The sequence below is a fragment of the Pseudoxanthobacter sp. M-2 genome (genome assembly GCF_046156265.1).
Taxonomy (GTDB): domain Bacteria; phylum Pseudomonadota; class Alphaproteobacteria; order Rhizobiales; family Segnochrobactraceae; genus CAMDHY01.
In genome coordinates this window covers 1-50,962 of sequence record NZ_JAWDIR010000009.1, presented here as the reverse complement: position 1 = coordinate 50,962, position 50,962 = coordinate 1, and the positions used below count along the sequence as shown (strand labels likewise).

Annotated in this window: 45 protein-coding genes; 16 read left to right on the top strand and 29 right to left on the bottom strand. The window is 70.8% G+C overall.

Going from position 1 to position 50,962, the window contains the following annotated elements; genetic code table 11:
* Positions 1–225 precede the first annotated feature (225 nt).
* Positions 226–1,488: a calcium-binding protein gene (locus RUR49_RS04890; protein ID WP_409145211.1), complete on the top strand. Its 1,263-nt coding sequence runs from the start codon at positions 226–228 to the stop codon at positions 1,486–1,488.
* 97 nt (positions 1,489–1,585) lie between these two features.
* Positions 1,586–2,569 (top strand): calcium-binding protein, encoded by a 984-nt coding sequence (locus RUR49_RS04885; protein ID WP_409145210.1) that lies wholly within the window; start codon positions 1,586–1,588, stop codon positions 2,567–2,569.
* 102 nt (positions 2,570–2,671) lie between these two features.
* On the opposite strand, the gene RUR49_RS04880 is transcribed toward RUR49_RS04885, so the two are convergent.
* Positions 2,672–3,022, bottom strand: a complete 351-nt coding sequence (locus tag RUR49_RS04880; RefSeq protein ID WP_409145209.1) for a DUF1330 domain-containing protein — start codon at positions 3,020–3,022, stop codon at positions 2,672–2,674.
* Between the two features lie 217 nt (positions 3,023–3,239).
* Here RUR49_RS04880 and RUR49_RS04875 point away from each other — a divergent pair, with 217 nt between their 5' ends.
* From RUR49_RS04875 to eda, 7 genes are all read left to right on the top strand, one after another.
* Positions 3,240–3,872 (top strand): TetR/AcrR family transcriptional regulator, encoded by a 633-nt coding sequence (locus tag RUR49_RS04875; RefSeq protein WP_409145208.1) that lies wholly within the window; start codon positions 3,240–3,242, stop codon positions 3,870–3,872.
* On the top strand, positions 3,869–4,399 hold the full coding sequence (locus RUR49_RS04870; RefSeq protein WP_409145207.1) for a GNAT family N-acetyltransferase: 531 nt from the start codon (positions 3,869–3,871) through the stop codon (positions 4,397–4,399). Before RUR49_RS04875 ends, RUR49_RS04870 begins: the two co-directional genes overlap by 4 nt.
* A gap of 140 nt (positions 4,400–4,539) precedes the next feature.
* Positions 4,540–5,229, top strand: coding sequence for a sulfotransferase family 2 domain-containing protein (locus tag RUR49_RS04865; RefSeq protein WP_409145206.1), 690 nt, complete (start codon positions 4,540–4,542; stop codon positions 5,227–5,229).
* A gap of 251 nt (positions 5,230–5,480) precedes the next feature.
* On the top strand, positions 5,481–6,959 hold the full coding sequence (gene zwf / locus RUR49_RS04860) for a glucose-6-phosphate dehydrogenase (protein WP_409145205.1): 1,479 nt from the start codon (positions 5,481–5,483) through the stop codon (positions 6,957–6,959).
* Positions 6,956–7,663, top strand: coding sequence for a 6-phosphogluconolactonase (gene pgl, locus RUR49_RS04855; protein ID WP_409145203.1), 708 nt, complete (start codon positions 6,956–6,958; stop codon positions 7,661–7,663). Before zwf ends, pgl begins: the two co-directional genes overlap by 4 nt.
* 135 nt (positions 7,664–7,798) lie before the next feature.
* Complete coding sequence (edd, locus tag RUR49_RS04850) at positions 7,799–9,673, top strand: phosphogluconate dehydratase (protein ID WP_409145201.1); 1,875 nt, start codon at positions 7,799–7,801, stop codon at positions 9,671–9,673.
* Positions 9,673–10,317 carry a bifunctional 4-hydroxy-2-oxoglutarate aldolase/2-dehydro-3-deoxy-phosphogluconate aldolase gene (gene eda, locus RUR49_RS04845; protein ID WP_409145199.1) on the top strand — a complete coding sequence of 215 codons (645 nt, stop codon included), beginning with the start codon at positions 9,673–9,675 and terminating at the stop codon, positions 10,315–10,317. The genes edd and eda overlap by 1 nt, the downstream gene beginning before the upstream one ends.
* Positions 10,318–10,752: 435 nt before the next feature.
* Here the strand turns inward: eda and RUR49_RS04840 are convergent, their stop codons facing one another.
* Both RUR49_RS04840 and RUR49_RS04835 read right to left on the bottom strand, forming a co-directional pair.
* Positions 10,753–12,438, bottom strand: coding sequence for a DUF1007 family protein (locus RUR49_RS04840; protein ID WP_409145198.1), 1,686 nt, complete (start codon positions 12,436–12,438; stop codon positions 10,753–10,755).
* A 158-nt stretch (positions 12,439–12,596) separates the two neighbouring features.
* Entirely contained in the window at positions 12,597–13,505 is a 909-nt protein-coding gene (locus RUR49_RS04835; protein ID WP_409145196.1) for a LysR substrate-binding domain-containing protein, read from the bottom strand.
* Between the two features lie 155 nt (positions 13,506–13,660).
* Between RUR49_RS04835 and RUR49_RS04830 the strand changes: the two genes are divergently transcribed.
* A complete protein-coding gene (locus RUR49_RS04830; RefSeq protein WP_409145194.1) occupies positions 13,661–14,062 on the top strand; it encodes a DoxX family protein in 402 nt (133 codons plus the stop codon).
* A 54-nt stretch (positions 14,063–14,116) separates the two neighbouring features.
* Here the strand turns inward: RUR49_RS04830 and RUR49_RS04825 are convergent, their stop codons facing one another.
* The 13 genes from RUR49_RS04825 to RUR49_RS04765 all read right to left on the bottom strand — a co-directional run bounded on the left by RUR49_RS04825 (position 14,117) and on the right by RUR49_RS04765 (position 28,330).
* Positions 14,117–14,695, bottom strand: a complete 579-nt coding sequence (locus RUR49_RS04825; RefSeq protein ID WP_409145192.1) for an MgtC/SapB family protein — start codon at positions 14,693–14,695, stop codon at positions 14,117–14,119.
* 72 nt (positions 14,696–14,767) lie between these two features.
* A complete protein-coding gene (locus tag RUR49_RS04820; protein ID WP_409145191.1) occupies positions 14,768–15,280 on the bottom strand; it encodes an NADH-quinone oxidoreductase subunit B family protein in 513 nt (170 codons plus the stop codon).
* A 7-nt stretch (positions 15,281–15,287) separates the two neighbouring features.
* Positions 15,288–16,826: a hydrogenase expression protein HypE gene (locus tag RUR49_RS04815; protein ID WP_409145189.1), complete on the bottom strand. Its 1,539-nt coding sequence runs from the start codon at positions 16,824–16,826 to the stop codon at positions 15,288–15,290.
* Positions 16,823–18,271, bottom strand: a complete 1,449-nt coding sequence (locus tag RUR49_RS04810) for a hydrogenase 4 subunit F (RefSeq protein ID WP_409145188.1) — start codon at positions 18,269–18,271, stop codon at positions 16,823–16,825. The genes RUR49_RS04815 and RUR49_RS04810 overlap by 4 nt, the downstream gene beginning before the upstream one ends.
* Complete coding sequence (locus tag RUR49_RS04805; RefSeq protein ID WP_409145186.1) at positions 18,268–18,930, bottom strand: hydrogenase-4 component E; 663 nt, start codon at positions 18,928–18,930, stop codon at positions 18,268–18,270. Before RUR49_RS04805 ends, RUR49_RS04810 begins: the two co-directional genes overlap by 4 nt.
* A complete protein-coding gene (locus tag RUR49_RS04800; RefSeq protein WP_409145212.1) occupies positions 18,930–19,886 on the bottom strand; it encodes a respiratory chain complex I subunit 1 family protein in 957 nt (318 codons plus the stop codon). The genes RUR49_RS04805 and RUR49_RS04800 overlap by 1 nt, the downstream gene beginning before the upstream one ends.
* Complete coding sequence (hyfB, locus tag RUR49_RS04795) at positions 19,886–21,922, bottom strand: hydrogenase 4 subunit B (protein ID WP_409145184.1); 2,037 nt, start codon at positions 21,920–21,922, stop codon at positions 19,886–19,888. The genes RUR49_RS04800 and hyfB overlap by 1 nt, the downstream gene beginning before the upstream one ends.
* Before the next feature lie 4 nt (positions 21,923–21,926).
* The gene (locus RUR49_RS04790; RefSeq protein WP_409145182.1) at positions 21,927–22,223 is read right to left on the bottom strand and encodes a helix-turn-helix domain-containing protein; all 297 of its coding nucleotides are present in this window, start codon (positions 22,221–22,223) and stop codon (positions 21,927–21,929) included.
* A gap of 490 nt (positions 22,224–22,713) precedes the next feature.
* Complete coding sequence (locus tag RUR49_RS04785) at positions 22,714–23,760, bottom strand: lytic polysaccharide monooxygenase (RefSeq protein ID WP_409145181.1); 1,047 nt, start codon at positions 23,758–23,760, stop codon at positions 22,714–22,716.
* 138 nt (positions 23,761–23,898) lie between these two features.
* Complete coding sequence (locus RUR49_RS04780; protein WP_409145179.1) at positions 23,899–24,561, bottom strand: TetR/AcrR family transcriptional regulator; 663 nt, start codon at positions 24,559–24,561, stop codon at positions 23,899–23,901.
* Positions 24,562–24,661: 100 nt separating this feature from the next.
* Positions 24,662–25,549: an NAD(P)-dependent oxidoreductase gene (locus tag RUR49_RS04775; RefSeq protein ID WP_409145178.1), complete on the bottom strand. Its 888-nt coding sequence runs from the start codon at positions 25,547–25,549 to the stop codon at positions 24,662–24,664.
* 59 nt (positions 25,550–25,608) lie between these two features.
* Entirely contained in the window at positions 25,609–26,358 is a 750-nt protein-coding gene (locus RUR49_RS04770) for an enoyl-CoA hydratase/isomerase family protein (RefSeq protein WP_409145176.1), read from the bottom strand.
* Positions 26,359–26,623: 265 nt separating this feature from the next.
* Positions 26,624–28,330, bottom strand: a complete 1,707-nt coding sequence (locus tag RUR49_RS04765; RefSeq protein WP_409145175.1) for an acetolactate synthase catalytic subunit — start codon at positions 28,328–28,330, stop codon at positions 26,624–26,626.
* 279 nt (positions 28,331–28,609) lie between these two features.
* On the opposite strand from RUR49_RS04765, the gene RUR49_RS04760 reads away from it, so the two are divergent.
* The 3 genes from RUR49_RS04760 (at position 28,610) to RUR49_RS04750 (ending at position 33,369) form a co-directional block, all read left to right on the top strand.
* Entirely contained in the window at positions 28,610–29,734 is a 1,125-nt protein-coding gene (locus tag RUR49_RS04760) for an exonuclease SbcCD subunit D (RefSeq protein ID WP_409145173.1), read from the top strand.
* Positions 29,731–32,442 (top strand): AAA family ATPase, encoded by a 2,712-nt coding sequence (locus RUR49_RS04755; protein WP_409145172.1) that lies wholly within the window; start codon positions 29,731–29,733, stop codon positions 32,440–32,442. Before RUR49_RS04760 ends, RUR49_RS04755 begins: the two co-directional genes overlap by 4 nt.
* Positions 32,443–32,541: 99 nt before the next feature.
* Positions 32,542–33,369 (top strand): hypothetical protein, encoded by an 828-nt coding sequence (locus RUR49_RS04750; protein WP_409145170.1) that lies wholly within the window; start codon positions 32,542–32,544, stop codon positions 33,367–33,369.
* A gap of 345 nt (positions 33,370–33,714) precedes the next feature.
* On the opposite strand, the gene RUR49_RS04745 is transcribed toward RUR49_RS04750, so the two are convergent.
* Positions 33,715–34,128 carry a cupin domain-containing protein gene (locus RUR49_RS04745; RefSeq protein WP_409145169.1) on the bottom strand — a complete coding sequence of 138 codons (414 nt, stop codon included), beginning with the start codon at positions 34,126–34,128 and terminating at the stop codon, positions 33,715–33,717.
* Positions 34,129–34,321: 193 nt separating this feature from the next.
* On the opposite strand from RUR49_RS04745, the gene ggt reads away from it, so the two are divergent.
* Positions 34,322–36,091 carry a gamma-glutamyltransferase gene (gene ggt / locus RUR49_RS04740; RefSeq protein ID WP_409145167.1) on the top strand — a complete coding sequence of 590 codons (1,770 nt, stop codon included), beginning with the start codon at positions 34,322–34,324 and terminating at the stop codon, positions 36,089–36,091.
* A gap of 268 nt (positions 36,092–36,359) precedes the next feature.
* Here the strand turns inward: ggt and RUR49_RS04735 are convergent, their stop codons facing one another.
* The 11 genes from RUR49_RS04735 to RUR49_RS04685 all read right to left on the bottom strand — a co-directional run bounded on the left by RUR49_RS04735 (position 36,360) and on the right by RUR49_RS04685 (position 47,877).
* Positions 36,360–37,721, bottom strand: coding sequence for a Xaa-Pro aminopeptidase (locus RUR49_RS04735; RefSeq protein ID WP_409145165.1), 1,362 nt, complete (start codon positions 37,719–37,721; stop codon positions 36,360–36,362).
* A 28-nt stretch (positions 37,722–37,749) separates the two neighbouring features.
* Positions 37,750–38,811: an aldo/keto reductase gene (locus RUR49_RS04730; RefSeq protein WP_409145163.1), complete on the bottom strand. Its 1,062-nt coding sequence runs from the start codon at positions 38,809–38,811 to the stop codon at positions 37,750–37,752.
* Between the two features lies 1 nt (position 38,812).
* Positions 38,813–39,580 carry a glutamine amidotransferase gene (locus tag RUR49_RS04725; RefSeq protein WP_409145161.1) on the bottom strand — a complete coding sequence of 256 codons (768 nt, stop codon included), beginning with the start codon at positions 39,578–39,580 and terminating at the stop codon, positions 38,813–38,815.
* Between the two features lie 68 nt (positions 39,581–39,648).
* Complete coding sequence (locus RUR49_RS04720; RefSeq protein ID WP_409145160.1) at positions 39,649–40,722, bottom strand: ABC transporter ATP-binding protein; 1,074 nt, start codon at positions 40,720–40,722, stop codon at positions 39,649–39,651.
* A 43-nt stretch (positions 40,723–40,765) separates the two neighbouring features.
* On the bottom strand, positions 40,766–41,779 hold the full coding sequence (locus RUR49_RS04715) for a dimethylarginine dimethylaminohydrolase family protein (RefSeq protein ID WP_409145159.1): 1,014 nt from the start codon (positions 41,777–41,779) through the stop codon (positions 40,766–40,768).
* Between the two features lie 74 nt (positions 41,780–41,853).
* The gene (locus tag RUR49_RS04710) at positions 41,854–42,696 is read right to left on the bottom strand and encodes an ABC transporter permease (RefSeq protein WP_409145157.1); all 843 of its coding nucleotides are present in this window, start codon (positions 42,694–42,696) and stop codon (positions 41,854–41,856) included.
* Positions 42,693–43,532 carry an ABC transporter permease gene (locus tag RUR49_RS04705; RefSeq protein WP_409145155.1) on the bottom strand — a complete coding sequence of 280 codons (840 nt, stop codon included), beginning with the start codon at positions 43,530–43,532 and terminating at the stop codon, positions 42,693–42,695. The genes RUR49_RS04710 and RUR49_RS04705 overlap by 4 nt, the downstream gene beginning before the upstream one ends.
* Before the next feature lie 67 nt (positions 43,533–43,599).
* Entirely contained in the window at positions 43,600–44,706 is a 1,107-nt protein-coding gene (locus tag RUR49_RS04700; RefSeq protein WP_409145154.1) for an ABC transporter substrate-binding protein, read from the bottom strand.
* A gap of 67 nt (positions 44,707–44,773) precedes the next feature.
* Complete coding sequence (locus RUR49_RS04695; RefSeq protein WP_409145152.1) at positions 44,774–45,784, bottom strand: LacI family DNA-binding transcriptional regulator; 1,011 nt, start codon at positions 45,782–45,784, stop codon at positions 44,774–44,776.
* 312 nt (positions 45,785–46,096) lie between these two features.
* Entirely contained in the window at positions 46,097–46,810 is a 714-nt protein-coding gene (locus RUR49_RS04690) for a GntR family transcriptional regulator (protein WP_409145150.1), read from the bottom strand.
* A gap of 314 nt (positions 46,811–47,124) precedes the next feature.
* Positions 47,125–47,877, bottom strand: a complete 753-nt coding sequence (locus RUR49_RS04685) for a class II aldolase/adducin family protein (protein ID WP_409145148.1) — start codon at positions 47,875–47,877, stop codon at positions 47,125–47,127.
* A gap of 157 nt (positions 47,878–48,034) precedes the next feature.
* Here RUR49_RS04685 and RUR49_RS04680 point away from each other — a divergent pair, with 157 nt between their 5' ends.
* Positions 48,035–48,304, top strand: coding sequence for a type II toxin-antitoxin system Phd/YefM family antitoxin (locus RUR49_RS04680; RefSeq protein ID WP_409145147.1), 270 nt, complete (start codon positions 48,035–48,037; stop codon positions 48,302–48,304).
* A 51-nt stretch (positions 48,305–48,355) separates the two neighbouring features.
* Here RUR49_RS04680 and RUR49_RS04675 read toward each other — a convergent pair whose 3' ends face one another.
* Positions 48,356–48,775 (bottom strand): hypothetical protein, encoded by a 420-nt coding sequence (locus RUR49_RS04675; protein WP_409145145.1) that lies wholly within the window; start codon positions 48,773–48,775, stop codon positions 48,356–48,358.
* 627 nt (positions 48,776–49,402) lie between these two features.
* Between RUR49_RS04675 and RUR49_RS04670 the strand changes: the two genes are divergently transcribed.
* Positions 49,403–50,962: class I tRNA ligase family protein (locus RUR49_RS04670; protein WP_409145143.1), on the top strand; the 1,560-nt coding region annotated here is incomplete at its 3' end.

Genomic DNA, 50,962 nt, shown 5'->3' with positions numbered 1-50,962 from the left:
GAGCTTCTCCATATCCGTTCAGAAGGCGGGCTCCCTAGCGCCATACTGATCTTAGTTTTTAACAATTCTATTTCCAATATCGAATTCCTATAATGTAATTGTAAAATACTTCTAAGTATAATCTTTGCGATGACCTTTGACGTTGCGAGCGGTTCGCACTATCAGCGTGGACGGAACGAGCGCCACCATCCGGTTGGCGTCGTCACTGTAGCGAGGACCGCACCAATGGCGATCAAGATCAAGGCTGGCGCTGCACTCTCCGGCGGCTTGGACTACAACACCTTCATTGCAGACTACCTCCCCGACACGAGCCCCAGCTACGAATTCTATGGTGGCACCCCGGACAGCGTCTTTGGCCAGACCTACTACATGAATGGGTCGCAGATGGCCTACGAGTACGAGGGTTCGGCTGCGCGCGTCCTCATGCAGGGCGCCGATCTCGCCTACGACTGGATCCACTACGGCACGACCTATCCGCATGCGCTGTCGGGCGACGTCAACGAACTGGTCTTCGGCAACTGGGTGGATGGGCAGTCGGAAGGCGAGCAGGGCACCGGCGAAGCGGGCGCCATCACCGGCCTCGACGAGATGCTGGTGATCAAGGGCCTCGGCATCTCCGTCGAGGCGGGCCATGGCGCCACGGACAATGGCGTCATGGAGCTCTACGACCTGATCAACGCCGGCGATGTCGAGGGCCTCTATGCGCTCCTCGCCCAGCAGGCACAGGTCTTCGTCGGCACCGACAGTGACGACAGCTACACGGGCACGGCCTTCGACGACAAGATCGTCGCCACGCTCGGCGCCGATACCTATGACGGCGGCGAAGGCAGTGACATGATCACCTTCTCGAACTTCGAGACGGGCGTCGTGGTCGACCTCGGCAACGGCACCGGCCCGAACGGCACCGTGCTTTCGAACATCGAGAACGTCGTCGGCTCGTCCTTCAACGACATCATTCTCGGCAGTGCCGAAGCCAATTCCATCAAGGGCGGGCACGGCGACGACCGGATTTACGGCCTCGACGGCGACGACATGATCTCCGGCGGCAGCGGCAACGACATCATCCACGCCGGCTCGGGCAACGATCGCGTCATCGGCGGCGGCGGCAACGACGACATCACCGGCCGCCTCGGCGCCGACGTGATGAGCGGCGGTGGCGGAGCCGACACCTTCCGCTACTACAACCCCACTGACGGCGTCTTCGACTCGGGCCTCGCTCAGGCCGACCGCGACCTCATCACCGACTTCAAGTCCGGCAAGGACATCCTCGACTTCTCGGCGATGGATGCAGACCCGTCCAGCGAGGCCGACGACGCCTTCATCTTCCTCGGCACCGACAAGTTCACCGGCGAGGCCGGCGAGCTCCGCTACCAGCTCAACAACAAGGTGACGGTGGTGGCCGGCGACGTCGACGGCGACGGCAAGGCCGACTTCAAGATCGACCTCTCCGGCAAGATCGACCTGACCGAGCTCGACTTCGTGCTCTGACGCAACGCACCGACCGCCGGCGGCGTCAGTCGCCGGCGACCGGTCGGCCGTGACTGCGGCCGGCCTCCTCGCTCACTCGCATGCGGAGACCCTCGCCATGGCGATCACCTTCAAGGCGGGCAAGAACGCGCCCTCTTCCGGCATCGATTTCAACAAGTACATCGAATCGTTCCTGCCCGACACGTCTGGCCAGCCGACCTTCTATGGCGACAACAGCCAGTTCGATGGCGACCAGATCGTCAACGGTTACGCCACCAGCGACAATGCCGCGAAGAACAAGCTGGTCTCCCTGTGGGGCGAGGACTTCGCCTATGTGCTCGCCACCCACGAGCTCACCGGCACCATCGACAAGATCGACTTCGGCACCTACGGCAAGGGCAAGGTCGACAGCAACGGCAACTTCACCGGCTACAACACCGAACTGACGATCTCCGGATTCTCGATCGACGCGGACGACGATCCGAGTTCCGGCGACGTCATCTACGCCCTGATGGGCTGGGCCACCGGCGAGGCCGACGGCTCGCTTCTGCTCGAGGCGCTGAAGGGCGAGGCGCAGAAGATCGTCGGTTCGCAGGGCAACGATCGCTGGACCGGCACGAAGTTCGACGACCGGGCCGACGGCAAGAACGGCAACGACAACTTCTCCGGCGGCAAGGGCAACGACATCCTGAAGGGCGGCGGCGGCAACGATACCCTGAAGGGTGGCGCCGGCGACGACACCATCGAGGGCGGCGCCGGGCGCGACAAGCTCACCGGAGGCACCGGCAAGGACGACTTCGTCTTCAAGAACGCCTCCGACCTCGGCTCGAAGTCCGGCAAGACCGACGTCATCACCGACTTCTCGGTGAAGGACGACACCATCGACTTCTCCGGCATCGACGCCAACCTGACCAAGAAGGGCGATCAGTCCTTCAAGTTCGACGGCAAGGGCGACCTCTCCGGCAAGGCCGGCTCGCTGGTCTACCAGTACGTCGACGGCAATACCGTCGTGCTGGGCGACCTCGACGGCGACGGCAAGGCCGACATCGCCCTTGACCTCGACGGCAAACTGAAGCTCACCGCGGGTGACTTCGAGCTCTGAGGGTTCGCGGGCCGGGCCCGCCGCCCCTTCGACCCAGGAACGGGCGGCGCCGGGCGCCGCCCGTTCGCGTTTGCAGTACCGGCACGCGCCCCCATCGCCCCATCAGCCGGCAGGACTTCGCGCCGCCCGCTCCCGCGCGAGCACGTCCGTCGCCCGATGTCCGTCCTCGACGCCGTCGATGAGAATGACGTCGCACGCGGCGTTCCGCGTCCTCAGCCCCACGATCTCGCGATAGGCCGGCGAGGCGTACCACCCCTCCGCCGCCGCCCGGCTCGGGAAGCCGATGACGACGAGATCGCCCTCCCACGCCCCCTCCAGCACCGTCACCGGTCCGCCGTGGACGATGAACTCGCCGCCGAACGGCGCGAGCGTCGCGTCGATGTGTTCGAGGTAGGCGACGATGTCGGCGCCGAGCGTGACGTCGCGCAGGCGGCCGATCGCAAAGCTCTGCATGGGGGTGCTCCCTTTTCCGGTGCGGCCGGACCCTCCGGCCGTTGCTCCCCACCCTCGCCGTCCCGCCACCCCGGATCGATGACCTCCGAGGTCATGCGGCAACGCCACGCTGCGGCCGGCCCTCGGACGACGAGCGCCGAGTCGGTTTTCGGAATGCGCACCCGCGCGACTTCCGATACAGGATGTACCGTAACATCATCGTCCGGGCCCACAGCCGATGCAGACCGCCACCGTCCCCGCCCTCGAACCCGTCCTGCCCGCCCGCGAGTCGGTCCGCCGTCCCGGCCGGCCACGCTCGCGCGCCGCCGATCGGGCGATCCTCGACGCAGCCCTCTCGCTGGTGCGCGAGACCGGCTACCGCGCCGTCACCATCGAGGCCGTCGCTGCCCGCGCCGGCGTCGGCCGCCCGACCCTCTATCGTCGCTATGCCGACCGCACCGCGCTGTTCATCGCCGTTTACGACCGCTTCGCCGCCGACGAGCGCTTCGACCCGCCGACGGGCGATCCGGAGGCCGACATCGCGGCGCTGCTGACACGGCTGTTCGAGCTCTTCGAGCGCACCGGCCTCGTCGCCGTGCTCGCTGGCCTCGTCGTCGACGCGCAGGCCTCGCCGGAGGAGCGCACGCGCCTGCTCGCCCGCCTTGTCGAGCCGCGCCGGCGTATCGTCGGCGCGATCGTCGCCGCCGCCCGCCGCCGCGGCCGCGTGCGCCGCGACGTCTCGGCCGACGCCGTCGCCGACCACGTCGCTGCGATCGTCTGGTTCCGCATCCTCGCCGGCGGCGGCACGCTGGACGCCGCCTTCGCCGCCGAGACCGCCGCCCTCGTCGTGCGCGGGCTGGCACCGCGATGATCCCCGCGACGGAGACTGTATCCGCCCCCGCTGCGGACGCCTGCGTCGTCGCCGGCTGGACGCCCGGCGCCGTCGGCCGCATCGTCCTGCTGCACGCCCGCCACTACGCCGAAAGCCACCGTTTCGGCCTTGCCTTCGAGGCCCGCGTCGCCACCGAACTCTCGGCCTTCCTCACCGGCTTCGCCCAGGGCCGCGATCACTTCGCCACCGTCGTTCTCGACGGCGAGGTGCAAGGCGGCATCGCTGTCGATGGCGCGGGCGACCCGGCCCGCCTGCGCTGGTTCATCCTGTCGGATGCCGTGCGCGGCCGCGGCCTCGGTCACCGCCTCCTCGACGAGGCGATCGCGGCCGCCCGCACCGCCGGCCACACCCGCCTCGCCCTGTCGACGCTGGCGGGGCTCGACGCTGCCGACCACCTCTACTGCGAGGCCGGTTTTCGTCTCGCGGAGGAGCACGCCGGCGCCCACTGGGGTACGCCGGCGGTGGAGCGCACCCTCGTCCTCGACCTTCACGCCCCGCCGCGCTGACCGGCCGGGGGGCGTCGGCGGCGCGCTTTCCGTTTGGACGGCGGCGGTGAAGCGACTAGAACCGCTCCCGCATCCACACGACCGATCCCGCCAGGGTCGACCCCGCCGCACTGCCCCCCGGCGCGCGATAGAAGGGCACGATGATCGTTTCGTTCGAGCGCCGGTTCATCTTCCTTCGGACCATGAAGACCGGTTCCACCAGCGTCGAGCTCGCGCTCGCAGAACTCTGCGGCCCGGAGGACATCCTTACCAACGTCTCGAGGTTCGAGGAGCACCGCCAGGGCCGCGGCCAGCAGAACAATATCTTGCCGCTGGAAACCGTGCCGTTCTGGTCGCGCCTCGCCTGGGCCTTCGGCATGGACGCCAAGAAGGCCGGCATCCAGTTGCCCAACCACGCCTATGCGAAGACGGTGCGCCGCCTTTGCACGCCCGAGCAGTGGGCGAGCTTCACCAAGATCACCATCGAGCGCAATCCGTGGGACCGCGAGGTCTCGCACTACCTCTACCGCAAGCGCAACGGCAAGGAATCCGGCAGCTTCGCCGAGTTCGTCCGCCGTGGCTGGCGCCGCCGCACCATCCCGAACTTCGACATCTACGCGATCGGCGGCAAGATCGTCGCCGACGAGGTGATGCGCTTCGAGACCCTCTCGGCCGACTTCAACGCCGTCATGGCGCGTCTCGGCATCGAGGACCCACCGACGCTCGCCCACCTCAACGTCTCGCGGCCGGGCGAGAAGCCGGACTACCGGGCCTACTACGACGATGCCACCAGGGCCGCCGTGGCACGTCTCTATGCCCGCGAGATCGAGGCCTTCGGCTACACCTTCTGAGACTGCTTCCACAGAAACGCAGGGCCGTCAGTGCAGCCCCGCCCGGCGAAGCTGTCGCCAGGCTGCCACGACCGGCGACGACGTGCACGTTCGGCGGGCGCGGCGCCTTGCCATTCACCCGGTGAGACTGCTACTCGGCCGCGCGTCCGCGGCGGGGAAGCCGCGGCCGCATTGTCGCCATTGCTGCACTGCAGCATGGACCGCGTCCGTCGCTGGCCTCCCCCGGCGCCGGCACGAAAAGGATCGCCCCCGTGATCGCTCGCACCATTTCAGTCGAGCCGTTCGACCTCGTCGTCTTCGGAGCGACCGGCGACCTCGCCCGCCGCAAGCTCATCCCCGCGCTCTACCACCGCTATCTGGCGGGCCAGATGCCCGAGGAGGCCCGCATCATCGGCGCCTCCCGCCGCCCCGTCGGCGACGCGGCTTTTCGCGAGGAGGCACGCGCGGCACTTGCCGAGTACGTGCCGGCCCACGAACTGCACGACGACGTCGCCGCGAGCTTCATCGAGCGCCTGTCCTACGTTTCGGTCGATGCCACTTCCGACGCCGGCTGGCCGGCGCTCGCCGAGAAGCTCGCCCCCAACGCCGACCGCGTGCGCGTCTTCTATCTCGCCACCGCCCCCGAGCTGTTCGGCGAGATCTCCCGCCGCATCGCCGAGGCCGGGCTGATCACGCCGCTCGTCCGCGTCGTGCTGGAGAAGCCGATCGGCAAGAGCCTCGACACCGCGCGCGCCCTCAACGACGAGGTCGGCGCCTACTTCCCGGAAGAGGCGATCTATCGCATCGACCACTATCTCGGGAAGGAGACGGTGCAGAACCTGATGGCGCTGCGCTTCGCCAACGCCCTGTTCGAGCCGCTCTGGAACGCCGCCCACATCGATCACGTGCAGATCACCGTCGGTGAGACGATCGGGGTCGGCGGCCGCGCCGGCTACTACGACACCGCCGGCGCCCTGCGCGACATGGTGCAAAACCACATCCTGCAGCTCGTCTGCCTCACCGCCATGGAGCCGCCGGCCTCCCTCGACGCCGACGCGGTGCGCGACGAGAAGCTCAAGGTCCTGAAGGCCCTGAAGCCGATCGATCCGTCGTCCGTCGGCACCGTCACCGTGCGCGGCCAGTACCGCGCCGGCGCCAGCGACGGCGGCGCCGTGCCGGGCTATCACGACGAGCTCGGCCGCACCGACAGCACCACCGAGACCTTCGTCGCCATCAAGGCCGAGATCGGCAACTGGCGCTGGGCGGGCACACCGTTCTACCTGCGCACCGGCAAGCGCCTGCCGTCGCGGGTCTCGGAGATCGTCGTCGCCTTCCGGCCGATCCCCTATTCGCTGTTCGGCAACTCCGCCGGCCCGATCTCGGCCAACCACCTCGTCATCCGCCTGCAGCCCGACGAGGGCGTGAAGCTCTGGCTGATGATCAAGGACCCCGGCCCGGGCGGCATGCGGCTCAGCCACGTTCCCCTCGACATGAGCTTCGCCGAGGCCTTCAACGTCCGCCACCACGAGGCCTACGAGCGTCTGCTGATGGACGTCGTGCGCGGCAACCAGACGCTGTTCATGCGCCGTGACGAGGTCGAGGCGGCCTGGGGCTGGATCGACCCGATCCTCGAAGCGTGGAAAGCGTCGAGCGACGCACCGAAGCCATACACCTCCGGTACATGGGGGCCGTCCGCGTCGATCGCGCTGATCGAGCGCGACGGCCGCACCTGGCACGAGGACGAACGATGAGCGATCCGGTTCTGCGCTGGCACGAGGCGGCCGACCGCGAGGCACTGGCGGCGAGCTTCGCCGCCTTCGTCGCCGGCAAGCTGTCCGCCCGCATCGCCATCTCCGGCCGCGCCAGCCTCGCCGTCTCCGGCGGAAAAACGCCGTCGCGCTTCTTCGAGAAGCTGTCCCAGGCCGCGATCCCGTGGGGCCAGGTGCTCGTCACGCTGATCGACGAGCGCTGGGTCGACGAAACCTCCGATCGCTCGAACGGCGCGCTGGTGCGCAAGCACCTGCTGCAGGGTCCGGCGGCCGCCGCCACCTTCGTGCCGCTCTACACCGGCGATGCGACGCCCGAGGAGGGCTTTCCCGCTCTCGAACAGGCCCTCGATGCGTTGTCCTGGCCGCTCACCGTCGCCATCCTCGGCATGGGCGACGACGGCCACACCGCCTCCTACTTCCCGCACGGCGACGGCCTCGCTGCGGCGCTGTCGCCACCGCGCGACCGCCGCGTCGCCGAAGTCAGCGCCAAGGCCGCCGTCGAGCCGCGCATCACCCTGACGCTGCCGGTGGTGCGCGCCGCCGACACGCTGGCGCTGCACATCGAGGGCGCGGAGAAGCGCACGACGCTCGATGCGGCGCTGGCCGACGGCCCTGTCGAGGACATGCCGGTGCGGGCGGTGCTGCGCAGCGCCAGCCGCGGCATCGACGTCTTCTGGTGTCCGTGAGCGAAACGCTCCGGACACGACCGCCGCGCCGATATCGGCGCGAGCGCCCTGCGGCACGCCGCGTGCATTAGATGTCGGCGACCGTGCTCCGCACGTCGGCGACGCGCGCGCCCCGCACAGCTTAGGAGGCCCGTCATGACCGGCACCCCGAACTCCGGCCACCGGCCAGCCGGCTCGCTGCACGCCCGCCTCGGCGAGGTGACGCACCGCATCGTCCGCCGCAGCCGCGCTGGCCGCGAGCGCTACCTCGACCGCATCGCCGCCGCCGCCGAGCGCGCGCCCACCCGCAAGCGCCTCGGCTGCGCCAACGTCGCCCACGGCTTCGCCGCCTGCGGCCCCGGCGACAAGGCGGAGCTGCGCTCGGGCGACGCGCCGAACCTCGCCATCGTCACCGCCTACAACGACATGCTGTCGGCCCACCAGCCGTTCGAGCGCTTCCCGGACGTCATCCGCGCCGCCGCCCGCGAGGCCGGCGGCACCGCCCAGGTCGCCGGCGGCGTGCCGGCGATGTGCGACGGCGTCACCCAGGGCGAGGCGGGCATGGAGCTGTCGCTGTTCTCGCGCGAGGTGATCGCGCTGTCGACGGCGATCGCGCTCTCCCACCAGATGTTCGACGCCGCCGTCTATCTCGGCGTCTGCGACAAGATCGTGCCCGGCCTCGTCATCGGCGCCCTCTCCTTCGGCCACCTGCCGGCGGTGTTCGTGCCGGCCGGTCCGATGACCTCGGGCCTGCCGAACGACGAGAAGTCGCGCATCCGCCAGCTCTATGCCGAGGGCAAGGTCGGCCGCGACGCGCTGCTCGAGGCGGAGGCGCAGTCCTATCACGGGCCGGGCACCTGCACCTTCTACGGCACCGCCAACTCCAATCAGATGCTGATGGAGATCATGGGCCTGCACCTGCCGGGTGCGTCCTTCGTCAACCCCAACACCCCGCTGCGCGACGCGCTGACGAAGGTGGCGGTGAAGCGCGCGCTCGCCCTCACCGCCCTCGGCAACGCCTACACGCCGGTCGGTCGCGTGCTCGACGAGAAGGCCTTCGTCAACGGCATCGTCGGCCTGCACGCCACGGGCGGCTCGACGAACCTGACGATCCACCTCATCGCCATGGCGGCGGCCGCCGGCATCCGCCTCACCTGGGACGACTTCGCCGACCTCGCCGAGGTGACGCCGCTGATCGCCCGCATCTACCCGAACGGCAAGGCGGACGTGAACCACTTCCACGCCGCCGGCGGCATGGGCTTCCTGATCCGAGAGCTCCTCGGCGCCGGCCTGCTGCACGCCGACGTCACGACGATCTGGGGCACCGGCCTCGACGGCTACACCGTCGAGGCGCGGCTCGATGCCGGTGGCGAGGCCGACTGGACAGACGCCCCGGCCGTCTCCGCCGACCCGGCCGTGCTGCGGCCAGCGGCAGAGCCGTTCCAGGCGACCGGCGGCCTGCGCGTCCTCGACGGCACCCTCGGCCGCGCCGTCATCAAGACGTCGGCCGTCGCCGACGAGCGCCACGTCGTGCAGGCACCGGCGCGGGTCTTCCACAGCCAGGAAGAGCTGCAGGCGGCCTTCAAGGCCGGCACGCTCGGCGGTGACATGGTGGCGGTGGTGCGCTTCCAGGGTCCGCGGGCGAACGGCATGCCGGAACTGCACAAGCTGATGCCGCCGCTCGGCGTGCTGCAGGACCGCGGCTTCAAGGTGGCGCTCGTCACCGACGGGCGGCTGTCGGGCGCCTCCGGCAAGGTGCCGGCGGCGATCCACGTCACCCCGGAGGCGGTCGACGGCGGCCCGATCGCCAAGATCCGCGACGGCGACATCGTCCGCGTCGACGCCGTGCGCGGCAAGCTCGAGGTGATCATCGACGAGGACGAGTGGGCCGCCCGCCCGCTCGCCACCGCCGATCTCTCCGCCATGCACGAGGGCGTCGGCCGCGAGCTCTTCGCCCCCTTCCGCGCCGCCGTCGGCCTCGCCGATGCCGGCGCCAGCATCTTCGCCGTGCACGAGACGGAGGACGCATGATGAGCCCTGAGGTCCAGCCCGGCCTTGCCCCCATCCTGGCGCTCGCGCCGGTCGTGCCGGTGGTGATCGTCGAGAACGCCGCCGACGCGGTGCCGCTCGCCCGCGCCCTCGTCGCCGGCGGCCTGAAGGCGATCGAGATCACGCTGCGCACCCCCGCCGCGATGGAGGCGATCCGCCGCGTCGCCGGCGAGGTCGAGGGGGCGGTGGCCGGCGCCGGCACGGTGCTTGACGCCGCGCAGTTCGAGGCGGTGATGAAGGCCGGCGCGAAGTTCGCCGTCTCGCCGGGCGCCACCGACCGCCTGCTCGATGCCGCCACGGGCTCGCCGATGCCGCTGCTGCCGGGCATCGCCACGGCGTCCGAGGCGATGGCGCTGATCGAGCGTGGCTACCGCTACGCCAAGTTCTTCCCGGCTGAGCCCGCCGGCGGCGCGACCTATCTCGCGGCGCTCGCCTCGCCGCTGCCGCAGCTCACCTTCTGCCCGACCGGCGGCATCACGCCAGAAAGCGCGCCGCGCTACCTGAAGCTCGCCAACGTCGTCTGCGTCGGCGGCTCGTGGATGATCCGTCGCGAGCACGTCGCCGCCGGCGACTATGCGGCGATCACCGCCGCATCCGCCGTGGCCGCGAAACTGGGCGCCGCCTGACCGTCACTGCGCCGTAATCCACCGGCGACGCGACGACATCTCTGCGTTACCGGCGCTTGATGCTGGTTTGCCCGCCGGTCGGACCACCGCGCGTGTGCAGCGCCGATGGCGCGGCTCCGTCCCGCCAGTGGTCGGGGGCGCCGTTGATCGGCTGCGCCAACCGCGCCGCTCAGGGCCGCGACTAAGCCTCAGAAACGGGAAAGGGCAGGTGGCCGAAACCACCTGCCCTCCCAACCCCCGTTCAGCCTGATCGCGCGGCATACCCCCTGCCGATGCGTTCTTGCCGTTCTGCCCCCGCCAAAAATGCATGTCGACGGAGCGAGACAGTCAGAAAATGCCGCATCGCCGCGTGGAAGGCAATCTGCAAGACAAGTGCGGCGTCTGGTCGGACCAGAAACGTTGTAAAAATGCAACGAACTTGCGCGTCCGGCGCTGTCAGAGGGCGAGCGCCGCTCCGAGCAGCAGCACGCCAAGCGTCAGGATGCCGAACGACGCCGCGCCTTCGAGCACGGCGATCGCCGTTCCGCCGCCGCGTCCCCCGAAGCCGGACAGCCGCATGGCCACGCCCTTGGCGCCGAGCGCCAGCAGGCCGAGCGCCGATGTCGTCAGCGCCGTGCCGATCGCCATGGCGAACACCGCCAGGACGCCGGCCAGGAACATGCCCTGCGACAGCGCGAAGACGAGCGCCACCAGCGCACCCGTGCAGGGTCGCGCCCCCGCCGACACCACAGCCGCGAGCGTCGTGGCGCGGCTCGCCGTCGACGAGACCTGCTCGGGCAACACGACGTGGCCGCAACTCGGGCCATGCACATGGTTCGGGTCCGGCTCGTCGCAGACGAAACGCGAGGCCGCGGACGGCATCGCGCGCGGCGTCGGCCCGCTCACCGCCGCTGCCGACAGCGACATCTGCGGGCGGCGCAGACGGGCGGTGACGGCCGCCGCCACCGGCCACAGCACTTTCCGCGCTACCAGCACCACACCCAGGACCAGCACCAGCACCGCCGAGCCGATCTCCGCGACACGGGCGGTCGCGGTGATGGCGAAGCTCGTCAGGTTGAGGAGGGCGGCGGCGATGCCGACGATGCCGATCGCGACCACCGCCTGCAGCATCGCCGCCAGGAAAGACAGCGTCATCGCACGCCGGGCGGAGGCCTCGTTGGCGACGAGGTAGGCGGCGATCACCGCCTTGCCATGTCCCGGACCGGCAGCGTGGAAGACGCCGTAGCCGAAGCCGAGCGCGATCAGCGTCAGCACCGCGAGGTTATCGTCCTTCAGCCGCTTCACCGCGTCGGTGAGGCGCTCGTAGAAGGCGCGCTGCCACTCGGCGATGACGGCGAACACGCCGGTCGGCGGCACGCTGCCCGATTCCGTGATGCCGACGCCGAACGGCCCGGACGCACCGAGCCGCGGTAGCACCGGCCCGGCCGAACCCGGCGCCGGCGCCGGAGTGGCGGCGGCCGGGCACGTCACCACCGCGGTGTTGGCAAGCGCCGAGGTAACCGAGCGCAGGTTGGCCGGGATGTCGCGCACATCGGGCGGGATCACCGCCAGCATGGCGGCGGTCTGCGGATCCATCTCCTCCGGCGTCTTCACCTCGACCTTGCAGCCCTTCGGCACGTCGCCGGTGAGCGAGAACGGGTTCTGCGGCACGAGGTCGATCGCGACGTAGTACTGCGGGTCATAGACGTCGACGGTGAACATCCGGCCCGCCAGGGCCACCGGCTCGACGAGGGGCGTGTCGAAGAACAGCACCAGCCGGCCGTCCTCGTAGCGCAGCCAGTAATTCGTCGGGTCGCCGAGCGCGACCGGCTTGCCGTCAAGTTCGGCGAAGGTGAAGTAGGCGTATTCCTTGAGGGATTCGACGTTGACCTGGGCGAGCGGGGCGAGCTCGTCGCGCGAGAACTCGCCATTCCGATCGGCATCGAGGCCCTGCGTCGCAAACGCCGAGAACCCTTCGTCGAAGAGCCAGGCGTGGCCGATCGAGGCGACGCGGCCCTCGGCGTCGAAGGAGATTTCCTCGCGCGCCACGACGAAGACGTGCGGGTGCGCCTGCGCAATGCCGGCTGCCGCCGCCGACAGCGCCAGCACGAGCAGCAGCAGCGCCCCGCAGCGCCGCGACATCACCGATGCGAATCGAGAAAGGTCCCGCACGTCGCTCCCTGGCCCCCGAACCGCCGCGACCCTGCCGGCCGCCGATGGCGGAAGCGTGGCGCACCTCTTGATCGCCAAGCCGCGCCGCGGCGTCAACTGGCCGGGCGCGTCGACCGCCGCCCGCGCTCTCAGCAGGTCCGCCCGGCGCGCTGGGCCTTCTCGAACCAGGCGACGAGGAAATCGACGAAGGCGCGCACCTTGCCCGACAGGTGCCGGCGGTGCGGGTAGACGACATGGATCGCCGAGGCGCCCACCTCGAACTCCTCCAGCACGGCCACCAGCCGCCCAGCGGCGATGTCCTCGCGCACCGTCATGTAGGGCACTTTGGCGAACCCCAGCCCGGCCAGCGCCGCGGCGCGCACGGCGCGCGGGCTGTTCACCTCGACGCGGCCGCGCACCGTCACCGAGCGCCGCTCGCCGTCCACCTTGAAGGTCCAGTTGGCGCGCACCTTGGCGTTGGTGTCGACGATGCATGGCATCTCGGCGAGCTCGGCCGGCGTCATCGGCCGCCCGGTAGCGGCGAGCACGTCGGGGCGCACGCAGACGAGGATGCGGAAGGGCGCCAGCGTGCGGGCGATCAGGCTCGAATCGGTGAGCTCGCTGACGCGCACCGCCACGTCGAAGCCTTCCTCGACGAGGTCGACGAAGCGATCCTCGAGGCGCACGTCGACGGTGATCAGCGGCTCCTTCTGCAGGAACTCCATGATCGCCTGGCCGATCTCGCCGTCGCCGAGGGTCCGCGGCGCGGCGATGCGCAGAAGGCCGCGCGGCTCGCGGTGGGTGTCGTGCACGGTCGACTTCAGGTCGTCGATCCGCTGCAAAATGTCGACCGCCTCGCGCAGGTAGACCTGCCCCGCCTCGGTCATCGACAGCTGGCGCGTGGTCCGATTGAGGAGGCGCGCCCCGAGCTCGTCCTCGAGCTCGCGCACATATTTCGACAACAGCGCCTTCGATTTGCCCTGGCGGCGGGCGGCGGCGGAGAAGCCACCGGCCTCTGCGACGCGAACGAAGGCCTGCATGCGGGTCAGCGTGTCCATTCGTTCATCCTGATTGAACAAACAGTCACTGATAAGTCGAATTGTCTACTTTGACGCTTGAGCGCATCTGCTGCGGCGCGGTTCCCCTCCCCCGTCACCGCACAGGCTCTCCCCTCTTCCCGCCGGCCCCCGCCCGGCCCTTTCGGATACCCGCCATGATCGACACGCGCACCGCCCCCTACGGCGCCCTCCTCATCCGCCTCGCGCTCGGCGCGATGTTCCTCGCCCACGGCCTCCTGAAGGTCTTCGTGTTCGGCTTCGCCGGCACCGCCGGCTTCTTCGAGAGCCTCGGCCTGCCCTCGGCGCTCGCCTACCTGACGATCCTCGCCGAGGTCGGCGGCGGCATCCTGCTCATCCTCGGCATCTACGCCCGCGTCGTCGCGGTGCTGCTGATCCCGGTGCTCGCCGGCGCCTGGTACTTCGCCCACGCCGACAAGGGCTGGCTGTTCTCCAATGCCGGCGGCGGCTGGGAATACATCGCCTTCCTGATCGCCGCCTGCGCCGCCGTGGCGCTGACCGGCCCGGGCGCGATGGCCCTCGTCAACGAGCGTCGCTGAGACAGCCACGCCGCGGCGGCCTGGATCGTCGCTGCGGCCGGGCCGTGGGTGCCGTCAGTTGTAGCCGGTGAGGCGGGTGACGACGCGGTCGTCGTCCGCCTCCTCGGCACCGGCCACGCCCTTCTGCGCAACACCCGTCGCGGGTTTCTCGGCCAGCAACGGGCGCGCATCCGGGTCACCGCCGAAGAGCCGCACCAAGGCGCGCTCGACCGGCGGCATCACCACCAGGATGACGAGCGTCACGACGACGCTCGCGATGACGAGGTGCCAGGCGGCAAAGCCGCAGGCGACGCCGAGGCCCGCCGCCACCCAGGTCGTCGCCGCCGTGGTCAGCCCGTGCACCTCGCCACCGCCGCGCAGGATCGCGCCGGCGCCGAGAAAGCCGATCCCGGTCATCACGCCGACGATGACGCCCTGGACGAGGCGCGCCCTGGTTTCTTCCTCAGTGGCGAGATCGACGAACTCGAAAGCCGCCACCGCGATCAGCGCCGCTCCGAGCGAGACGAGCCCGAGGGTGCGCATCCCCATCGCCTTGCCGCGGACGTCGCGGTTGAGCCCGACCAGCATCCCGACCAGCGCCGCCACGCCGAGGCGCAGCAGGTCATCGAGGATGGCGGCGGTGAGATCCGGCATGGGCGTGCCCTTTCCGGCTGTGGGTCAGCGGCGGGTGTCCGCAAAACCCTTTGCCGGCAGAGGAGTTCCCGCTCAGCCCTTCGCCTTCGCCATCAGCGCGATCAGCCCGGTCAGCAGCGCCGTCGGCGTCGGCGGGCAGCCGGGGATGACGAGGTCGACGGGCAGCACCACGCCGACGCCGCCGCGGCAGGCGTAGCTTCCCGCGAAGACCCCGCCGTCGGCGGCGCAGGCGCCGGCCGCCACCACCCACTTCGGCCCCGGCGTGGCGTCAAAGGTGCGCTTCAGCGCCTCGGCCATATTCTTCGTCACCGGCCCGGTGACGAGCAGGACGTCGGCGTGGCGTGGCGAGGCGACGAAGCGCAGCCCGAAGCGCTCGAGATCGTAGAAGGCGTTGCCGAGGGCATGGATCTCGAGCTCGCAGCCGTTGCACGAGCCGGCGTCGACCTGGCGGATCGACAGGCTGCGCCCGAGCACGGCGCGGGCGCCAGTGTCGAGCGTCGCCGCCAGCGCGGCGATCTCGCCCGCTTCCGGCCCCGCCTCCGTCAGCGGCGGCTTCGTCAGCCCGTCGAAGAGCAGGCGGCGCATGGCGCCCTCACAGGTCGTGCCCCGCATAGGAGCAGTTGAAGGATTTGTTGAGGAGCGGGAAGTCGGCGACGATGTTGCCCTCGATCGCCGCCTCCAGCACCGGCCACTGGAACCACGAGGCGTCGCGCAGATGGCAGCGCGCCACCGTGCCATCGCCTGCGAGCCGAACCCAAGCGAGCACGTCGCCGCGGAAGGCCTCGGCCACGGCGATCCCCTCCCCGGCCACCGTGATATCCACCGGCGCCAGCACTGGTCCGCCCGGCAGACCAGTGAGGATCTCGTCGATCATCGACAGGCTCGCCTCGATCTCGGCGAGCCGCACCCGCACCCGCGCGTCGACATCGCAGGCCGTCAGCACCGGCACGCTGAAGGCGAGGCGGTCATAGGGCGGGTAGGCGAGGTCGCGGCGGGCGTCGAAATCGCGTCCCGAGCCACGCCCCACTGGCCCGCCACAGGCGAAGCGGGCGACCAGCGCCGCCGTCGCCCGGCCGGTGCCGACGGTCCGGTCCTGCAGCGACGGCGTGCCGTCATAGAGGCGGACCAGCGCCGGCAGCGCCGTCCGCACGGTGCCGACCACCGCCCGGATCGCGTCCGAGCCGTCCTTGCGGAGATCGATCACGACACCGCCCGGCACGATCACGTCCATCATCAGACGGTGCCCGAAGGCGGCGGCGCTCGCCCGCAGCACCCGCTCGCGGAGCGCGGCGGTGTGGGCGTGCATCAGCGCGAAGGCGGCGTCGTTGCAGATCGCGCCGACATCGCCGAGGTGGTTCGCAAGCCGCTCCAGTTCGGCCATCAGCGCCCGGAGCCACACCGCCCGCGGGGGCGGCTCGGCGCCCGCCGCCGCCTCGACGGCGCGCGCGAAGGCGATGCCGTAGGCGACCGTGCTGTCGCCCGACGCGCGCCCCGCCAGCATCGCAGCATGGGCGATCGGCGCGCCCGTCATCAGCCCTTCGAGGCCGCGGTGGACGTAGCCGAGGCGTTCCTCCAGCCGCACCACCGTCTCGCCGTTGGCGGTGAAGCGGAAGTGGCCGGGCTCGATGATGCCGGCATGCACCGGCCCGACCGGGATCTGGTGCAGCCCCTCGCCCTCGGCCTTCAGGAAGGCGTAGGGCTCGCCCGTGTCCGAGGACGGCTGCGGCGTGCCGAGCGGCGTCCGCACGCCCCAGCGGCCGTGGTCGAGCCAGGGGCGACCGTCCGGCAGCCCGATCGGCTCGAGACCGACCAGCTCACGGATCGCCCGTTCCGGCCGGATCGCCGGCGGATGCAGCGCGCCGACGGACGGGTAGCGCCCCTCGGGACAGGAGAGCCGGACCAGCGCCGGCCGCCGTGTCGCCGCGTCGAACAGCGCGAGCCGCACGGCGCCGGGCTCGCCCCAGAGCGCGAGCAGGTCCGCCTCGCCGGCGGCGAGCCGCTCGGCGATCGCCACCCACGCTGCCGCGCCGACCTCGACCGCCTGCCACGGCCGCAGGTCGCCGATCGGCCGGCCGAGGGCGAGGAGGTCGGCCAGCACCGACGAAGCCGCGGGTGTTTCGGGGGCGCTCATCCGAGCATCCCCGCGATGGTCTGGAACCAGGCGACGAGCGGCGGCGGCAACCAGACGCCCGCCATCAGCACCAGCGCGAGGTGGACGTACATCGGCACCGTCGAGGCCGCCACCGGCGCGGTTCCGGAGCTCGGCTCGCCGAAGGCGATGCCTGAAAGCCGCAGCATCAGCGCGCCAAAGCCGATCAGAAGCGAGGCCACCAGCGCCACGGCGAGGAGCGGCATCCGCGCGAACGTCGAGGAGACGAGCAGGAACTCGCTCATGAACACCCCGAACGGCGGCATCCCCGCGATCGCCACGACGCCGGCGACGAGGCCCCAGCCGAGCGCCGGGTGCGTCACCGTCAGCCCGCGAATCTGCGACAGCCGCTGCGTGCCCTTCACCTGGGCGATGTTGCCGACGGCGAAGAAGATCGCCGATTTCGTCAGGCTGTGCATCGTCATGTGCAGCAGGCCGGCGAAGTTCGCAAGCGGCCCGCCGATGCCGAAGGCAAACGCGATCAGCCCCATGTGCTCGATCGACGAGTAGGCAAACAGCCGCTTGATGTCGCGCCGGCGGTAGAGCATCAGGCCCGCAAGCAGCACCGAACCGAGCCCCATCGTCATCATCAGGGGCCCCGGCGCCAGGGCGTCGGGGTTCGCCGCGAGCAGCAGCTTGAAGCGCAGCACCGCATAGAGCGCGACGTTGAGGAGGAGCCCTGACAGCACCGCCGAGATCGGCGTCGGGCCCTCGGCATGGGCGTCCGGCAACCAGGAATGCAGCGGCGCAAGGCCGACCTTGGTGCCGTAGCCGAGCAGCAGGAAGACGAAGGCGAGGTTGAGGAGGGCCGGGTCGAAGGCGGCCGCGTGCTGGATCAGCACCGACCACACCATGCCGTCGGCGCCCTCCCCCACCACCGGCTGCGCCGCCATGTAGACGAGGATGGTGCCGAACAAGGCGAGCGCGATGCCGACGCTGCCGAGGATGAAGTACTTCCACGCCGCCTCGATCGCCTCGGGCGTGCGGTAGAGGCCGACCATCAGCACCGTCGTCAGCGTCGCGAGCTCGATCGCCACCCACATCAGCCCGATGTTGTTGGCGACCAGCGCGAGGTTCATGGCGAACAGCAGCACCTGATACATCGCGTGGTAGAAGCGCAGGTGCACTGGCGTCAGCCGCCCGGTCTCGAGCTCGTGGGCGATGTAGCTGCGGCTGAAGACGCTGGTCGTGAAGGCGACGAAGGTGTTCAGCACGATGAAGACGATGTTGAGCGCGTCGACGAGCACGTAGGGCCCGGTCGCCGGCGCCGCCACGAAGAGCGACAGCGCCGCCAGGAACGTCACGCCGCAGGAGATCACGTTGACGAGCGCCGCGACGCGGTAGGCGGGCACCAGCGCCAGCAGCACCGCGGTGGCCGCCGGCAGCGCCAGCACCACGGTCACGCCATCGAGGCCGATCCCGCTCATGGCTGGTCGCCCCGGGAGCGGTCGAGGGCCTCGACGTCGACGGTGTCGAAGCGCTCGCGGATGCGGAAGATGACGATGCCGATGACGATGAAGGCGATCAACACCGAGAAGGCGACCGATATCTCGACGACGAGCGGCATCCCCTTGGCGCCGGCGGCGGCGAGGATCAGGCCGTTCTCCAGCGACATGAAGCCGATCACCTGGCTCACCGCGTTGCGCCGCGTCACCATCATCAGGAGGCCCAGCAGCACCACCGACAGCGCGAAGGCGAGGTCCTCGCGGGCGAGCGGGTCGGCGGTCGCCGTCACCGGCAGCATCACTACCATCGACAGTGCGACCAAGCCGATGCCGGCGAGCATCGTCGGGCCGACGCCGACCACCGTCTCGATCTCGCGGTGGATGCCGAGGCGCGTCACCATGCGCGACAACGCCACGGGAATGATGATCGCCTTGAAGATGAGCGCGATCGCTGCCGTGACGTAGAGGTGCGGCGCGTCCTGCACGAAGCCCTGCCAGGCGACCGAGGCCGTCAGCACCAGCGCCTGCACGGCGAAGACGTGGATCATCGCCGTCAGCCGGTCCTGGTAGAGCAGCATCAGGCTGACCAGCACCAGACCGCCGGCGAAGAGGTGGGCGATGTCGAAGCCGAGCCCGGTCATCAGAGGCTCCTCGACACGAACAGGAGCAGCGTCGCGAGCAGCCCGAGCATCAGCGCCGCCCCGAGGAAATCCGGCACGCGGAACACCCGCATCTTGGCGACCGAGGTCTCGAACAGGCCGAGCAGAACCGCGGCCACAGTGAGCTTGCCTGCCCAGGCGGCGAGCGCGACGCCGTGCGCGGCGATGCCATCGCCCGGCCCGGCGAGCCCCCACGGCACGAACACGCAGGCGATGAGTGACAGATAGAGGGTGAGCTTCAGCGACGCGGCGAGCTCGATCATCGCGAGGTGGCGGCCGGAGTATTCGAGCACCATTGCCTCGTGCACCATCGTCAGCTCGAGGTGCGTCGCCGGGTTGTCGACCGGTACGCGGCCGTTCTCGGCCACCGCCACCATGACGAGCGCGATCAGCGCGAGGCCGAGGGAGACGCGCAGGCCGACCTCGCCCGTCGCCATCTCGGCCGCGACGGTGGAGAGCTGGGTGGAGCCGGCGACGAGCGCCAGCGTGAACACGGTCATGATGAAGGCCGGCTCGGCGATCGTCGCGATCATCACCTCGCGGCTCGAGCCGATGCCGCCGAAGCTGGTGCCGACATCCATGCCGGCAAGCGCCAGGAAGAAGCGGGCACTGCCGAGCAGCGCGACGATGGCGATGAGGTCGGCCGACCACGAGAAGGTCAGCCCGGTGGCGAACGTCGGCACCAGCGCCGCCGCCACCCACGTCGCTGCGAAGACGAGATAGGGCACGGCGCGGAACAGCCACGAGGCGTTGTCGGCGAGCACCGCCTCCTTGCGCAAAAGACGCGCGAGGTCGCGGTAGACCTGCAGCAGCGGCGGCCCGCGCCGGCGCATCAGCCGCGCCTTCACCTTGCGCACGAGGCCGGTGACGAGCGGGGCCGCGGCGAGCACCAGCGCCATCTGTCCGCCCTGCACCGCGAGGTCGGCGAGGCTCGCCATCATGGCCACACCGCCAGGACGATGAGGAGCGCCACCAGCGACAGGAAGACGAGCGAGAGATATTGCCGGATCGTCAGCGACTGCAGGCGGTTGGCGAAGTCCGCCGCGCGGCCGACGAGGGAAGCCAGGCCGAGATAGCCGCGCTCCCAGATCGGGTCGGAAAGGTCGAGCCGGAAGCGCGCCGGCGACAGGTCGCCCGGCGGTGGCATCTCGACGCTCTCGCGCACCGTGAAAATCGCGCCGGCGAAGACGCGGCGGATCGGCTGGGCGAAGCTGGAGGCCGTGTATTGCGTCGCCGGGTCGGCGTTCGGGAAGCCGCAATCCCACGCCGGAGCGCGGCGCACCGTGCCGCCGGCTAGGCGGTGGACGACGAAGGCGGTGCCGAGCGCCGAGACGGCGATGAAGACGAGCACGAGCAGGCCGTTGTAGGAGCTGCGGCTCTCGGCGATCGGCACGATCGACAGCCACGCGAGCCCGCCCTGGGGCGGCATCGCCGCGCCGACCAGACGCGCCGCCGCGGGCGCGAGCGCGTCGATGACGAGCCCCGGCAGAATGCCCGCCAGCACGCACAATCCGGCAAGGCCGAGCATGGCGGCGAGCGAGAAGCGGTCAACCTCGTGCGCCGTCGCGGCTTCCTCGGAGCGCGGCCGGCCGAGGAATGCGATGCCGTAGAAGCGCACGAAGCAGGCGGCGGCGAGCGCCACCGACAGCGCCAGCAGCGCGCCCACCGCCGGTACCGCGAGCTTCAGCCCCCATTGCGGCAGCTCCGGCGACAGCAGGATCGCCTGGAACAGCAGCCATTCGGACGCGAAGCCGTTCAAGGGCGGCAGTGCGGAAATCGCCACGCAGGCGACGAGCACGGCGAGCGCCGTCAGCGGCATGCGGTGGATCAGCCCGCCGAGGCGGTCGAGCTCGCGCGTGCCGGTGGCGGTCAACACCGCGCCGGCGCCGAAGAACAGCGCGCTCTTGAACAGGGCATGGTTGACGGCGTGGAAGAGCGCCGCCGTCAGCGCCAGCGCCGCGGCGGGGCCAAGCCCGTTCGCGGCAAAGGCGAGAGACAGCCCGAGGCCGGCGAAGATGAGGCCGATATTCTCGATGGTGGAGCAGGCGAGCAGGCGCTTGATGTCGGTCTGCATCAGCGCCGTGAGCACGCCGACCGCGGCGGTGATGCCGCCGACCGCCAGCACCGGCACGCCCCACCACCACGCCGGCGGCCCGGCGAGGTCGAAGACAAGGCGCAGGAAGCCGTAGACGGCGATTTTCGTCATCACCCCGCTCATCAGCGCCGAGACGTGGCTCGGCGCCGCCGGGTGGGCGAGCGGCAGCCAGACGTGCAGCGGCACCAGCCCCGCCTTCGAGCCGGCGCCGATCAGCGCCAGCGCCAGCACGACGCCGGCGGTGACCGCATCCGGCGGCACCGCCCGCATCGCCGCGAAGGCGAAGCCGCCCGCGGGACCCGCGAGCAATGCGAAGGCAAAGAGCAGCGCGAACGTGCCGGCCGCCGCCATGACGATGTAGACGGTCGCCGCCCGCCGGTTCTCCGGCAGACGGTGGTGGGCAAGCACCAGCGCCCACGAGGCGAGCGACATGAACTCCCAGGAGACGAGGAAGGTGAAGGCGTCGGCGGCGAGCGGCACCAGCATCATGCCGGCGAGGAAGGCCGGGTAGAACGGCAGCACCCGCCACGGCTCGTGCTCGTGGCGGCCGTAGCCGAGGCCGTAGAGGCTCGCCGCCGCGCCGCCGAGGCCGACCACCGCGAGGAACACCGCCGACAGCGCGTCAAGGGCAAAGCGCGCGCCGATCCACGGCAAGCCGAGCGGCAGCACGAGGTCTATCGGGACCTGGCCACCGGTGCGGGCAGACGAGATGAGCGCGACGAGCGCGATCCCGAACGCGGCGACGCAGACGACCAGCGCGCCGCCGTAGACCAGCCGGCGGGCGGCGTCGGCACCGAGGCCGCGGTTCGCCACCACCGTCAGGGCGGCGATCAGAAGGAGGGCCGCGGGGCAGAGGAGCGCCGCGACGGTCGCCGACATCGCCTCAGCTCCCCCGGCGCGGGTCCGGCCCCGCGGAATTCGAGGTGGCGCCGCGCGGCTCCTTCAGCCGCACGCCGCGGCCGCCGCCGGCGCTCGCGGCGCCGTCGCCGATGAGCTCGACACCCGCCTCGTCGAGGGCGCAGACGAGCTTCATCAGCGAATCGACGTTGCCGCGAATGACGTCCTCGCTCGCCTCCATTCGCTGGATCGTCGGCACCGACAGCCCGCAGCGCTCCGCCAGCGCCCGCTGGTCGAGCCCGAGGATGGCGCGCGCGGCGCGCAGCTGGGCGGATGTGATCATGGATCAGAGATCATGGTTCGAGGCGGTAGCACCGACGCGGTCAGCGCGCGGTGTCTGCCTCTCATCCGTAGCGGATGATTAGTCCGACTTCAAGCATGGATGGTGATGTGTGAGACATCAATATTTGCTGCCTAGACCGCAGTCTCGGAGGCCACCGAAGATGCACGGCAAGCGGAAGCGGCGGCCACGCTCCTTGAACAGCGAAAAATGAGACAGTGCAGGACGCCTGTCGCGAGGGCCGCTTGTGGCGGACTATCGCAAGGCATGCCCACCCTCCCCCTGTGGGAGGGTCGGGTCGCGAAGCGGCCCGGGGAGGGCGCCGACGGCGCGAGCCGTCGGCGTGCGGCGGCAACGATTGACTGCGGCGTCGCACGCCGCGCTCGCGCGCGGCGCCCCCTCCGGCCGGCTTCGCCGGCCACCTCCCCCACGAGGGGGGAGGAAGCGCGCGGCGGGCGTCGTGGTCCCGAAGTTCCTGTCCCGAACCGCCGCCCTACGGCGTGTCGACGTCGATGACGTAGGAGTAGCCGTCGAATTGGCTCGACCGCCAGACGCGGTTCTCCGTGGCGGACTTCTCCGGCGCGATGGCCTCGTCGTCGCCCTCGACGCCGATCCGGAAGGCGTCGGTCGCCCCGTTGACCTTCTTCGCCAGCACAAACGGCCACTGCGCCGACGCACCCGTCTCCCCGGTGAGCTTCAGCGAAATGCGGTCGACGTCGCCGCCCTTGGCGTCGAAGACGCGGAAGGTGACGGTGGTGCCGGCCGGCAGGTCGTTGCGCGCCACGGCACGGCCCGCCTCGTCCCACGTCGGCGCATCGGCCGCCGCGGAAGTGGCGGACTTCGGCGACTGGATGCGGACGTCGGAGCAGGAGTAGAAGGCTTCCGGGCTGTCCGAGCGCTGCCAGACAGCGAAGATCAGCCGCCGGCCGGTCTTACCCTCCGGCATCTTCACCGTCATGTTGTAGTACTGGCCGTAGCTCTGCTTCGGATCGGACTTCGCCTCGATGTTCTTGACGGTGGCGAACAGCTCGAGGTCGCGCCAGCGCAGCTCGTCGGTCGGCTTCCAGCCGTCGCGGGTCACGTAGAAGCGGAAATACTTGACGGCGTGTGGCGTCGTCGCGTGGAAGCGGAAGGTGTACTTGCCGTTCGCGTCGGGGCTGACCCGGGTGGTCGGCCAGTCGGCGCGGCGCTGGTCGAGACCCTTGTACTTGTCGCGACCGGCCGAGCAGAGCTGGCCGTCCTTGGCCACCTTCTTGTGCTGGCCGTTGGCGTCGAAGCGGTTGACCTCGGTCCAGTCGTAGAGCGGCTGCGTGCCGCTCATCGCCACCAGATCGACGCACGGGGGAGCGCCAGCCGGCACACCGTCGTAACTGCCCTTCAGCTTCTCCGGATCCTCCTTGTAGCAAAGGTAGATGCGGCTCAGCGGCTCTTCCATGGCGCCGTGCGCGTGAGCAGCGGCGGGCGCCAGCGCGAGGCCGGCGATGAGGCTCGCCGCGACGGCGAGGCGTGACGTGCGGTGGGTTTTCTGGCTGGATTGCAAGCGATCATCCCCTTCTCGAAAATGCACCGTTCCCCGTCCCCACGAGGATTGAACGGGGTCAAATGTGGTCGAAAGCCGGCAAGGGCCGGCTGCCCCCATCACGGCTTGTTGAGCCTGGAAGCTTTCCAGGAGCTTGCCTCAGTCGTCCCGGCCGCTTTCCGATGCGATCGCCGCGCGAAAACCTGCGGCGAGAAACGGAATCACGTACTTCAAGGCAACTTCAGGCTCCGAGGTATCGAAGGAATCACCGGCGATCGTCTGAATTTTACCCGTATCGGCTTGCACGAATAGCATCACGCCATAGAAACAATTCAGCTTCCAGAAGAACTCGTCCTCCGGCAATCCGGCGAGAGCCTGTCGCAGCGCGCCCGGCACCGTCATGAAATCCAGAGTGTAGATCTCGACGAGCAGACGCCGCACCTCCGGCGCCGGGTCCATGGAGGCGCGGCCGAGCAGGCGACGGAAGGCCTGATTCTCGCGGTTTGCCCGGAAGGCGGGCTCGAGCAGGGCGTGCAGCACGTCCTCGAGCGGCGGGTCCTTCGAGACCGCGGCGAGCGCGTCGAGGCGGCGCTGGCGCTCCTCGCGCAGCGGCGTGGCGCGGCGCAGCAGCACCTCCTTGAAGAGGTTCTCCTTGGTGCCGAAGTGGTAGGGGATGGCGCCGAGGTTGACCCCGGCGCGCTCGACGATCTGGCGCACCGAGACGCCGTTGAAGCCGAAATCGGCGAACAGCGTCTCGGCGGCGTCGAGCAGCCGCTCACGCGAGCTCGGTGGCGCGGGGGCCTTTTCCACCGTCTGCGTCACCGGCCTCGCTCCCCGTGCTTCGAATCCCTCTTTCGACCGCAGCCTAGGCGACAGCGCGCCGCCCGGCCATCCCGCGGCGGCGGGCCTGTTGCGCGGCCGTTCAGTCCGTCCGCTTGCCGGCGATAACCTCGAACAGCCGGCTGTCGGCGGCCGCCCCCATGCCCTTCTCGACCATGCCCTTGTAGGCGGTCATGGCGGCGCGGCCGACGAGCGGGGTGATGCCGAGCCCCTCCTCCAGCGCCACACCGTAGGACGAATCCTTCAGGCGGCCGTTGGCGGTGAAGCCCGGCGGGTCCTCGTGCTCGTTCTGCGCCATGTAGGCGCCGTGCTTGAGAACGTGCGGGCTGCCGGTGTTGCCGTCGGCAAACGCGGTGGCGGCCGTCTCGATGTCGATGCCGGCGGCCTCCGCGGCGGCAAGGCCTTCCGCGAGACCGACGATCTGCACGACGCCGAGCAGGTTGTAGATGAGCTTGAAGGCGGTGCCGGTGCCGACCGGGCCGAGGTGGTAGATCTTGCGGCTGATCGACGAGATGTAGGGCGTTACCGCTTCCAAATCCGCCTCGTCGTCGGCGCCGCCGAAGACGACGAGCTTGCCGGCCGCCGCCGCGTCGGGCCGCCCGGCGACCGGGCAGTCGACATAGCGCAGCCCCTTCTCCTTGGCGGCGCAGGACAGCTCCTTCACCCAGTCGGGCGACATCGTCGAGTGCTCGACGACGAGCGTGCCCTTGGGCAGGCCGCCCGACAAAGCGCCGTCCGGCCCCATCCACATCGCCCGCGAGGCGGTGTCGTCGGTGACGGAGCAGAAGACGACGTCGGCGCCCTGGACCGCCTCGCGCGGGCTCGCGGCCGTCTTCGCGCCCTTGTCAACGAGCGGCTTCAGCTTCTCGACGGTGCGGTTGTAGACGGTGAGGTCATGGCCGGCAGCGAGCAGGCGCGTGCCCATCGCCTGGGCCATGTTGCCGCCGCCGAGATAGGCGATCTTCGCCATGTGAGGCACTCCCAACCCACGGAAAAAGACGAAACGAACGGGACCGGCCGCAGCCGGGATCACTTCACGAGCGCGAGGCCTTCGAGCGCCAGGCCATAGGGCAGCAGCTCGTGCATCTGCCGGCGCATCACCTCGGTGACGAGGATGCGCGAATAGCGGCGGTTGAGCTCCGGCTGCTTCATCAGCTGCCGGGCGAGTTCCCACGCCCGTGGCAGCAGCTTCTCCCCCGGCAGCACCTCGTTGACGAGGCCGACGTGCTTGGCCTCCTCGGCGTGGATGGTCTGGCCCGTCAGCAGGAAGTAGCGGCCGCGGTTGTAGCCCATCACCAGCGGAAAGACGACGTGCACGCCGTCGCCCGGGACGAGGCCACCCACATAGTGGGCGCTGTCCTGGAAGGCCGCCGTCTCCGAGGCGAGAACGATGTCGCACATTACAGGCAGCTCGGCGTGGCGCACCGCCGGGCCGTTGACGGCGGCGATCATCGGCGCGTCGATTGCCAGCATGTTGAGGAGGAGGTTCTTCGATTCCCAGCCGAGCACGCCCCATTCCTCGGGCGACTGGCGGTGCGCCTCGAGGTTCGCCTTCACCTCCGGGGCGGGGCCCGAGAACTCGGCGCCGGTGCCGGTCAGGATGATGACCTTGTTCTCGCGGTCGCGGTTGATGTCGAGGAAGGCCTGCTCGAGCTCGCCGTGCGGCAGCCGCCCCCAGCGCAGCGGCCCGCCGTCGGTGTGGACGGTCATCTCGAGGATGCCGTCCTCGCGCTTGAAGCGGATGGTCTTGAACTTCGTCGCATAGTCCTCGAAGGGCACGGGCGCCTCCAGTTTCGATGTCTCACGCCCGGAGGCGGTGGATTGTGTGCGGTGGTGACCGGCCCCAATAAGGCCGGCGCTTCAACCTCTTGGCGTCATCCCGGACAAGCAAGGCGCAGCCGAGCGCTGATCCGGGACCCAGCGCAAGACTCCGCGCCGGAGGCGCGTCTATTGCGTCGCGCTCCGCGCGACGACTCTTCCGCTGGGTCCCGGATCGCTTCGCGTTGCTTCGCGTCCGGGATGACGATGGCGGGATGCACGGGACTCACCGCCCGAGCCTCGTGCGGAGGTCGTCGAGCTTGTCGAAGGCGGTGATCGGCGGGTAGGCCTCGGGGTCGGTGACGACGTCGATGACGAAGGGGCCGCCGCTCGCGAGGCCCTCGCGCACCGCCGGCAGGTAGTCGGCCGGGTCCTCGACGCGCACGCCGCCGGCGCCGCAGGCCCGCGCGATCGCGGCGTGGTCGACGGGGGCGAAGTAGCAGGCGCCGGTGTGGCGGCCGAACTTGGTGTCCTCGGCGTCCTTCTGGAAGCCGAGCACGCCGTTGTTGAGCACCGTCAGCACGACGGCGGTCCGGTTGCGCACCGCCGTCTCGAGCTCGGACCAGACGTGGGCGAAGCCGCCGTCGCCGACGATGGCGAACACCGGCCGCGACGGATCGGCGACCTTCGCCCCCATCGCCAGCGGCAGGCCCCAGCCGAGGCCGGCCATGCCGCGCGGGCTGATGAAGCGCTGGCCGGGCGCGAGTGCCGTCAGGTAGCTCGACATCCAGATGGTTGAGTAGCTGGCGTCGGCGACGACGATCGATTCGGGCGTCAGCACCGTCTCGAGCTCGGCCATCAGCCTCTCCGGGCGGATCGGCGACGCGGTGGAGGCCGACAGCGCCGCGAAGGCGTCGACGTTGCGGGCGCGGGCATCGCGGATGGCGTCGGCGATCCCCTCGGGGAACGCGCGGCGGCCGGCGAGGCGGTGGGTGAGTGCGGCGAGCGTCAGCCTGGCGTCGCCGACGAGGCGCAGCGCCTCATAGTTGCGGCCGATCTCGGTCGGGTCGATGTCGATGTGGACGAACTTCGCCGTCGGCGAAAACGTCGACCAGGAATCCGTGCCGTTCTGCGCCGTGCGGGTGCCGACGAGGACGACGACGTCGGCCTCCGCGACGATCGATTTCAGGTAGTGGCCCGGCGCGCGGCGGCCATAGGCGTTGCCGCCGACGCCGAGCGACAGCGGGTGGCGCTCGTCGACGGCGCCCTTGCCCATGACCGTGGTGACCACCGGCAGGTGCGCGTGCGCTTGCAGCGCCGCCAGTTCGTGCGCCGCCTGCGACAGGTGCACGCCGCCGCCGGCGACGACGAGCGGGCGCTCGGCCGAGGCGATCAGATCGGCGGCCGCGTCGAGCCTGTCGGCGGCTGGCAGCATGCGGTCGAGCGGGAAGGCGCCGAGGTCGGCCCGGCGCGGGCTCGCAGGCGGCGGCGCAGCGTCGAGCAGGAAGTCGGCCGGCAGCATCAGCACCGCCGGGCCCGGCCGGCCGCTGGTGGCGGCGGTGAACGCCATGTCGATGTAGTCGTCGATGCGCGAGGGCTCGCTGACCCGCCGGATCCACTTCGCCGACCCCTGGAACAGCGCCATGTGGTCGAGGTCCTGGAAGGCGTTGCGGTCCGTCTCCTTGCGGTTGACGTCCTGCACCAGCGCGACGATCGGCACCGACGCCTTCAGCGCCTCGGCGAGGCCGGGCACCAGCAGCGTCGCCGCCGGGCCGTTCTGGGCGGTGACGACCGTGACGCGGTTCGACAGCCGCGCGAACCCGTCGGCCATCGCAGCACCGGCGTTCTCGGTGCGGTAGGTGTACTGGGTGAGGCCCGCGTCCTCGCAGGCGAGCAGCACCATCGACGGCAGGCTCTGGGAGAACAGCACCCGGATACCGTGGCGGGCGAGCGCCGCCGCGACGGCCTGGGCGACGGTCGGATGGTTCGACATGCGGGCGGGGTCCTCGGGACGGCGGGTGGCCGGGCCGTTGGCTCGGCAGGAGTGATGGCGTGCGAGGGCGACGGCGGTCGCCGCGCCGCGGAGGCGGCTCACAGGAATTCATACACTCGTACGAATTGTTCGCAAGCGCGCGAATGTCGCGCCGTCACCCCGGCGCCGACGGCGCGCCTTGACCGGGACACCGCCCGCCGGTCCAATCCGGTGCGAATCGCCACCCCGGAGGACGCCGGGCCAGACGCCGAGCCGAGACGAGACGGACCCCCGCCCGCCATGCGCTTCATCCATACCGCCGACTGGCAGATCGGCAAGCCGTTCCGGCAGTTCGGCGACCGCGAGGCGGTGCTGAAGCGGGCGCGGCTCGACGCCATCGAGGCGATCGGCCGGCTGGCGATGGCCGAGGGTGCCGCGCACGTCCTCGTCGCCGGCGACGTCTACGACAGCGAGACGCCGGCGCCGCAGACGCTGCGCGAGCCGCTGGAGCGGATGCGGGCCTTCCCGACGGTCGCCTGGCACCTCATCCCCGGCAACCACGACCCGCATCGGCCGAAGGGCGTCTGGGACCGCGTCGCGGCGGCCGGTGCGCCGGACAACGTCCACCTGCACCTCGCCCCCGAGCCGGTGGCGCTCGGCGACGCCGCCGTGCTGCTGCCGGCGGTGCTCACCCGCAAGGCCGAGGGCGGCGATCTCTCCGCCTGGATGGACCGGGCCGAGAGCGCGCCCGGCCTCGTCCGCATCGGCCTCGCCCACGGCTCCGTCGTCGGCTTCGACGGCGACGGCGAGGCGTCCAATCCGATCGACCCGCGCCGGCCGGAGACCGCCGGGCTGTCCTATCTCGCGCTCGGCGACTGGCACCGGACGCTGCGCATCGGGCCCGCCTGCTGGTACGCCGGCACCCCGGAGCCCGACCGCGCCGGTAGCCAGGAGGTCGGCCGCGCCCTCCTCGTCGAGGTCGCCGGCCCCGGCGCCCCGGCGGTGGTGGAGGAGCGCACCGTCGGCTCGTTCCGCTGGACGACACGGGAGGAGCGCGTCGGCGACGACGGCGATCTCGCCGATCTGGAGGCGCGGCTGCGCGCCCTGCCGAGCCTGTCGGCCACCGTGCTGCGGCTCAGGCTCGCCGGCACGCTGGCGTTGTCGGGTCGCGCCGAGCTCGACCGCCGCCTCGCCGGCCTTGCCGCCGCCGTCTTCCACCTCGACGCCGACCTGTCGGCCCTTTCGGCGCGGCCGACCGCCGCCGACCTCGAGGCGATCGACTTCGGCGGCGTCCTGCGCCAGGCGGCCGACCGCCTGCGCGGCCTCGCCGAGGACGACGGCCGCCCCGCCGACCAGCGCCGCCGCGCCGAGAACGCCCTCGTCGAGCTCTACCTGATGGCCGCCGACGGGGAGCGCGGCGCGTGAGGATCACCGGCGTTTCCGTCGAAGGGGTCGGGCGCTTCGCGACGGGCGTGCGCGTCGCCGGGCTCGGGCCGGGCGTCAACGTGCTCGCGGCCGAGAACGAGGCAGGCAAGTCGACGCTGTTCCGCGCCGTGCGCGCCTGCCTGTTCGAGCGGCACGACAGCGGCAAGGACACGCTCCGCCGGCTCGCCAGCGAGGGTTTGACGCTGCCGGCCTGCGTCACCGTGGAGTTCGAGCACGCCGGCACGGCCTACACGCTCGCCAAGAAGTTCCTGCGCAGCGCCTCGGCGAGCCTGTCGCGCGCCGGCGTCGAGATCGCCCGCGGCCGCGAGGCGGACGAGCGGACGTGGGAGCTCCTCGGCATCGACCCCGGCGGCGGCCGCACGATCGACGAGGCGGCCTTCGGCATCCTGTGGGTGGAGCAGGGCAAGTCCTTCGCGGTGCCGGAGCCGACGGGGGCGGCGGCGAGCGCGCTCAGCGCCGCCGTCCACGCCGAGGTCGGGACGCTGCTCGGCGGCGAACGGGCGCGCACGGTCCTGAAGGCGCTCGGCGAGGAGCTCGCCACGCTCGTCACCGCCAGCGGCCGGGTGAAGGCCGGCGGGCCGCTCGCCGAGGCGACCGCCCGCCACGCCGACCTCACGGCCTCGCTCGAGGCGACGCAGGCCCGCCTCGCCGTGCTCGACGGCGAACTCGCGGCACTCGCCGCCAAGCGGGCCGAACGCGCCCGCCATGCCGATCCGGCCGCCGAGGCGGAGATGCGCCGCGACCTCGCCGAGGCGCGCCGGCTGCTGCGCGAGGGCGAGGCGGCGGGCGCCGAAGTGGCGCTCTGCGAGGCGGCCGAGAGCCGCGCCCGCGGCGACCTCGAGCGGGCGCGCGCCCGCCGCGAGGAGATCGCCGCGCGGGCGGCGCGCATCGACGCCGACCGCCGCCGCGAGGCCGAGATCGCCGCCCGGCTGGCGCCCCTCGACGCCGAGGAGAACGCAGCCCAGACGCAGATCGCCACGGCCCGCGCGGCGTTGGCCGAGATCGACGCGGCCGCGGGTGCCCAAGAGGCGCGCGAGCGGGCCCTGCACCGCCTCGGTGCCATCCTCGCCCGCGCTGGCGAGCGCGACCGGCTGGCCGAGCGCCTCGATCGCCTCGGCGCCCTCGACCAGCGGCTCGCCGAAACGGCGGCGGCACTCGCCGCCAACCGCGCCGAGGCGAGTGCGATCGGCCGCCTCGACGCACTGGAGCGCGAGCTCGGCCTCGTCGCCGCCCGCCTGGAGGCCGCGGCGCCGCAGGTGGAGATCACCCTCGGCCCCGCCGGCGCCGGCCGCGTGAGCATCGACGGCGAGCCGCTCGCCGCCGGGGTCCGCCGCGCCGCCCTCGCCCCGTTGGTGATCACGCTCAGTGACCTCGCCACCATCACCGTCTTGCCGCCGGCAGGCGCCGGGGCCACGGAAGAGGCGCGCCGGCAGGCGCTGCGCGCCGAACTCGCAAAACTCCTCGACGACACCGGCTTCACCGACGCGGCGTCGCTCCGGGCCGCCCGCGCCCGCCGCCAGGAGCTCGAAGCCGAGCGGGCGGGGCTGGAGGCCGAGGCGGCCGCCGCCGGCGTCGGCAAGCGCGGTGCGCGCGGCGGCGCCGAGACGGTCGCCGCCGTTCTCGCGGCGGCGCGCGACGAACTCGCGGCGATCGACGCGCTGATCGCCACCGCCCCGCTCGCCGAGGCCGGCTTCACCGCTCTCCCCGCCCCGGACGCCCTCGACGAGCGGCTCGACGCCGTGCGCACCGGCCGCGACGAGGCCCGCCGCCGCCGCCAGTCGCACGAGGGCACGCTAGAGGCGCACGGCGCGACGCTCGCCCGTCTGGCCGACCAGCGCGGCCGCCTCGCCGGCACATTGACCGAGGTGCGTGCCCGCCTCGCTGCCGACCTCGCCGTGCTGCCCGACGCCGCGCGCGCCGAGGCGCTTTTCGCCGCGGAAGCCGCCGAGCGAACCGCCAGCGACGACCACGGCACCAAGGCCGCCGCGCTCGAGGCGCAGCGGCGCGCCGCACCGCCGGCCGAGGAGATCGAGCGCCGGCGCGGACGCGTGCAGCGCCTGGAAGAGGCGCTCGCCAACCACGCCGCGCGCCTTGCCGCGCTGGAGCGCGACATCGCCAACCTCGAAGGTCGCATCGAGAGCGCCGGTGGCGACGGGCTCGGCGAGCGGGCGGCGGCGCTCGAGGCCGAGGTGGCGCTGGTGGCCCGCGAGCGCGACCGCCTGCAGGCGCGCGCCGACACGCTGGCGCTGCTGCGGGACACGGTTGAGGCCTGCTACGCCGAGCAGCGCGAGCAGCTGAACGCGCCGCTCCGCCGTCATCTGCGCCCCTACCTCAACGACCTCTTCCCCGCCGCCGAGATCGCGCTCGGCGACGGCTTCAGTGTCGACGCGCTCCACCGCGGCGGCGCGGCCGAAGCGTTCCAGCGCCTTTCCGACGGCACCAAGGAGCAGATCGCGGTGCTGGTCCGCCTCGCCATGGGGGCAATGCTGGCCGATCGCGGCGAGGAGGTGCCGATCGTGCTCGACGACGCGCTGGTGTTTTCCGACGACGGCCGCATCGCCCAGATGTTCGACGCGCTCAACCGCGCAGGCCACCGCCAGCAGGTGATCGTGCTCACCTGCCGCACCCGCGCCTTCGCCTCCCTTGGCGGACGAATGCTGACGATCGAGCCGATCGCGGGGGCGTGAACGGCGGGCTCGCACGCGACCGTTGCGTCGTTGATGATAGCGCCCTTACCGTGCAGCCACGGGCGGGGGCGCGCGATGGACATCCAGGGAAGACACGCGATGTTGCACGCCACCCCGCCGGCCCCGTCCGGCCGACGCCCCGCCCGCCTTCGCCGCCCATGCCTTGCCGCCGCCGTCCTCGCCGCCATCGGCGGAGCGGCGCTGCCGGCCGCGCCAGCTGTCGCCGATGTCGCCTCGGCAGCCGCCAAGACCAACAACGAGCTCTACCGCAAGTCGATCGCCGACGCGGCAGTGAAGCGGCCGTCGTTCCAGCTCAAGCTGAAGCCGATCGACGCCTCGCAGGCGCGGGTGAAGGTGATCACGCTCACCTACAAGAAGGGCCAGCCGGTGAAGGGCAACCATCCCTTCACCCACACGCGCGGCCGCAAGACGATCGAGGCGACGTCCGGCGACAAGGGCGTCCTGAAGTTCGACACCTGGGTGTCGCAGCCGTCCGAATCCTCGAAGGCCTGCAAGGGCGCCAAGGACCCGGTGCTGGCGCTGGAACAGATCCTCGGCATGCCGCCGGCGGCTGGCGACTGGGAGCTCGTGCAGTTCGAGGTGGAGCCGAAGCACATCTTCCGCCCCTGCGCCAGCAGCCCCGACATCACCACGACCAAGTGCGACTTCGCCCTGCCGACGAAATTCAAGTCGAAGAAGGAGAAGGAGGCGGTCGAGGCCGCCCAGGCCTTCGTCTTCGCGCAGATGTGGACGTCGTTCAACGTCGGCTTCCCGTCGCCGGGCTATCCTTTCACTGGCATGGGCTGGACCTACAACTGGAACCCGGATTCCGAGGACCACTACGGCATCTCGGAATACGTGGTGAAGCAGGGCGCCAAAGTGCACAAGGTGCGCAACCTGACGCCGAAGCAGTTCTGCAACGGGTGAGCATTGGAGTAGCCGAACCTTGAGGGGGCGGGTGGAAGCGGGAGACGTAGGCCTCAGGTCTCGAACCTATTGATCCGTCATCGCCCGGCTTGACCGGGCGATCCATCCCGAACGCAGGTCCATCCGTCTTTCCCAAGCCGTCGGGGGCCCGGCGGACACCCGATGAGGCTGGTCAAGCCGCGGCAACCACAACCGCTTCCGGGTGGGATGGATCGCCCGGTCAAGCCGGGCGATGACGGTCGTGGGGGGGGGGCGCAAGAGCGCGCGGGGGGGGCCGGGTGCGGGGGCCAAATGCGGCGGGATGGCCGAGTGCGGGGTGGCTGGGAAGGCCTTCCCCGAAGCCCCTCACACCCCCGCCGGCACCGGGTGCTTCGCGAAGTAGGCCTTGTCCGCCTCCGGCTGCACCCACTCGGGGTGGCCGTGCCAGCGGATGGCGTGGGCCTTCATGTCGGTGCCGTAGCGGATGCGGTAGAGAAGCGTGCGCTCCGGGCCGTTCATATACTCGTGCAACTCGCCCGGCGGATGAACGACGAAGGAGCCGGGGGTGACGTCGACGAGGGTGTCGGGCGTGCGCATCGTGCCGCCGCCGGAGAAGCAGAAATAGATCTCCGTGCAGTCCGGGTGGCAGTGGTAGGGGCTCGCCTGGCCCGGCTCCCAGCAGGCGACCGTGTAGTCGCCGCCGCCGGTCTCGCCGAGGATCTTCTCGACGTGCTTCTTCGGGTCGAAGGCCTTCTCGGCGACGATGTCGAAGACGTGCATGGCGGCCCTCCCTCGGATTGCGGCCGCGTCGCGGGCGCGGCTCTCGCGGCGGACTGTCGGGGCGGCGCGCCCCGCGTTCAAATTATCTGTGCTGGTCGCCGCCATCAGCCGGCCTGATGCGGCGGTGCTGTCGACAGGACGCGCGGATCGACGGATGCTGCACACTGCCCGATCCACCGAGGAGTGACCGACGGTGCCGCACCCCCTTTCCGTTTCCGTCCGCTCCGCCCTCTTCGCCGCCGCCCTTCTCGCCGCCGCCTCCGCCGCAGCGATCTCGCCGCAGCCGGTGGAGGGCGAGCACGGCATGGTGGTCAGCGACCAGAGGCTCGCAAGCGAGGTCGGCGCCGAGGTGCTGCGCGCCGGCGGCAACGCCATCGATGCGGCGGTGGCGGTCGGCTACGCCCAGGCCGTGGTCAACCCGTGCTGCGGCAACCTCGGCGGCGGCGGCTTCATGACGATCCGCCTCGCCGATGGAGAACTGATCTTCGTCGACTTCCGCGAGGAGGCGCCGGGCGAGGCGACCGAGGACATGTACCTCGACGACAAGGGCGAGGTCATCCCGCGCGCGAGCCTCGACGGCTGGAAGGCTGTCGGCGTGCCCGGCAGCGTGCTCGGGCTCGACACGGTGCTGGCGAAGTGGGGCACCAAGGACCGCGCCACCGTGATGGCGCCGGCGATCCGGCTCGCCCGGGACGGCTTCGCCCTGACGCGCGGCGACACCGACATCCTCGCCACCGGCACGAAGGCGTTCCAGGCGAACCCGGTGCTCGGCGCGATCTTCCTCGACGACGGCCAGCCCTTTGCGCCCGGCGGCCGGCTCGTGCAGACCGACCTCGCGGCGACGCTCGAGGGCATCGCCAAGGACGGGCCGGATTATTTCTACAAGGGGCCGGTGGCGGAGAAGATCGTTGCGGCGAGTGCGGCCGGGGGCGGCATCCTCTCCGCCGCCGACTTCGCCGACTACACGGTGACGCTCGGCGAGACGATCGAGTGCCGCTACCGCGGCTACGAGGTGCGCTCGGCGGCGCCGCCGAGTTCCGGCGGCATCGCGCTCTGCGAGATCCTGCACGTGCTGGAGGGCTATCCGATGGGCTGGCTCGGCCACAACTCCGCCGACGCCGTGCACCTGATGACGGAGGCCTTCCGCCACGCCTTCGTCGACCGCAACGCCGCCCTCGGCGACCCGGCCTTCGTCGACAACCCGGTCGCCCACCTCACCTCGAAGGACTATGCCGCGAAGCTGCGCGGCGCCATCGACCGCCACGTCGCGACGCCCTCATCGACGCTGAAGCCGGGCACCGGCGCCCACGAGGGGACGCAGACGACCCACTTCTCGGTGATCGACGCCGAGGGCAACGCCGTGGCGGTGACCTATTCGCTCAACTCCTACTTCGGCGCCAAGGTGATGGCGCCGGGCACCGGCGTGCTCCTCAACAACACCATGGACGACTTCGCGGCGAAGCCCGGCGCGACCAACATGTTCGGCCTCGTGCAGGGCGAGGCGAACGCGATTGCGCCCGGCAAGCGGCCGCTATCGTCGATGAGCCCGACGATCGTGCTCAAGGATGGCGAGCCGGTGATGGTGCTCGGCAGCCCCGGCGGCTCGCGCATCATCACGGCGGTGGCGCAGACGATCATGAACGTCGTCGACCACGGCATGACCATCCAGGAAGCCGTCGACGCGCCGCGGATCCATCACCAGTGGATGCCGGACACCCTCTATGCCGAGCCGCGGGCGCTGTCGGTCGACACCCGCAAGCTCCTCGCCGAGCGCGGCCACACCGTGGTGGTGCAGAACCCGTGGGGCGCGGTCGAGGCGATCCTCGTCGGCGGCGGCGAGCCGAAGGCCGGCGAGCCCCCGAGCTTCGGCGACGACGTGCTGAGGGGGCGGCCGATCCGCGAGGGGTGGAAATACGGCGCGAACGACAACCGGAGACCGGCGGGGGCGGCGGTGGGGGAGTAGGAGGGGGCGGAGTAAGGGGGGAGTAGCACGACGCCCGTCCCTCCCCTGTTTCCGGCCGCGCGCCCACCCTCCCCCTGTGGGAGGGTCGGACCGCGTCAGCGGTCCGGGGAGGGCCGCCGGCGGCGTAGCCGACGGCGGTGCGACGGCTCGGCAGTCTCGGACGCCGTACCGCCGCGCTCGCGCGCGGCGGCCCCCTCCGGCCGGCTACGCCGGCCACCTCCCCCACGAGGGGGGAGGGGAAATGCGGCGGCGGCGCCCATCCCTCCCCCTACCCAGCCACGAACACCCGGTCCGGCGTCAGCCAGCACGGCGGCAGGATCAGCGGGATGCTGGACGTCGGCAGGATCGACGGCTTGAGGTCGATGCCCAGCACGTCGCGGACGAAGGCGCGGCGGGCCTCGATGCGGGCGGCAACCGCCGGGTGGCGCTCGGCCAGCGCGGCGCGGAGCGCCTCGTCGGCGAAGACGATGCCGTCCTCGCAGTTGAGCGCGGCGCCTGGGCGCATCGGCACCGGGATGATGTCGACCTGCATCGGCATGCCGGAATCGATCGTCTCCGGCGAGTGCGGGCGGATCGGCGTGTGCGTCCACTCGTCGTGGCCGGTGAGGTGGCCGGGGTTGAGCGCCGAGCGCAGGCCGGCGCGGGCGAGCGCCTCGGTGGTGGCGGCGAAGATCTCGCCGCCGGAAATGCCGATGTCGGCGGTCTCGTACCAGGCGAGGAGGCCTGCGAAGTAGCCGCTGGCGACCGCCTCGAAGGCGTCGTCGTGCTTCGCCAGCACGCCAGCGCGGGCCGACAGGCCGCCCCACAGGCCGACGGCGGTGGTGACGCCGTTGCCCTCGGCCAGCCGACGGGCCGACGGGCTGCGCAGGCCGACGACCGGATGGGCAGGGTCGCCGCCCGACATCATCACGTGGCAGGCGAGTGGCTCGCCGGCATAGCCCATGCGGGCGGCGGCGGCGAACTCGCTGTCGCCCGGCCGCGCGCCCGTCAGGATGCGCCAGACCATCGCCGAGCAGTGGGCGCCGCCCCACTCGTAGGCGGCGATCTGGTCGACGTCGACGACCGAGCGCAGGCCGCTCGCCGGGTGCATCAGCACGCGCGTCGCATCCGACACCCCCTCGCGGCCACCGACGGCGAGCCCCAGCGCGTCGACGACGACGGCGGGGACGAAGAAGCTCGGCTCGCCGCCCCACTCCTCGACCTCGAGATACTTCCAGCCGGCAAGTCCCACCGTGTCGCCGGGGGTGAGGCCAATGTCGGACAACACCACCGGCAGCCGTGGCGCCACCGTGCGATCCTGCCCCATCAGCCCGAACGACTGGGACAGCACGATCTCGAGGCCCGGCAGCACGGCGAGCGGTGCGTAGTCGATGCACTCGTTGCCGACGACGATGACGCGGCGGTCGTCCGGCCCCAGCAGCAGCAGCATCTCCTCGAAGCGCGGCTCGATGCCGGTGAGGAAGAGGATGTTGGCGAGGTGCTCGCGGTCGCCGTAGACCGCGAGCCAGGTGCGGCCGGCGGTGGCGTAGGCCTCGCGGCAGCGGCGCTCGTAGGTGGCGGCGGGGATTTCCGGCGCCGCCTCCGGCAGGCCGAAGTCAGGGATCGCGATCGTTGCGAGACGGGGGGACATCGGAGCTCTCCAGGGGTCGGGCGGGCTGCTACGCGGGAACTGGCGCGTCGGCGCGCAGGAGCCCCTCGTGCTTCAGCTCCGCCCAGAAGTCGGACGGGATCGTGCGGGCGAGGCCGGCGAGGTTGTCGGCGAGCTGCGCCGGCGTGCGGGTGCCGGGGATGATCGAGACGATCGCCGGGTGCGCGAGCACGAAGCGGATCGCCGCGTCGATCAGGCGGACGTCGTGGCGGGCGCAGACGGCCTCGATCTTCGCCACCTTCGCCATGATCTCCGGCGGTGCCGGCTTGTATTCGTACTTCGCGCCGGGCACCGCGCCGGTCGCCAGGATCCCGCCGTTGAAGCCGCCGCCGAGCACCACCGCGACGTCGCGGGCGGTGCAGAGCGGCATCAGCTCGTCGAGCGCCTCCTGCTCGAGCAGCGTGTAGCGGCCGGCGAGCAGCAGGCAGTCGAAGTCGCGGGCCAGCAGCGCGTCGCGGCAGACCTCCCACTCGTTGACGCCGACACCGATCGCCTTGATCACCCCCTCGCCCCGCAGGCGGACGAGGGCGTCCCAGCCGCCGGCCATCGCCACCTCGAAGTGCGCCCGCTGGCGGGCGACGCCGTGATTGATGACGTCGACATCGTGGATGAAGGCGATGTCGATACGATCCATGCCGAGGCGCTGCAGGCTGTCCTCGACCGAGCGCAGCGTCGCGTCGTAGCCATACGCATAGGTGGGGGTGAACGGCAGGCCGTAGCGCCACGGGTCGCGCTCGGAGAAGACGCGGCCCGGCCGCAGCAGGTAGCCGACCTTGGTCGACAGCACGAACTCGTCGCGCGGCTTGAAGCGCAGCGCCTGGCCGACGCGGTGCTCCGACAGGCCGTTGCCGTAGAGCGGCGCGGTGTCGAAATAGTTGAGGCCGGCCGCCCAGGCGCTCTCCAGCATCGCCGCCGCGACGCCCTCCTCGATCGGGGCGAGGAAGTTGCCGATCGGGGCGGCGCCGTAGCCGATCTCGGTGACGTCGAAATCGAGGCGGCCGAAGCGACGGCGCGGCGGGGCCGGCGCGGCAGCTTCGCCGGGCACTGCTGCCGGCATCACGGTGTCGGTCATCTCAACTCCGGCCGGCGAGCCAGGCGAAGGCCTGCGTCCAGAGGCGGCGGTAGCCGTCCCACTCGGTGAATTCGGTCGGCAGCCAGTGCGGGCCGATGTCGGAGGTCCACGCCATCGTGCGGCCGCGGCCGTAGGTGCCGGCGGCGAGCAGCGGCTGGTCGCCATAGTCGGAGCCGACGGAGAGCAGCAGCGTCGCGTCGTCCTTCAGCTTCGTCTCGTTGTAGCCGAGCAGGTAGGGCCAGTCGCCGCCGATGCCGTCGATGGCGGGATGGGCGGCGCCGGTCGGCGTCGGGTGGAAGCCCTCCGGCACCTCGACGCGGTCGTCGGCCGTCAGCATCGTCACCGGCAGGATCGTCTCGATCGGCGTGCGGGCGTAGCGGGCGGCGCCGTTCAGGCCCTGGAAGGAGAAGTAGCCGCCGATCATCATGAAGCCGCCGCCGCCCTCGACCCACTCGGCGATCGCCTTCAGGCGGTTCGGCGTGCGCTTGCCGCGGACGAAGGTGTCGGGGTGGAGGAGCAGCGAGTTGGCGCCGACATCCGACAGCACGACGACGTCGTAGGCCTCGAGTTCCTTCGCCGTGAACGGGAAGCGGGTGTGGGTCTCGTGGCCCGGCAGGTGGACGATCTCGACGTCCGAGCCTTCGAGTGCTGCGAGCAGCGGGGCGATGCCGGTCTGGTACTCGGCGGTGGAGAACTGGTCGAAGCCCTTGGTGTGGGTGGTGGCGCTCGACCAGGTCTCGCCGGCGAGCAGAACGCGGATCTTCTTCATTGTTGGGGTCTCCTCGAGGCGTGTGTGTGCCGTCTCGTGCCGCCGGCTCGTTTCGGGCGGCGCGGGGATCAGGCGTTGGGGACGACGCCGATGGCGTCCGCGCGGACGTGGACGGTGATCGGCGCGCCGACCGGCAGCGCGCGCGTGCGGTCGGCGGGAAGGTGGGCGGTGATCTCCGGCCCGCCGCGGGGCTCGATCACCACGAGGTCGAAGGAGCCGACGAAGGAGACGTCGGCCACCGTTCCGGCGATGGCGAGCGACGGCTCGCCGGGGGTCGGCTCGAGGGCGATGTCCTCTGGGCGCATGAAGACGGTGGCGGGACCTTCCGGGAGCGCCGCCACCTTGCCCGGCGGCAGCGCCACGCGGGCGCCGAGCGCCTCGATCTCCACGGCCCCGCCGGCGCCGCGCACGACGCGGGCGTCGACGAGGTTGTTGACGCCGAGGAAGCCGGCGACGAAGCGCGTCGAGGGCGCGTAGTAGAGGTCGCGCGGCGCGCCCACCTGGACGATCCGGCCCTTCTGGAAGACGGCGATGCGGTCCGACATGGCGATCGCCTCCTCCTGGTCGTGGGTGACGTAGAGGAAGGTGACGCCGGTCTGGCGGTGCAGGCGCTTCAGCTCGCGCTGCATCGTCTCGCGCAGCGTGCGGTCGAGGGCCGACAGCGGCTCGTCGAGGAGCAGGATCTTCGGGTGGAAGGCGAGCGCGCGGGCGATCGCGACACGCTGCTGCTGGCCGCCGGAGAGCTCGCGCGGCTTGCGTTTGGCGAGGTCGGCGAGACCGACCGTCGCCAGCATCTCCTCGACGCGGGCCGCGATGCGGGCGCGGTCCCACTTCCGCACCTTCAGGGGGAAGGCGATGTTGTCCGCCACGCTCATGTGCGGAAACAGCGCGTAGCCTTGGAAGACGAAGCCGAAGTCGCGGTCCTCCGGCTCGACGCCGGTGATGTCGCGGCCGGCGAGCGAGATCGTGCCGCTGTCGGGCCGGGTGAAGCCGGCGATCGCCATCAGCAGCGTCGTCTTGCCCGAGCCCGAGGGACCGAGGAGGGTGACGAACTCACCCTCCTCGACCTCGAGGCCGATGTCGGCCAGCGCCGTCACGGGTCCGTAGGTCTTGCGGAGATCGCGGGCGACGAGGAACGACATCAGCTCTCTTCTGGCTCTCTTCGGCTTGTCGGGACGCGGCGGCTCAGATCGGGTCGCGGATCAGCGGCGCGGTCGAGCAGTGGATGCCGCCACCGCCGAGTTCCACCGCCTCGTAGTCGACCTCGATGATCGAGATGCCGGCCTGGTCGAGACGGTCGGCCAGCCGCGGGCTCGTCGTCGTGTGCATGATGAGCCGGCCGGGGGCCACCGCCAAGCAGTTCAGCGAGAAGGCATTGTCTTCCGGCGGCAGCTCGATCAGCTTCATGCCGCGCTTCACCAGATAGTCGATGAAGACGTAGGGGAGCTCGTTCTTGTTGACGATCGCGGTCTCGACATCGACCATCATGAACGAGCCGTCGATGTGGATGCGGTAGCCCGGCATCGGCACCTTGATGAGGGTGACGCCGAGGCCGTTCAGCACGCGCTCGACCTGGGCGACGCCCTCCGGGTTGCAGGCGACGCTGACCGAGCAGACGGCGGTCTTGGCGTCGATGTGGGCGAAGCCGCCGCCCTCGAACACGGCGGTGCCGTTGAGCGTCGCCAGGATCGGGCAGCCGGCGTTGGCGAGCGCGCGCGTCACCGGCAACTCCTCGCCGCGGCGAACGCGGCGGGCGAGACGGGTGACGATGGCACCGCCCTCGACACCGATGACGCTGTCGCGGGTGAAGATCTGCTTCATACGGCCCTTGGCGGCGTCACCCACCATGATGACGTCGACGCCCTCGGCCTTCAGCGCCGCGGTCAAGGCGTCGTGCGCCTTCTGCATGGCGGGCAGGTCGGGCATCGTCTTGCCCATCCAGTACCAGCCCTCGTCCGGGTCGCCGAAGCCACCGATCTCCTGCAGCGGCCGGTTCTTCACGACCGAGAGCTCGTCGCCGGGGCGGTGCATCAGCACGGCGCGCAGCTTGCCGACGTCGTTGGAGACGCCCCAGTTGCGGCCCCAGCCGTCCACGAGCTCGGCCTCGCTCTCGAACGCGGGCTCGGGAACGGAGCCGAAGATCTCGAAGAACTTGTTCTCGCGATACTCGTGCTCGCTCATTGCGGGCAGGTGGGCCATGACACGTCCGTCCTTGTTGATGCGATTTGCTTGGTGGTGTTCGGGTCTTCTGCGGGTCGAGGGGCGGGACCGGCTCAGGAACTGGGTGAGCGGTCGAACCAGAACGTGCGGGCGGCGAGCGCCAGCAGGGTGACGGCGAGCAGCACGGCGGAGATCGCCGCCAGTGCCGGATCGACGGAATCGGCGATGCCGGTGAAGATGCGGCGCGGCAGCGTCTCGACCGCACGGCTGGTGATGAACAGCGTCACGGTGATCTCGTCCCACGAGGTGACGAAGGCGAACACGGCGCCCGCGGCGATGCCGGGCGTGACGTTCGGCAGGATCACCTTGAAGAACACCGTCGGCGGCCGGGCGCCGAGCGAGCGGGCCGCCTGGATCAGCCGCGGGTCGAGCTGCGCCAGCGACGCGCCGATCGCCAGGATCGCGAACGGCAGGCACAGCACGACGTGGACGATGATGACGCCGGGGTAGCTGTCGAGCAGGCTGAGGCGCGCCCACAGCTTGAAGATGCCGACGGCATAGATGATCGGCGGCACGATCAGCGGCGCGAGCAGCATGACGCGGGTCAAGGACGGCCACCAGCCGGTCAGCGCCCAGGCGCCGAGCGCATAGGTCGCGGCGGCCGAGACGGAGACGATCGTGGCGATGGCGGCGACGACGAGGCTCGTCACCATCGAGGGGAGCCACCCCTTCTCCCACTCCGTCAGCGACCAGAAGTGCTGCAGCGACAGCCCGTGCTCGGGCAGCGAGAGATATTCCCGGTCGGTCAGCGCCACCGGCACCAGCACCAGCACCGGCAGGAACAGGAAGCCGAGCAGAAGCCACGGCAGTCCGACAGCGAAGACCCTCGCCACCGCCCGGCCGAGCGGCGTCGATTCCCGCCGGCGCGGCTCCCCGCTCAGTGTCGCGGCGCTCATCCCTGCCTCCCGGAGAAGGCGGCGCGCAGCGCCGGCTGGCGCATGGCGACGAAGACCACGAAGCCGACGGCGACCAGCAGCATCGTCGACAGGCCGGTGGCGACGCCCCAGCGGAGCGTGTTGGTGATCTGCACCGAGATGTATTCGGCGACCATCACCGTGCGGCCCGCGCCGAGCAGGGTCGGCGTGATCAGGAAGCCGAGCGAGAAGATGAAGACGAACAGCGTCGCTACTGCGATACCCGGCGCGCTGAGCGGCACCCACAGCTTCCAGAACACCGTCATCGGCCGGGCGCCGAGCGAGCGGCCGGCCTGCATGATGCGGCGATCGATACCGGTGAGGTTCGCGTAGATCAGCAGCACCGCGAACGGCATCATGTAGTGGACCATGCCGATGATGACGCCGGTGCGGTTGTGGACGAGCTGCAGCGGTTCCTCGACGATGCCGAGGCCGGTGACTGCGAGGTTCACAAGGCCTTCGCGGCGGAGAATGGTGATCCACGAGAAGGCGCGCACCAGAACCGAGATCCAGAACGGCACCAGCACCATGAAGAGGGCGACGCGGCGCACGCCCGGGAGCATCTGCACGAGGGCGTAGGCGACGACGTAGCTCGCGGCAATCGTCAGCGCTGTCGTCCACAGCGACACCTGGAGCGTCGTCGCGACGACGCGGGCGACGGCGCGGCTTCCGAGCAGTTGCTCGTAGTTGCCGAGGCCGGTCACCGGCTCCGTCACGCTGAGGACGAGCACCTGTGCGATCGGCAGGACGTAGAAGAGGGTGGTGAGCAACACGGCCGGCACGGTGAGGCCGACCGCCCACCTGTCGAACGGGCGCATCCGGAAGTCCCTCGGAACGGGGCGTCGGTGGAGGGGCCGCCGCCGTGGCGGCGACGGCCCCGTCCGATCAGGTGGCGATGAAGTCGAGGAACTTGTTCTGCAGCTCCGCCTCGTTGTCGGCATAGTACTCGGTGCTGATGGCGATGTTGTTCTTGGTGTTTTCCGGCGAGGCCGGGTCGACCGCCTTGTCCTCGGCCGTCATCACCGCCTGGGCGGCCGGGTTCGACGGGCCATTGCCCATCAGGCGCAGCAGCGTGATCTGGCCTTCCGGATCGAGGCTCGAGTTGATGAACTCGAACACCAGCTTGCCGGCCGGGTTGCCCTTCGGCACCGACCAGGCGCTCCAGAACAGGACGTTCTCGTTCCAGGTCCAGGTGAAGCGCTCCGGGGCCTCCTTCTTCAGGAGGTTGGCGCGGGTGTGCCAGATGTTGCCCATGACGACCTCGCCGTCGCGGAACAGCTGCTGGCTCTGGGCGCCACCCTCCCAGAAGATCAGCTGCGGCAGGAGCGGCTCGAGCTTCTTGAAGGCGCGGTCGACGTCGAGGGGATAGAGATCCTCCCGCTTGACGCCGTCGGCGATCAGCACCGGCTCGAGCTGGCCCTGGATCCATTTGCACATCGTGCGCTTGCCCGGATACTTCTCCGTGTCGAAGAAGTCCGCCCAGCTCGTCGGCGGCGTGGCGCCGACCTTGCTGACATCATAGGCGAGCACGTTGGCGAAGGCGTAGTTGGCGACGCCGAACTCGGCCGCGCCGGTCGGGCCGACCTTCGACTTGTCGACCATCGTGTAGTCGATCGGCTCGAGGAAGCCGCCCTTTCCGAGCACCACGCCGTCGACCATGCCGCCGTCGGTGGTGTCCCAGATCACCGCCTTGGACTCGACCATGGCGCGCACCGCGCCCGTCGTCGGGCCGGCACCGTCGATCGCCACCTTGATGCCGGACTTCGCCGTGAACGGCTCGCCATAGGCCTTCTGGAAGGCCTCGACGGCGGCGCCGCCCCAGTTGCACAGCACCACTTCCTTGGCCTGGGCGTAGGAGACGCCCGGGCGCGCCACCGCCACGAGGCCGAGCGCGCCGAGCGCGGTCAGCAGCGTGCGGCGGTCGATCTGTCCGCTCTGGAACCTCTCCATCGCGATCTTGACGGCATCCGCCGCGAAGGTTTCCTTCGTCATCCTCTCCGTCCCCTTCTGAATGGCCGTGCCCGGCCGCCAAACTCCGCCTCCCGCGCGGCCCCGCTCTCTATCGGGCGGGTGCCGCCTCCATCTCCGCGCGCGGCCCGGCGACCGAGCCGCGCACGACGAGCTCCACCGGGATGCGCTCCGGCCGACCGGCGGGCGCCCTCCCCTTCACCAGGTCGACCAGCATCCTGACACCGAGCCGCCCGAACGCCTCCGCCGACTGGCGGATCGTCGTCAGCGGCGGGTCGAGCAGGCTCGCGAGCGGGATGTCGTCGTAGCCGACGATCGACAGGTCCCGCGGCACCGCCACGCCGGCCGCCCGCGCTGCACGGATCATGCCGATCGCCAGCATGTCGGCGGCGGCGAACACCGCCGTCGGCGGCTCGGGCAGCGCCGCGAGCCGGGCGAACGCCTCGGCCCCGAAGCCCTCGTCGTAGCGGCCGCTCACCACCAGCGCCGGGTCGAGCGTCAGCCCCGCTTCAGTGAGCGCGGCCGCGAAGCCGCGCCGGCGCTCGTCGACGCTCAACAGGCCGGCCGGGCCGGTGACGTGGGCGATGCGGCGGTGGCCGGCGGCGATGAGATGGCGGCCGGCGGCGAGCCCGCCCGCCACGTTGTGGGCGAACAGCCGCGGCGCCTCGGCACCCGGCACGTCCTCGTCGACGAGCACCACCGCCTTGCAGGCGTTGATGCGGGCGGCCAGCCGGCCGTCGTCGAGGTGGTTGGTGAGGAGCAGCACGCCGTCGAGCTGGCGGTCCTCGACGCGCGACAGGAAGCCGATCTCGCTCTCCGCGCGGTTGCGGCTCGAGAACATCACCAGGCTGTAGCCCGCCTCGCTCGCCTCCGCCTCGGCGGCGCTGGCGATGGTGGCGAACAGCGGATAGGCGATGTCGGCGGTGATGAGGCCGAGCGTCTCGCTCGTGCCCGAGCGCAGCCGGCGGGCGATGGCGTTCGGCCGGTAGCCGAGCTGCAGCACGGCCGCCTGGATGCGCCGGGCGGTCGCCTCCGGCAGCGTCAGCCGGCCGTTCAGGTAGCGCGAAACGGAGGCCGGCGAGACGCCGGCGACACGCGCCACTTCCTGGATTGTGGGACCCGGCCTCTGCATGACGGAGAGAATAGTTGCGATTCCCGGCGCGGGAAATCGATTTAGTAAATCGTTTGTGTGGATGGATGGAGCGTTGTTGCGATGACGCAACAGCGTGATGCGGGTCGACTGGACCGATGCGGGACGGGCGGCCCGACCGGATATGGCGCCGGATGTCGTGCGAGCGCCGCGGCAGCGACGGCCGCGCACGCCGGCAGCCTCGCGACCGGTGATGGCGGTTCCACGCCGGCTCCGGTTGGGAACGGCGGCAGCCAGCCGGTGACCGGTCGCGGCGGCCATCGCTCAGGCCCCCGGCCGCGGGTCGAAGTACTCGGGATGGCGCTCGCTCAGCACGATGCGGTCGCCCTCGATGTTGGCGACGTGGGCCTCCAGCTGGTCGGCGGCGGCGGCGAAGTCGCGCGCCTCGAGCGCCGCGAAGATGGCGCGGTGCTCGGCCAGCACCTGCGCGAGGTGGGTGACGTCGAAGCCGAGCAGGAAGCCGACGCGGGCGAGATCGGCCGAGACGAGCAGGCAGGCGTTCCAGGCGAGCGGCCGGCCGACGGAGGCCAGCAGCATCGCGTGGAAGTCCATGTCGCGGCGGTGCATCTCGGTGACGTCGCCCTCGGCGATCGCCACCTCCTGGTCGGCGAGATTGCGGCGCAGCGCCCGGAGATCAGCATCGCCGGGCTCCGCGGCCGGCCGCCGCACGGCGCCGCCCTCGAGGCTCGCCCGCACGAACACCGCCTGGCGGATGCGCTCGAGGCCGACGAGAGAGATGCGCGTGCCGGTCTGCGGCGACACCTCGATCAGCCCCTCCTCCACGAGGCGAACGAACGCCTCGCGTACCGGGGTGCGGCTGACGCCGAGGCTGTCGGCGAGTTCGGCCTCGGCGACGCGCTGGCCGGGCTTCAGCTGGGTGGTGACGATCGCCTCGCGCAGCTCCGCATAGACGCGGGCCGCAACGGTGTTGCGGCGCTCCGGCGCGAGGGGAATGGGGCGAGCGGCGAAAGCAACCATGCCGGCATACTGGCATGCACCGGCAGTCGGTCAAGCCTCATTTTTCATCGCGCCCAGGAATTGTGCGTTGCGGTGGCGGAGCAACTCGGCGGGCGTCGCCGGCCGGGTGCGGGTCCGCGGTGGGGGTGGCGGCCGCATCCCCGGTTGGACGCGCCCTTCGCCTCTCGGACGCCGAGCCCGCGCCCCCCCCCTCCCTGCCCTCCCCCGCGAGGGGGGAGGGTTCACGCAGAGATTGGGACAACCCTACTGCCTACTGCCTACTGCCTACTGCCTATTGCCTACTGCCTACTGCCGACTGCCTATTGCCGCTCTTCTCACCCGAACGCTCCCTCCGCCAGCCGCCGCAGCGCCGCCCATTCGAGTTCCGCCGCCCCGTCCGGGTCGGCGGCGTACTGGCGGACGGTGCGCTCCATCACGGCCGCCGTGGGCATCCTGAGCGGCCGGCCCGTCGCCATCGCCGCGAGCTGGATCCGGCAGGCCTGCTCGAGATTGTACATCCGCGCGAACGCCTCCCCGACCGTCTTGCCGACGGTGAGCAGGCCGTGATTGCGCAGGATCAGCTGGTTGAACGAGCCGAGGTCGGCGACGAGCCGCTCCTGCTCGTCGCGGTCGAGCGCGATGCCCTCGAAGTCGTGGTAGCCGACGTCGCCGTGGAAGAGCAGCGCCGTCTGATTGAGCGGCAGCAGCCCCTCTTCGAGGCAGCTCACCGCCACGCCCGCCGCAGTGTGGGTGTGGATGACGCAGGCGACCTCCGGCCGCGCCGCGTGGACGGCGGTGTGGATGACGACGCCGGCGGTGTTGATCGGCATCTGCTCGCCGCGCACCAGCCGCCCCGAATGGTCGATGACGGCGAGCCGCTCCGGCCGCACCTCGCGGAAGAGGTCGCCGTAGCGGTTGATCAGAAGCGTGTCCGGCTCGCCGGGAATGCGGGCGGAGGCATGGGTGTGGATGAGGTCGTCCAGGCCGAAGTGGGCGATCAGGCGGTAGACGGCGGCGAGATCCGCACGCACGGCGGCTTCGGCATCGGTCACGGGGAACCTCCGGGGGACGGCATCGGACGGGATCATGCACGGGGCGGGCCGCGGCGAGGACCGGGGAGGCGGTCACGGGCGCGGAGGCACCGCTAACGCGAGGCTACGGCGACGCATGCCGACATGCAAGCATGCCGGTATACCGATGTACATGACCTCGCCGTGGAGGCCGTCTCCGAGCTATCCTCAGGGAATGATCATCGTGCCGATCAGCCAAGCCCGGCGGCGCCTCAGCGCGCTCGCGCGCCTGGTCGAGGCGGGCGAGACGATCGTCGTCACCCGCAAGGGGCGTCCGGTCTTCGATATCGTGCAGCACCGGCCGCGCGGCGGGATAGACCGGGAGGCCATAGAGACATTCAAGCGCGAACACGGGCTCGAGCGGCTCGTCGAATACATCTCGGATGACTTCGACGATCCCCTGCCCGAGGACTTCCTGCTGAAGCCGCTCCCGGAAAAGTCCTAGCGCTTGCGTCCGGCGGCGGCGCACCGCCGCCGGAGGCCGCGGCGCGTGGGCTCAGAGGTTGCAGCTCGCGACGGTGACGTCGCGGATCTCGGCGCTGACCTTCGAGCCGTCCTTCACCGTCGGGAAGCTCTTGCCGCCGGAGGAGCGCAGCTTCACCTCGGCGTCGAGGTCGCCGTTGCGGTCGGCCTTGAAGCCCGCCTGGCCGATCTTCTTGCCGTCGACGAAGAAGGTCACCTTCTGGCCGGACTTGAAGTCGGAGCGGCGGTCGGCCTCGAGATCGACGTCGAGTTGCTTGACGGCGTTCTTGCCCTGGCCCTGTTCGGTGTAGGTGGCCGAGAAGCGCAGCGTGAAGCTGCCACCCGAGCAGTGCTGCAGCCGGCTGAAGCCCTGGGCGTCGCCGGTGGTGGGCAGGGCGGTGCCGGCGACAAGCACGGCAGCGGCGATGGCGAGCGGGGCTGCGGGGAACTTCATGGGCGACTCCTCTCGGGACTGAGCGGGCCGGCCGCTGAAACCATTGTCGCCACGGCTGCGAGAGACCGAGCACTTCTGGCTAAAGACCGGCAAAAGCAACAGGTTGCACGAAACTCTCATAGGCGGCAGAAGCGGCGGTGACAACCGCGAATGCCGGCAGCGCCTTCGCCCGAGCGCGGCGACGTCCCCGGCTCGTGATTTTCCGCGTCATCATCACGGGCAAGCGAGGCGCAGCCGAGCGCCGATCCGGGACGTGAGCGCAAGACTGCGCCGGAGGCGCGGCTCAAGCGTCGCGCGTTCCGCGCGACTTGTTTTTCCGCTCACGTCCCGGATCGCTCCGCGGTGCTTCGCGTCCGGGATGACGCTCCGCGCGACGCACTCGCCCCTCTCCTGGCCTCGCCTCCCACGCGCCTCTCCGCTTCCGTCGCCGCCGCGGCGCTGCTAGAACGCGGCGCATGGGTGCGCGGTGGACGATGCGGCGGCGAATTACCGGCCCGGCCTCTCTCTGAGGCGCGGGGGTTTTGTCCTGCGCGAGGAGGCCGGGTTTCCTTCCGACCGTCGCGGCCGCCGGGGATTAAGTCCCGCGCCGCGGACGCCCCGATTTACGACCGCCCGAACGGACACCCGATGACCGAGACGACCACCCCGGCGACCGCCGCCGAGCGCGACTATTCCGAGACCTTGTTCCTGCCCGAGACGGCCTTCCCGATGCGCGCCGGCCTGCCGCAGCGCGAGCCGGAGATCCTCGCCCGCTGGAACGCCATCGGCCTCTACAAGCGGCTGCGCGAGGAGGCGAAGGGCCGCCCGCTGTTCGTGCTGCACGACGGCCCGCCCTATGCCAACGGCAACCTCCACATCGGCCACGCCCTCAACAAGACGCTGAAGGACGTGATCACGCGCTCGATGCAGATGCTCGGGCGCGATTCCAACTACGTCCCCGGCTGGGACTGCCACGGCCTGCCGATCGAATGGAAGATCGAGGAGCAGTACCGCGCCAAGGGCCAGGACAAGGACGCCGTGCCGGTCGTCGAGTTTCGCCGCGAGTGCCGGCAGTTCGCCGAGCACTGGGTGAAGGTGCAGGGCGAGGAATTCCAGCGCCTCGGTGTCGTCGGCGATTTCGACGACCCCTACCTGACGATGGCCTTTGATGCCGAGTCGGTGATCGCCGGCGAACTCCTGAAGTTCGCCACCTCCGGCCAGCTCTACCGCGGCTCGAAGCCGGTGATGTGGTCCGTCGTCGAGAAGACGGCGCTCGCCGAGGCCGAGGTCGAGTATCAGGACTACCAGAGCGACACGATCTTCGTGAAGTTTCCGGTGCTCATGGTGGTGTCAGACGATTGGGATCAAGCGGATCTGGTGGGAGCGTCAGTCGTCATCTGGACGACAACGCCTTGGACAATCCCCGGTAACCGGGCGATCTCCTATTCGCCGAAGGTTGCTTATGGCCTCTACCGTGTCGGCGAAACCCGCTCGGACAACTGGGCAAAGAGCGGCGAGACCTACGTGCTTGCCGATGCGCTCGCGGCCGACCTGTTCAAGGCGGCGCGCGTGCCGGAAGACAGCTACGAGCGTGTCCGTGACGTGCCTGCGGATACACTGGACAAGATTGTCTGCCGTCACCCGCTCAGAGACCTCGGATACGACTTCCAAGTTCCCCTTCTCCCCGGCGACCACGTCACCGACGAGGCCGGCACCGGCTTCGTCCACACCGCCCCCGGCCACGGCGTCGAGGACTTCGAGGTGTGGATGGCTCACAAGAGTGAGCTCGAGTACGACGGCATCGATACCCGCATCCCCTACACGGTCGACGCCGACGGCTTCTTCACCGCCGACGCCCCGGGCTTCGAGGGGCGCCGCGTCATCACCGACAAGGGCGATAAGGGCGACGCCAACCAGGCCGTCATCGACGCGCTCGTCGCCGCCGGCATGCTGGTGGCGCGTGGCCGCCTCAAGCACCAGTACCCGCACTCCTGGCGCTCGAAGAAGCCGGTGATCTTCCGCAACACCCCGCAGTGGTTCATCGCCATGGACAAGGAGTTGCAGGGGTGGACAGCGAAGGGTGAAACCCTCCCCCCCGGCGGGGGAGGTCGGCGCGCCGAAGGCGCGACGGGAGGGGGGGCCGCCGCGCGGGAGCGCGGCGAGAAAGACTCCTCACCCCAATCCGATGCCGAACTTGCCGCGGGCCCC

Coding starts and splice junctions, on each gene's coding strand:
- RUR49_RS04890 (WP_409145211.1), top strand. CDS start 226: ATGGCGATCAAGATCAAGGCTGGCGCTGCACTCTCCGGCGGCTTGGAC.
- RUR49_RS04885 (WP_409145210.1), top strand. CDS start 1,586: ATGGCGATCACCTTCAAGGCGGGCAAGAACGCGCCCTCTTCCGGCATC.
- RUR49_RS04880 (WP_409145209.1), bottom strand. CDS start 3,022: ATGCAGAGCTTTGCGATCGGCCGCCTGCGCGACGTCACGCTCGGCGCC.
- RUR49_RS04875 (WP_409145208.1), top strand. CDS start 3,240: ATGCAGACCGCCACCGTCCCCGCCCTCGAACCCGTCCTGCCCGCCCGC.
- RUR49_RS04870 (WP_409145207.1), top strand. CDS start 3,869: ATGATCCCCGCGACGGAGACTGTATCCGCCCCCGCTGCGGACGCCTGC.
- RUR49_RS04865 (WP_409145206.1), top strand. CDS start 4,540: ATGATCGTTTCGTTCGAGCGCCGGTTCATCTTCCTTCGGACCATGAAG.
- pgl (WP_409145203.1), top strand. CDS start 6,956: ATGAGCGATCCGGTTCTGCGCTGGCACGAGGCGGCCGACCGCGAGGCA.
- edd (WP_409145201.1), top strand. CDS start 7,799: ATGACCGGCACCCCGAACTCCGGCCACCGGCCAGCCGGCTCGCTGCAC.
- eda (WP_409145199.1), top strand. CDS start 9,673: ATGAGCCCTGAGGTCCAGCCCGGCCTTGCCCCCATCCTGGCGCTCGCG.
- RUR49_RS04840 (WP_409145198.1), bottom strand. CDS start 12,438: ATGTCGCGGCGCTGCGGGGCGCTGCTGCTGCTCGTGCTGGCGCTGTCG.
- RUR49_RS04835 (WP_409145196.1), bottom strand. CDS start 13,505: ATGGACACGCTGACCCGCATGCAGGCCTTCGTTCGCGTCGCAGAGGCC.
- RUR49_RS04830 (WP_409145194.1), top strand. CDS start 13,661: ATGATCGACACGCGCACCGCCCCCTACGGCGCCCTCCTCATCCGCCTC.
- RUR49_RS04825 (WP_409145192.1), bottom strand. CDS start 14,695: ATGCCGGATCTCACCGCCGCCATCCTCGATGACCTGCTGCGCCTCGGC.
- RUR49_RS04820 (WP_409145191.1), bottom strand. CDS start 15,280: ATGCGCCGCCTGCTCTTCGACGGGCTGACGAAGCCGCCGCTGACGGAG.
- RUR49_RS04815 (WP_409145189.1), bottom strand. CDS start 16,826: ATGAGCGCCCCCGAAACACCCGCGGCTTCGTCGGTGCTGGCCGACCTC.
- RUR49_RS04810 (WP_409145188.1), bottom strand. CDS start 18,271: ATGAGCGGGATCGGCCTCGATGGCGTGACCGTGGTGCTGGCGCTGCCG.
- RUR49_RS04805 (WP_409145186.1), bottom strand. CDS start 18,930: ATGACCGGGCTCGGCTTCGACATCGCCCACCTCTTCGCCGGCGGTCTG.
- RUR49_RS04800 (WP_409145212.1), bottom strand. CDS start 19,886: ATGGCGAGCCTCGCCGACCTCGCGGTGCAGGGCGGACAGATGGCGCTG.
- hyfB (WP_409145184.1), bottom strand. CDS start 21,922: ATGTCGGCGACCGTCGCGGCGCTCCTCTGCCCCGCGGCCCTCCTTCTG.
- RUR49_RS04790 (WP_409145182.1), bottom strand. CDS start 22,223: ATGATCACATCCGCCCAGCTGCGCGCCGCGCGCGCCATCCTCGGGCTC.
- RUR49_RS04775 (WP_409145178.1), bottom strand. CDS start 25,549: ATGGCGAAGATCGCCTATCTCGGCGGCGGCAACATGGCCCAGGCGATG.
- RUR49_RS04765 (WP_409145175.1), bottom strand. CDS start 28,330: ATGTCGAACCATCCGACCGTCGCCCAGGCCGTCGCGGCGGCGCTCGCC.
- RUR49_RS04760 (WP_409145173.1), top strand. CDS start 28,610: ATGCGCTTCATCCATACCGCCGACTGGCAGATCGGCAAGCCGTTCCGG.
- RUR49_RS04750 (WP_409145170.1), top strand. CDS start 32,542: ATGTTGCACGCCACCCCGCCGGCCCCGTCCGGCCGACGCCCCGCCCGC.
- RUR49_RS04745 (WP_409145169.1), bottom strand. CDS start 34,128: ATGCACGTCTTCGACATCGTCGCCGAGAAGGCCTTCGACCCGAAGAAG.
- RUR49_RS04735 (WP_409145165.1), bottom strand. CDS start 37,721: ATGTCCCCCCGTCTCGCAACGATCGCGATCCCTGACTTCGGCCTGCCG.
- RUR49_RS04730 (WP_409145163.1), bottom strand. CDS start 38,811: ATGACCGACACCGTGATGCCGGCAGCAGTGCCCGGCGAAGCTGCCGCG.
- RUR49_RS04725 (WP_409145161.1), bottom strand. CDS start 39,580: ATGAAGAAGATCCGCGTTCTGCTCGCCGGCGAGACCTGGTCGAGCGCC.
- RUR49_RS04720 (WP_409145160.1), bottom strand. CDS start 40,722: ATGTCGTTCCTCGTCGCCCGCGATCTCCGCAAGACCTACGGACCCGTG.
- RUR49_RS04715 (WP_409145159.1), bottom strand. CDS start 41,779: ATGGCCCACCTGCCCGCAATGAGCGAGCACGAGTATCGCGAGAACAAG.
- RUR49_RS04710 (WP_409145157.1), bottom strand. CDS start 42,696: ATGAGCGCCGCGACACTGAGCGGGGAGCCGCGCCGGCGGGAATCGACG.
- RUR49_RS04705 (WP_409145155.1), bottom strand. CDS start 43,532: ATGCGCCCGTTCGACAGGTGGGCGGTCGGCCTCACCGTGCCGGCCGTG.
- RUR49_RS04700 (WP_409145154.1), bottom strand. CDS start 44,706: ATGACGAAGGAAACCTTCGCGGCGGATGCCGTCAAGATCGCGATGGAG.
- RUR49_RS04690 (WP_409145150.1), bottom strand. CDS start 46,810: ATGGTTGCTTTCGCCGCTCGCCCCATTCCCCTCGCGCCGGAGCGCCGC.
- RUR49_RS04685 (WP_409145148.1), bottom strand. CDS start 47,877: ATGATCCCGTCCGATGCCGTCCCCCGGAGGTTCCCCGTGACCGATGCC.
- RUR49_RS04680 (WP_409145147.1), top strand. CDS start 48,035: ATGATCATCGTGCCGATCAGCCAAGCCCGGCGGCGCCTCAGCGCGCTC.
- RUR49_RS04675 (WP_409145145.1), bottom strand. CDS start 48,775: ATGAAGTTCCCCGCAGCCCCGCTCGCCATCGCCGCTGCCGTGCTTGTC.